Raw genomic sequence first — 57,671 nt, forward strand, 5'->3', positions numbered from 1 at the left:
GGCGACACAAAAAAGTATCGGATATCGATCGACACAAGCATGAGCATGGATCTTTCTCCCACTGCATTCTGAGTAGAGGCAGGCCGCGAAAGTCGGGCTTTCCAGCATATCAGAGCCAGCGGCCAGTATCAGTGACAAGTTTCTTATAGAAGCAAATAGGGGAATCTATGACCCTTGATCAACATTTCCAACTCTGGAACACCATCGGCACATGGGTAGCCGGGGCGGCCACGGTTGGCGCAGTCATCTTATCACTGCATCTTGCGCGTCGAGCCGAACGAATCCGCGTACTCACCGCAGTGGGCGTTCGGCTCGTATTCGCAGGCGATGGCACGCCTGCTGAAGAACACGTCGGTTTTACCATAGTCAATCTTGGTGATCGGTCGGTTACTATAAACTCGATCGGGTGGCGCGTTGGAAAGGGAAAGAATGCCCGCCATAGTATGCAGCGTCTCTACGGGCAGTATACGGCGCAGTATCCAAAGCAGCTCGTGCATGGCGAGCAAGCAACCTTCATGGTTTCATTTCTTGCTCAACCGTCTTGGCCCAAAGAGTTCGCTACTGGCTTCGTCCAAGATCTCTCGCAGAGGAACCTCCGAACATTGCGGGCGTTGATTCACACGTCAGTGGGTGAAACGATTGAGGTCAAACCAGAAGAAAACTTATTGCAGCGGCTTCGAGAAGTCGGGACCTAACCTTTGCATTAAGCCGAAGTGTCTTGGCAAGCACGGCCTGCCGCTCATATCAAACGTTCGTGACTCGGCACCTTTTCGAATCAGCGACAGACCATTTTGGGTCGCTATCTGCCCTTCGCGACAGGTAGAAGTCGGCCGATTCTGTTGAAAAAGTCGATTTTCAGGGAAGTCCGGAGCGGGTTGGGCTCCCGATACCAACCTGCTTACATTCAGTGCCGTGCTTCCGTGAGCACCAACTGAGCGAAATCGTTCGTGAGCTTTTCAAATTTTGTACTCTCGCAGTAACGGCATAACGTGGGCATCCTGCGGCCTATGAACATCGACATTTGACCATTACATTTCTTACAGCTCAGTCGGAGATCAACATAAGCCGTCAACGGCTCCGCCAGCTGGCTGTTTAGCCTGCTCGCAAGAAATGCTACCTGGGAGCGTTCAAATTGATTTGATAGCTTGAGGTATCGAAGACTGCTACAGAGAGCTAGCACAGTGATGTCGTCGTCCTCAATCTTGGCATTGGTCAACGAAAAACTGGTGAGGTTGGGCAAGTGAGAGATCGGTTTGATCGATACCAGCCGCAATGGCGAGGAAAGCGCACCTCTGCTTCCGGACAAATTCAATTCAGTCAGGTTCTGCAAACTCTCAATGCCATTGAGTTCTCGTAGCTTCGGAAAGTCAAAAATTGATAGCCGTTGCAGGTTTCCCAGTTGAAACAGCGGCTCCACTGTTTCAATTTTGGTTGCCCATTCCAGCTCTAATTCACGGGCATCGACGAGGGCTTCAATCCCCTCAAGGGACGGAAGGGTTAGGTGATATAGACGGAGTTTTCTAGACGAACTGTTGGCTAGCAGGACGGGCCAGACCTTCGAATCAATATTCCGAAGATCAAGTTCAGCAATCCCACTCAACTGCTGTTCTGAAAAGGGTCTATCTAGTAAAAATATCATTTCAAGCAATTCTTCCTGAAAAAAATCCCGTGCCAAAGCGCCGCGCATAAATTATCCATTGGGATTGGCCCCTTCCTAGCTTGAATAGCATGTATTGAGACACGCTCTGCCAAATTTTGATGGGTCAGCAAAAAAATGGCTCTCTCATTTAGCTTGCGGCAAAACAACCCAATCGAGGCTTAGACTCAGGATTCCATGCACGTTAAGCAGGCATGAGTCAGTCGAATATTCCCTCGCCTCACGGAAACCGTCAGCAACAAGCCTCTCTAGTTGCTCCGCTTCGCGTCGATGAAGCCAATCGGCTGTGTCATGACAGGCCGGCTCGAAAGGTCATCAAGCAAGCGCGATGGCTGTTGCTGCGCAATCCGCAGAACCTGAAAACGCCGGAGCAGCATGTCCACTTGCAGGATTTGTTGGCGGCCAACCAATCGCTTATGACGGTCTATTTGATGAAGGCTGAACTCAAAACACTCTGGACACCGAGTGCTGCCTGGGCTTGGCGATCGGCCTGGAAGCAATGGCTGCGCCATGCTCATGAAAGCGAAATACCGGCACTGATCCAGTTCGCCAAGCGGCTAAAGGCTTACTGGCGAGGCATCGTCAGTCGGGTTCGCTGGCCGATGCACACAGGGCAGTTGGAAGGTATAAACAATCGAATAAAGGTCATCAAACGGATGGCGTACGGTTACCGGGATAGCGAATTCTTTTTCATGAAGATCAAGAGCGTCTTTCCCGGTAATCCGTGAAGAACCAAAAAAAGGCCCTTTCGTATTCAAACCAAAATCACTTCGTCAGCCAAGACTCAACAGTCGTGGAGCCGTGTTCTGCTTTCCATTCCTTCAATGTTTTGTGATTGCCGCCTTTGGTTTCGACGACTTCGCCGGTGTAAGGATTCTTGTAAACCTTCACTTGGCGTGGCTTACGCGTGCCAGCTTTGGAATCGACGTCAGGAGCGCGATGGCTCGCTTGCGGATCTAACAGGTTGATCACGTTCAGTAGGCTGTAGCCGTACTCGGCAAGCAGAGCACGCAGTTTCGTCTCGAACTCGATTTCTTTCTTTAAGCCCACATCACCTTTCAGGGCTTCGAGAGCTTGGAGCTGTTCAGCCAAGTGCTTTTCGAGCTGACGGAATTCTGCGAGTTTTGACATGTTAATTCTCTATGTAGATAGTCACCTAACAATACACCAAAAACGACAAACTTGAATCTAGCGTCTTGGGGCCCAGTGCATGCAAGTCCAGATTCAGGACCCTGATTTATTCGTCTTCCGCCAAGCGGCGTACTCAGGTCATCATCCATCTGATTGGCTAACGAAATGATGCGAGCGACATGACGCGTATCCACAGGAAGCACTCGCTCCGGATACGCTCAAGTCAGTCGTCAAGAGTTCGAGAGCTAGCCGTTCAGGATTTCTTCTTGACAAGAAATCTGAACGTGATGACGTAAAAAGCAAAATTCCGGAATTTGATCGCAAGGTGTTGGAGGTTTTAAGGGAGCCGCTGGAGTCCGGGCACATCGTGATTTCCCGCGCCAAGGATCGCGTGAGGTTTCCGGCGCGCTTTCAACTGGTGGCCGCGATGAACCCGTGTCCCTGTGGATATCTTGGCGAACCCAGCGGCAAATGCAGTTGCACACCGGACATGGTCCAGCGTTATCGCAACAAATTGTCGGGGCCTCTGCTGGATCGGATCGACCTGCACCTGACTGTCGCCCGAGAAGCCACGGCTCTGAATCCTGCGCTCAAACCCGGTGATGACACCGCCACTGCTGCGGTACTGGTCGCCGACGCCCGGGAGCTTCAAAACAAACGCCAAGGCTGTGCCAACGCATTCCTTGATTTGCCAGGACTGCGTCGACACTGCAAGTTATCCACAACCGACGAGGCGTGGCTGGAAACTGCTTGCGAGCGTTTGACCTTGTCGCTCAGGTCAGCCCATCGACTGCTCAAAGTCGCACGCACTTTGGCAGACCTTGAACAGGTCGATGGCATCACCCGCGAACATCTGGCGGAGGCATTGCAGTATCGGCCAAGCACATACTGACGAAAGTCATTCCTTGGTCAGATCAACCAACGGCACCTGCCTTACCTCAGTCTCCCGCCCACCCTGAATCTCGCTCACCTGCTTCAGCGCCTTATCCACAGCCCCTTTATCTGCCAACAGGCTGTAATGAATCTGAAACTGCTTCTGCTCTTTAACCCCAATCATCGGCACCAGACCCAGTGGCCGCTGATACCGGCGGTTGTAGGAAAAGCTCGTCCCAGGCTCCAACCCGGTGACATACCCCTGCCCTTGCGTATCGGTGTTCTTCCACAACGAAAACACTGGCAACTGCTGAGTATTAAACCCAACCGACACCCCAAGGCTCCCGGCCTTGTTATGCAGCACGGTCAGCGTTTCGCCCTTGGCGTCGCCGTAAGGCACGACGTTGTAAACCGTCTCGTCGTAGTCCTTGGTCGGCGCACGGTAAGTCTGCCAATCCGGCAAATCCCCTTTGGCCTTGTCGTTGAAAGGCGACACCTGTTTTACCGGCGCCACAAATCGCGCGCCCTGTTCCAGGAACGGCGTGCTGAAGTTGCTGTGGTACAGCGCCTGGTATTCCTTCGGATAGTCGCCGTTGTTGGTCAGTGTGTCGTTGAGGGCGAACGCGACGCTGCCAGGTTCAGTGACCAGCTCGGTGGCGACGGAGAAGTCGACTTTCTTGAACGCCTGCTCTTTGAGCTCGCCGCGCAGGCTGATGGCGTAAGGCGGTTTCTCATCGATGTGCAGGGTGACTTTGCTGGCCGGGATGTTGGCGGCGCGGCCATGCAGGGTCAGCAGTTCGCCGTTGTCCATGCCGGGATGGCCGACCCATTCGTAACCACAGCGGGCGACCAGTTCGTTAAAGCCTTCGAGCCAGCCCAGTCCGCCTCGGCCGTTGAGTTCGATGAAGGACGGATTGACAACGTCCTTGACCGGCGAATCCCAGCCCATGCGCACATCGCCGACCGACGCCTGCAAGACGTTCATCCCGCGGGTCGGTACCACCGAAAGCTTCATCGTGCCGTTATCGATGTCGACGATGCTGACGCCCTCTTGCCGACCGCCGTGCAAGGTGCGAAGGGTCACGGAAAAAGGTCGGTCGGTTTTCAGTCCGAGTTGTTGGCTGGTGATCTGCCAATTCTGGGGAGCCTTGTCGCTGTCGAGCAGCACGTAATCCCAGGCCAGGGCATGAGAGGCAGCGGTGAGCGCGGCGAGGGCGACAGCGAATTTGAGCGGGGTCATGGGGAAAGCCTTTCTTGGAGTTGTGCATTTTTTATAGCGCTGATGAAACGTTTCAGCAAGCTTAAAAAAGCACACCACCCAACCTTCCCACGTCAATTCAAATTGACCTCATGCAACCTCTGCACACTTACGCTAGTCTCATACGGTTTTGGACCTCCGCTAATTGACGGCGACATCATTATGACATTAAGGTCGCCAGCTAATTGCAGGAGCAAGCGCAGACGCTTTTGTCTGTCATTTTTGCGCAACGGAACATAGGGAGTTTGAATGCGCGGGGCATTATTACGCAGCGGTAAGAGCGGGTCATTCATTGCCCTGGGTGAAACAGGTCAGCCGGTCTACCGGGCTGCCTTGCAATTGCGCGAAGCCATTCGCCGCAAAAATCCTGAGTTGGTCGATCATCTGGCCATCCCTCAAAGCGATGAGCTCGGTAACCAGATCGACTGGTACAGCGGCCTCGACGGTGATGTGATCCCGTGGAGCAGTGCGACCGAAGAAGAACGCGCCCCCGCCCGCCGCCAACTTGAAGCGCTGAAAATCGCGCTCGAGGAATTGAGCCAGCGTTTCCTGGTGACTGATTCCGGCGAACCGCAGCAAGGCGACAAAGCCGTGTTCGGCAAGCTGCTCAAGCGCGTCATTCATTTCCCGGACGAGAATTTCGTCTACCTGGTGCAAGGCAAGCCGGTGCTGACCTTTTGGGGTTTCGAGCATGCCGGTAACGGCACTCGCGATCCCCTGCACTGCCTCTATCAGGTTCCGCCCGCGTTCACGCTTCCACCTGAGGTCGAACCCGCGCCTGTTGTTGCGCCCGTCGTACCGGTGGTTGCTCGTCCATGGTGGCGTCGCTGGTGGTGGCTGTTGCTGCTGCCGCTCCTGCTGCTGCTTTTGTGGTTGCTGCTCGGCCTGCGCGGTTGCGTGCCGATTCCGTCGGTGGCCGTAGATCTGTTGCCTGAGGGCATCGTGCCGGTGGAAAAACAACTGGAAGAGCCGCAAGTGACTGGCAATGTCACGACGCTGAATGGCGTTCCGGTGAATGGCACTGTCGTGGGCTCCACCACAGGAACTGGCACCGCCATGACCGGTACTCATGGAGTAGAAGCGCCAGCGGTCGAAGGTAGCGAGGCCGACACAGCGCCCGCCGGCGTGACCCAAGACCCCGCCAAAGACCCGGCAGCAGACCCGGCCGCCGAATCGCCAACTACACCACCCGAAAACAAAACCGCGCCGCCGGATATCACATCCCCCGAGGGCGAAAAACCCGCCGCTGCCGCAAAACCCGGCCCTCCCCTGAGCATTCCGCCAGACGCCGCTGACGGTGCCGCCAAGTTCCTCGACGGTCAGTACCGTGCCGGGGCGGGTATTCAGGATCGCCGGACCGGCAAACCGCTGCGTCTGGAGTACCAGCTCAAGGACGGCAAGGGCGAAGTCACCGTACATCAGGCCGACGGCACCAAGTGCAGTGGGCCAGTGAGCGCTACCATGAAGGGAGGCAGCCTGGCCATCGACAGCCAGGGTCAGGCCGTGTGCGCCGATGGCAGCACTTACGACATGCCCAAGGTCAGCTGCCGCAAAGGGGCGACCACGGTCGCGGACTGCACCGGCGGTTACGGAAAAGAACAATTCCCCATGTCCATGCGGCACGCGGCCGAAAAAACGGAATAACCCGACATGTTGCCTGAAGTCACCCAATTCGAAGACACCGTCACGCTGGTCAGCGACACCGGCATCCAATTCATGGATTTCGCCCTGCGCCTGGATCCTCGCAAGGAACCGGCGGGCGAATTCGCGCCGATGATCAGCGGGCTGATCTGCCGACTGTCGTACAACGAAGAGAAAGACTTCTTTTTCTACGAGCCCGAACCGGAAAAGATCGAGAAGGCCAAGCCTGCGTTCAGCGTCGACATGAAAAGCAGCCTCGAATTGCTCGACGGTGTCTGGCTGCCGACCCCGTTTTTCCGCTTTATGCCGCCGCATCGTTTCGACGAAGGCCCGACCAACTGGTCGCGCATGCGCCTGGTGAAACTGGCGACACCCGACATTGACGGCAACACCCACCGTCTGACGATGGCGTTCGACAGCCGCGTCATGCCCAAGCGTGACGGCACCGCTTACCTGGCGCCAAACGAAGAAGACATCAGCTCCGGCGTGTCCTTCAAACTGGCGACCAAGGCCAGCGAAACCCGCTGGTTTCTCGCGCAGCCGTGGGTCAACGAGTGGCTGCTGGAAGTGTTCAACGAGGGCAATGCCCACCGTTCGCGCGCCGAGCTGGACACCGATATCCGTGCCAACTATCACCTGGCGCATTACCTCAATTTGCTCAGCCTGTTGGGCGCACCGTCCGCCGCCCAGCAATCGACGGCCCGTGCGAAAGTTGAAATCCCCGAGCTGAAAGTGGTCGCCAACGACAGCAATGGCCTGGTCAAGCCGATTCCGGTGGACCTGGTGCTGGACGTCGGCAACTCGCGCACCTGCGGCATCCTGATCGAAAACCACGGTCAGGCCGGCTCCGGGCTGAAGCAGAACTACGTTCTGGAACTGCGTGACCTGATCACCCCGGAACACACCTACAACCTGCCGTTCGAAAGCCGCGTGGAATTCGCCCAGGCGTATTTCGGCAAGGATCACTGCTCGGTCAAGAGCGGCCGGCACGATGCGTTCCAGTGGGCGACGATTGCCCGGGTCGGCAATGAGGCCAGCCGTCTGGCCAGCCGTCGTCGCGGCACCGAAGGCTCCACCGGCCTGTCCAGCCCGAAACGCTACCTGTGGGACGAAAACGCCTACGGCCATGGCTGGCGTTTCAACTGTTCGTACATCAAGACCGACAGCGAACCGTACGCCACGGCCGCGCCGTTCTCGCACCTGATCAACGAAACCGGCGAGGCGCTGTACAGCCTTGAAGAAGATGATCGTCTGCCCGTGTTCATGCCGCGTTATTCGCGCAGCTCGCTGATGACCTTCATGCTCGCCGAAGTGCTGGCCCAGGCGCTGTCGCAAATCAACAGCCCGGCCCAGCGCTCGCGCCAGGGTCACACCCGCGTGCCGCGCCAACTCAACAGCATCACCCTGACCGTGCCGCCGGGCATGCCGCAGGCCGAGCGCAGCATCCTCAACGAACGCATGCTGCAAGCCATCGGCCTGGTGTGGAAGAGCCTCGGCTGGCATGCCGGCGAGGAAGACCCGCATCTGGATCAGGCTGTCAGCCCGCGCACGCCGATCCCGAGCATTCGCGTGGAATGGGACGAGGCCTCCTGCGGACAGTTGGTGTACCTGTACACCGAGGTCAACGAGAATTTCGCCGGTCACCCGGAAGAGTTTTTCGACACCATCGCCCGGCCGGACAAGACCGACCGTGAACGCATCACCCTGGCGACCATCGACATCGGCGGCGGCACCACCGACCTGGTGATCACCGACTACCGCCTCGACCGCGCCGGCAACACCGGCAGCGGCAGCAACGTGCACATCGTGCCCGAACAGCGTTTTCGCGATGGCTTCAAAGTCGCCGGCGATGACATCCTGCTGGACGTGATTCAGGACTTCATCCTGCCAAGCTTCGAAAAAGCCTTGCAGAACGCCGGCGTGAAAGCCCCGGATTCACTGATGTCGCGTTTGTGTGGCGACGAGTCGGTCAGCGCCCAGGACATGATCCTGCGCCAGCAATTGAACCTGCAGGTGTTCGTCCCGCTGGGCCTGGCGTTGCTCAAGGCATACGAGCACTACGACCCGCAAATTCCGGAAGAAGTCACCCCGCAAAGCTATCGCCAATTGCTCGGTGACAACGCGATCAGCCAGACCGTGCTCGACTACGTCAACGCCGCCGTGCGCCGCGATGTCGGCAGTCAGAGCGGTTTCGACCTGTATGCCGCGCCGATCAGCTTCGACCTGCAAAAGCTCCACGCCGCGTTCCTCAACGACCAGATCAACATCACCAAGATTCTCGGTGCGCTGTGTGAAGTGGTCGCGTATTACCCGTGCGACGTCCTGCTGCTGACCGGCCGCCCTTCGCGCCTGCCCGGCATCCAGGCGTTCATTCGCAAGGTGCTGCCGCTGCCACCGGGGCGCATTCTGGCGCTGCAAAACTACCGCACCGGCGGCTGGTATCCGTTCCACAAGAACGGCCGGATCGACGACCCGAAAAGTACCGCCTCGGTCGGCGCGATGCTCTGCCTGTTGTGCGCCAACCATAGCGTGCCGAACTTCTACTTCCGTGCGTCGGCGCTCAAGCCGTATTCGACGGTCAAGAATATCGGCGTCATCGACCTCAACAACGTGATCAAGGATGCTGACGTGCTGTACCGCGACATCCAGTCCGAAGACTACAAAATCAAGCTGCCGGAAATTGGCGTGGGCGAAGCCGCCGACACGCCCCAACTGGAAATGCGCGGCGATCTACGCCTCGGTTTCCGCCAACTGGCCGCTGACCGCTGGGCCGCCTCGCCGCTGTACACCTTGCGGTTCACCAAGGCCGGTCGGGAGAAGTTTTCCCGGGCGATCGGTGAAAACGGCAGCGCGCCGCTGCTCAAGGTGCGGTTCGAGGTCAAGCCGGCGGACAAGTACACCCGCAAGCAGGATCTGGTCAGCGACCGCCTCTCGGTTCGCAACATCGAATCCAACTGTAACAACGTCAACTTCAACCCGCGCAGCGACCTCGAGCTGGAACTCAATACCATGCTCGACGCCGGCCTGAGCGAGACCAAGTACTGGCTCGACAGTGGAAGTGTGAAACGCAAATGAATGACCTGACCCCCGATCAAACTCAGCTCTCTGCCAGTTGGGCCGCTGTTTATGAAGGCGCCGGTCAGGCGCTGGACTGGATTGGCCAGACGCGCGGCAACGCGCCGCGCCTGGACAGCGAAGCCGACAACCTGAACATCCGCCTGCACCGCGCCCGCAATCTGGCTCACAGCCTCGGCCGCGTGGCCTGCACGCCGATGACCATCGGCTTTTTCGGCTTGTCCCAGGCCGGCAAGTCCTACCTGATTTCGGCCCTTGCCGCCGGTCAGAACGGCAAGCTGGAAACCGATTTCGGCGGCCAGCGCCTGGACTTCATCAAACACGTCAACCCGGTGGGTAACGGTAAGGAAGCCACGGGGCTGGTGACGCGTTTCAGTCGCCGCGCCACTCCAAGCCCGGACGCGAACTTCCCGGTCGAGCTCACCTTGTTCAAAGAAATCGAGCTGGCGAAAATCTTTACCAATTCCTGGTTCAAAGACTTCGATCTTGAGCGCATGGAATACCAGATAGACGAAGAGCGCATACAGCGCGTACTCAAGCCCTTTGAAGGACGCGAAAGTGGGCCGGTGCGCAAAGGGGTCAACGCCGACGACATCGTATCGTTGTGGGACTACGTGCGCGAGACAGCCCCTAACTCGGTGAAGAAACTTGAACACAGTTACTGGCCCAAGGTATTGCAACTGGCGCCACGCCTTGATGCTCAAGAACGCGCCGAGCTGTTTTCCATTTTATGGGGTGAGCAATACGAGCTGACTCGGGCCTATCAGCATTTGGCTGCCGCCTTGCACACATTAGGTCTGCCCGAGAAAGTATTTGCCCCGCTGCATGCCTTGGTGCGGTTTGAAGACGACACCGCCATCCAGCTCGATAACATCATGAACGTCGATATCCTCGAGCGCTTCGGCACCCCGGCAGATGGTCACATAGACGTTCGCCCAGTGATTGACGGGCACCTGCAAAATGGCCAGGCCATCACGGTCGCTCAGCTGGCAGCGCTGACAGCGGAAATGACCTTCGGGCTGATCGAAGACCCTGCTGATGCCATCGTCAATCAGGTCGACCTGCTGGATTTCCCTGGTTATCGCGGACGCAAGAGCCTGCTGAGTATCGCCGACTCCAACGACCCGGCATCCAGCACCAAAGACAACTCCGTTTCGCAGTTGATCCTGCGCGGCAAGGTCGCCTATCTGTTCGAGCGTTACACCGACTGCCAGGAAATGAACGCCCTTGTCGTCTGTACCGGCTCCAATAAACAGAGCGACGTCAACGATGTTGGCCCGGTCTTGTCGCGCTGGATCGAAAAGACTCAGGGAAATAATGCCGAAGAACGCCGCAAGCGTGCCCCCGGCTTGATCTGGGCTCTGACCATGCTCGACTTGCGCATCAACGGCGCTCTGGATCAGTCTCCCGACCAGTACGACGAAGGTTGGAGCGGCATGATCAAGCTGACGATGCTTGAACGCTTCGGAAGCTTGCCGTGGATGGCTGACTGGGACGGTGCGCCCTTCCAGAACACCTTCATGGTGCGTAAACCACGCTTGACTACCGCGTTCATCCAACAGGACAAAAACGCATCTGAAATCGGCATAAACCCCGACTATCAAGAGCGGATCGACAGCATGGGCAAGAGCTTTGCGAGCAACAGCCTGGTCTGTAAGCACATTAAAGAGCCGAGTGTCGCCTGGCAGGAAATGCTACGTATCGACGATGGTGGCATCGGGTACTTCAGCCGCAGCTTCACAGATGTCGCCAACACTGAGTTCAAACTGCAACGCATCCGTGAACAACTCAACGAATGCATTGAAAGCCTGACTGTTCACGGGCTGAACACTTGGTACCACGCCGACGGTGACGGCGCCGCCGCCGCAAAAAAAGCCAAGGCACAGATGATTTTGACCGGCCTGGGCCGTCGCCCGGCAGTGCTCGGCGAGCTGATCGATCAACTCGACATGCCGAGCGAAGAGGTGCGCGACCTGTACCTCAGCGGCGTGTACGAAACCGATGATGAGCCGGCAGCGAACGATGAACCGGTCGCCCCGACGCCGAGCCAGAGCCTGTACGGCAACGACGCCGGTTTCGATTTCGATTTCGGTGACGACACCCCCCCAGACGCGCCGGTGAGCAGCAGCAAAAACGGCACCTCCGCGCCCGAGCTGCAAAGCAACGAGCACCGATTCGCCAAGGCGGCGTTCAAGGCCTGGATCGCGCACCTGCGCGAACTGACCACCCGCCAAAGCCTGCTCAATCTGCTTGGTCTGGAAAAGGCCTTGCTCGAAGCAGTGGTCGACGAACTGATCACCGCCGGCTATCGCCAGGACTTGCCGGGGCAACTGAGCCGCGCCGTCCTCAAGCGTGCACAAAGTGGCGCGCGGCGCGATCAACTGGTCGAGCGTCAGGTATTCGAAGTGCAACGTGTGCTGCGCGATTTCGTATCCTGGTTCGGCTACCTGCACAAGCCTGTGAGCGAGCGTCCGAACAGCCGCGCCGGTGCCAAGGCGCCGCTGTTCTCGTTTTACACCGACGTTGGCCCGGGACAGGTGCCCGTGCTGCCAGCACAACCGGCGAACCAGGCGCAGCGCTACCTCGGCGACTGGCTCTCGGGCCTGGCCTATATCACGCAGGACAATGCCGGCCATGGTGCCGGACGTGAAATCACCCCTGAACAGAACGAACGGCTGGGCCAAGTGCTTAAAGCCTTCGCAGCGAGATAAGCAATGCCAATTCGTGTCGACCTGCTCGCGTTAGAGCCCAATGTGCCTGGCCAGGGCCGCCTTACTGTGAAGAAATGGCAGGGTGGCGAGGAACAGCTGGAGTTCTCCATTCAGCGTAACCAGGACGGTTTTTACCTCCAGGACCATAAGGCCTGGAGCAACAATCCATTCTGGTTCAAGGTCTCTCGTTTCAACGTCACGGCCAGCGGCGACGGCCTGGAAGCGCAGGTAGGCCCGGACGTGGTCGACCCGCTGCTGGAAGGTGGCGCCAACTCGCAGTTCCAGATCGAACTGCGTGAACAGAGCCACGGACACGCCGACAAAGGCGTGGTTCGCCCAGGCGTTGGCGTGTTGCCGTCCACGGCCGGCGGCCAGACGCGCTCGACGTATGGCGGCGCCGAACTGACGGCGCCGAGTGCACCGGCACCCGCACCGGAAATCCTGGAAATCCCGGAGCTGCCGGAACTGGTCCTGTCCACCGCCGAGCCCGAAGTGGAGCTGGAGTCAGTGCCCCACGAGCCCGACTACGCACCACCTCCCCCTCCGGTGAAGAAAAGCAACAAAGGCCTGATCGGCCTGTTGGTTGTCGTGCTGTTGCTACTGGCCGCAGGTGGCGGATTCTGGTTCTACAAACGCACCCCGGCGCCTGCCGCGGTGGCCGCCAACCCCGCCACCGCACCGGCCGGCGCTGATGCTCAAGCCTGTACCGTGGAGAGCATGAACAGCCTGCCCGAATTGACCTTCGTCCAGACCTGCATCAAGGCGGCGCCCGACAGTGCCAAGTTGCTGGAGATCATCAACCAGGCCAAGGCCGGCAAACACTGCGGTGTCGCCCAACGGCTGTACGCCAACCGTGCCCAGGCCGGTGACGCGTTGATCGCCAACGCTTATGCCCGTGAATACGACCCTAAATACCTGAAGGCCAGCGAGTGTTTCCCGACTGCGGACAACGCCACCGCCGCCTATTGGTACGAAACCATCCTCACCCAAGACCCGAACAACGCCGAAGCCAAGCAGCGTTTCGAGGAGTTGCAGAAGTGATGCGCTCTCCCCTGAGTCGATTCCTGTTGAGCGGCGCCGCCCTGTTGGCGCTGTGCATCAGCCCGCTGTCCCAGGCCGATGACAAACCGCTGATCCAGGCCGGTAAAAAGACCCTGTTCCAACGCGTGCTGACCACACCCGGGTGCAAGATCAGCCCGACGGCGGGCGGTGCCGCCGGTGACGAGCAGCCGGTGTTCAGCCGATTTTATGTGTACGAGCGCGCCCAAGCGAACAACGCCGAATGGTTGAAAGTCGGCCCCGACAGCTACGGCAAGACCATTGGCTGGCTGCCGGCTGGCTGTACCACCGACTGGAAAATGCAGCTGACACTGGCCTTCACCAACCCGGCCAACCGCGACCGGCTGCTGTTTTTCAAGGACCGCGCCACCGTCGAAGCCATCCTCGATGCGCCGGACCCGGTGAGCAAAGTTGCACCGCTGCGGGCCAAGCTGAAAAAAGGCCAGCAGGCGCCAGGCGTCCTGGCTGAAGAACCTGAATTCTTCGTCGACCTGCAAAAGCAGTTCTACCTGCTGCCGGTGCTCAGCGGTGAAGAAGTCATGACCGAAAGCGGTTTCCGCACGCGCCTGCTGAATGTCGCGTCGGTCAGCAAACCGGATGACAAGAACGCCAAGGCCGGTGCTGCCAACAGCGCTGCCGGCGGCAAGGAAGCCGAGGACAAAAATACCAACCAACTGAAGGAGTTCAGTGCGGCCGTGGTGTTTGTCATCGACTCGACGATCTCGATGGACCCGTACATCGACCGCACCCGCGAGGCGATTCGCAAGGTTTATCAGCGGATAGAAGCGCAGAACCTCGGCAAGCAGGTCAAGTTCGGCATGGTCGCTTTCCGCTCCAACACCCAGGCGGTGCCGGGGCTCGAATACACCACCAAGATGTACGCCGACCCTACCAAGGTGAAAGACAGCGCCGACTTTTTTGCGAAGATCGCCGACCTCAAACAGGCCACCGTGTCGAGCAGCAGCTTCGATGAAGACTCGTTTGCCGGCGTCATGGAGAGCATCGACAAGGTCGACTGGAGCCAGTTCGGCGCACGCTATGTGGTGCTGATCACCGATGCCGGTGCCATCGAAGGCGACGACAAGCTGTCGAAGACCGGTTTGAGTGCAGCACAGGTGCGTATCGAAGCCGCCAACCCCGGCGTGGCGATTTACACCCTGCACTTGAAAACCCCGGCCGGGGCCAAGGACCACGCCAAGGCTGAAGCGCAGTACAAAGACCTGTCGACGTACCCGGGCACCAACACCTCGCTGTACTACCCGGTGAACGCGGGCGACGTACAGGAGTTCGGGCGCAAGGTCGACGCACTGGCTGCCGCGATCACCACACAGGTGAAAGCCGCCTACATGGGCGAAGACGCCATCGGCAGCGCGGCGAACGCCAAGCAGGACCCGGCCGAGAAGAAAATGCTCGAAGACGCGGCGCTGATCGGCCACGCCATGCAACTCGCCTATCTCGGCGAGAAGACCAACAGCAAGGCACCGCCGGTGTTCAAGGCGTGGATCACCGACCGCGACCTGATCAAGCAGAACATCCCGACCACCGATGTGCGGGTGCTGCTGACCAAGTCGCAGCTCAGCGATTTGAGCGACGTCATGAAGCAGATCCTCGATGCCGCCAACGAAGGTCTGATTTCGCCAACGGAAATGTTCAATCGACTGCGTTCGGTGGCGGCGACCATGGGTGCCGATCCCAATCAGCTCAAGCAGAACAGCAACGCCAAACTGGCGGACATGGGCGTGCTCGGCGAGTACCTCGAAGACCTGCCCTATCAGAGCGAAGTGCTGAACCTGGATGAAGAAACCTGGAAGAGCTGGGACGGTCTGGCGCAAGAGAAATTCATCCGCACGCTGAACACCAAACTGCGGCATTACCAGCGTTACAACGCTGACGTCGACCGCTGGGTTGCTTTAGCCAAAGACAGCGATGCGCGGGACAACGTGTACCCCGTACCACTGGAAATGATGCCTTAACGAGACGCTGATGCTCGATATCAAGAACCTGCTGGTGCGCCGTGGTGAAGGCGCACTGGCCCATCACGTACGCCTGCCGCATTTACAGGTCGGTGCCGGAGAAATCCTCGCCATCACCGGCGAGAGCGGCAGCGGCAAAAGCACGTTGCTCGAAGCCATCGGCCTGTTGCTGGCGCCGGTGGAACTCGAGCGCTTTCGACTGGGCCCGACGCACGCTCAGGATATCGCCCACCTGCTGGCAACTGACGACCAGCCGGCGCTCGCCGCGGTGCGTTCACGGCACTTGGGCTTCATTTTGCAGAGCGGCGGCTTGCTGCCGTTCCTGAGCGTGCGCGACAACATCCGCCTGCCGCGCCGTTTGCTCGGGATGTCGGCGAACAGCGAACACATTGACCACGCCGTCGACGTGTTGCGCCTGCAAGGGTTGCTGGATAAACAACCGCAGGCCTTGTCGATCGGCGAGCGCCAGCGCGTGGCCTGCGTTCGGGCGATTGCCCATGAACCGCTGCTGCTGTTGGCCGATGAACCGACCGCCGCGCTCGATCCGCACAGCGCCCGGCGTTTGTTCGAGTTGCTGCTGAGCCTGGTGTCGAGCATGGGGTTAAGTGCGCTCGTGGTGTCCCATGACTGGGCCTTGTTGAAGGATTTCGGCTTGCCGCGACTCGGCGCTATCAGCCATCAGGGAGAAACACTGTTTGAACCGATGGATTGATCGCTTGCGCCTGCTGGGCTCACTGGCGCTGCAAGACCTCTGGCACGACCGCAAGGTCTCGCTGTGCATCGCCGCGTCCCTGGTGGCGGTGATTGCACCGCTGTTGCTGCTGTTCGGGCTCAAGCACGGGGTGGTCAGCCAGTTGCAGGACGAACTGCTTCGTGACCCGCGCAACCTTGAAGTGAAGATGCTCAGCAACGGCAACTACGACACGGCCTGGATCGAGCGTTTGCGCCTGCGCCCCGAAACCGGTTTTGCCCTCGGCCAGACCCGCTCGCTGAATACCCAGGCAGACCTGCTGATCGGCATGCAACGGTTTGTCGAAGGTGCGGAAATCATCGCCACGGAACCTGGCGATCCACAGCTGAACCTGGCGTCGCTTACCCCCGTCGGCAATCAAGTGATCCTCAGCGCCAGCGCCGCGCAACGTTTGCAGGCCAAGGTTGGCGACAGCGTGCAACTGCGGGCGTTGCGGCGCCTGGAAGGGGTCAATGAACGCGGCGAGATGACGCTGACCGTGCTGGCCGTGCTCGACGGCGCCCGGTTCGGCCGCGCGGCCGGGTTTGTCGCCCCGCCGCTGCTGCTGGATCTGGAGCACTTTCGCGACGGTTATCAGGTCAGTGCGTTCGGCATCGCCACCGGCAAGCCTCTGGGCAATCTGCAACCGCTGTATGCCCGCGCCCGCGTGTATGCGCGCGACATCGATCAGGTCGCGCCGCTGGAGCACTGGCTCAACGAACAACACATCGAAACGTCGAGCCGGCTGGCCGACATCGACAACGTCAAAGCGATCAACCATGTGCTGGGGCTGATCTTCGGCGTGATTGCCGTTGCGGCGCTGATCGGCTGCGTGGCGTCGATGGTCGGTGCGTTCCTGGCCAACATCGACCGCAAGCGTAAAAGCCTGGCGGTCCTGCGTCTGTTGGGGTTCAAGCGCAGGGCCGTCGGCAGTTTTGTGGTCTTGCAGGCACTGGTACTCAGTTTGGCCGGTTACATCGGCGGGCTGGGGTTTTATGCTGTCGGCAGCCATTTGTTCGACTACTTGTTAGGCAGCAGCCAGGCCACCGGCACCTTCGTTTGCCACATCACCGTCTGGCACGGCGTTGCCGCCCTGCTCCTGACCTTTCTGGTTGCCGCATTGGTGGCCGTGATCGGCGCCCTGCGAGCCATCAACATCCAACCTGCGGAGAGTCTGCGTGAGCTATAAACGTTTTGGCTTGCTGTTGCCCCTGAGCCTCGGCTATTTGCTCGACGCCTCGGCGGCGGGCTGGGAAGAGAAGTTTTACAACCCGATGCCGGACGCCGCCGACGTGGTGCTGCCGATGCCCTGCGAAGGCTCGATGGTGTTTCGCAAGGTGTTCATCCCGGTGACCGGGCCGCTCGACGACTACCCGATCAACATCGGTCAGGACGGCGCGGAATACGGTTACGTCGAGCAGACTCGACCGACGTTCATCGCCGGTAGCTTTACGGGCGGCAAGAACGACAAATCCCGTTATTACCTGATGGCCAAGTACGAGATGAGTCAGCTGCAATACGCCGCGCTGACCGAAGCCACCTGCCCCACCGCCGCCACCAAACTGCGCGTGCCGCAGACGGCCGTGAGCTGGGTGCAAGCCATCGAAGCCGCCGACAAGTACAACCTGTGGCTGCGCAAAAATGCGGCCGACAAGTTGCCCAAGGAAGACGGCGCACAGGGCTTCCTGCGCTTGCCAACTGAAGTCGAGTGGGAGTTCGCCGCACGCGGAGGGCTGGAAGTCAGCGCCGCTGAATTCCGCGATACGCATTACCCGATGCCGGACGGCATCAATGCCTACGAGTGGTTCGCCGGGGCGCAATCGTCCAACGGCAAAGTGCAGTTGTCCGGTCTGCAAAAGCCCAATCCGCTGGGCCTGCATGACATGCTCGGTAACGTCGACGAAATGATGTTCGAGCCGTTTCGCCTGAACAAACTCGACCGCCAGCACGGTCAGGCCGGCGGCTATGTGGTGCGTGGCGGCAACTACCTGACCGCTCAGGCCGACCTGCGCACGGCATTGCGCAAGGAAGAGCCGTACTACAACGCCGACGGCCAGGTGAAGAACAAGACTACGGGCCTGCGCCTGGTCATGGTCTCACCGACCCTGACCTCTCGCGAACGGGTCGCCAGCATCGAATCCAGCTGGAAGAAACTCGGCACCGGCAGCAAGGAAACCGAGTCCGCCGACAAAGGCACGGTGCAATCCCTGAACAATCTGGCTTCGGGCGTCGAAGACAAAGCACTCAAGGAAAAACTCAAGGCCCTGGAGAACCAGTTGCGCGCCAGCAACCAGCAGCAGGAAGAAACCCGCGACCAGGCGATTCGCGCCAGCCTCAATCTGGGCGCATTCTTGTGCACCAAGATGCTCGACGACGGCCAGTACGTGGACTTCCTGCAAAAGAACTACAAGCTCAATTGCGAAAGCGCGGACAAGGACGCGAGCTGCGACATGCGCAAAACCAAGCTCGACGAGCAGAAGGATCGCCTGCACAAACTCAGCCGCTACTACGCCAGCAGCCTGGTGGAATCGGCGACCTTGTACGGCCAGCCACTGCTTGAAACTCAGGTGCCGGTGATGGAAGAAATCATCACCCGCAACAAACAGCTGCAAGACCTGAAACCTTACTTGCGCACCCACTGGGCCAATCAGAAAGCGTTCCTGCAAAAACAGAAGATCGACACTGAAGCCTGGCTGAGCAGCTGCAAAGCCGTCACTCAATAACAAACGTCAACACCGTCACCTAGGAGTTCCACCATGTCGCGCAGCCTTTGGACTCGCTTCAAGCTACAGATCGCTTTCGTACTGGCCGGCAGCCTGCTGCTGACCGGTTGCGCCAACACCGGTAGCTCCATGCTCGGCGACAGCGACGGAGCCGACCCGCGCCTGACCCAGGGCCAGGACGCAGAGTTCTTCAGCAAGTCCGGCTATCAGGCCTGCGCCATGGGCGCCGGTGTCGGCATCCTCGCGTGCGCACTGTCCAACAGCAACAACAAAGCGGTGTGTGCCGTCGCCGCCGGCATTACCGCGTGTGGCGTGGCCATGGGCGCGAATTACTATCTGGATCAGCGTCGCAGCGAATACGCCGACACCACCACCCGCCTGGCTAAAATGAACAGCGACGTGGAACAAGACACGCAGAACGTGATCGCCCGTACCGCGACCGCTCAGCAAGTGATCAATGACGATCAGGCGCAGATCGCCCAGATCAAAAAGGACATCGCCAACAAGAAAGTCGACAAGGCCAAGGCCCAGGTGCAAATCGCCGAGATTGATTCGAACATCGCGCGCCTGCGCAAAGACCTCGGCAACATGCGCACCAAAGTCACCGAGTACACCAAAGTGGCAGACGCCGAGCGTGCCCAAGGCGCTTCCGGTGCCGAGATCAAGCAGGTGGACATGAACATCATGAAACTGAACCAGAAAGTCGCCGCCCTGCAGAAGGAAGTCGACGGTCTGTACAGCCAACGCTCCGCGATCACCCTGGGCTAAGCACATGACGTTACGACAACTGGCGGTCCTCACCGCCGTCCTGGCCTTGAGCGGTTGCGCGACCAAGCCGGGCGAATGCGATGCGACCAATCGCGACAGCAGCATGCTGACCAAGATGAACTGCGACTACTCCGGTGGTTACAGCGATCAGGTCAAGCAGAAGGAACTGGCCCTGAGCGAGTCCCGTCAACAAAACGCGATGTTCCGTCAGGTGTACGAGAACATTCAGGCCCAGCAGCTGAGCACCAAGACTGACCTGGCCAGCCAGCAGAAAGCCCAGGCGGCGCTGAATCAATCGCTGGGGCAACTGCTGAGCTCGCTCAAGGCCCGGCATGCCAATGAAAGCTCGGTGCAGAAGCAGATTGCCGGCCTCGAGCAGCAGCTCAAGGCTTCGCAAGCGGCGCCAGTGACCAAATCAACGCCCGCAACCCTGGCGGCCAAGCAGCAAGAGCTGAAGGCGTTGCAGAAGAAGGTCAATCAGCTGCAATTCAGCCTCGGCTACGAAGAGTAACTTTTCACCCCGCTGGCCTCCCGATGGAGGCCTGCACTTTTTCAGGAATCGTCGTCATGCAGCGGGTCATCAGGGATGCGCAAGCCACACCGGAGGGGATGAGTGCGCTGCAAGCCAAAGTCGCCCTCATCCAGAAACACTTTCCGCCGACCGTCGCCAGCCTGTTTGCCATCCCGCGGATGGGCAGCGGCGACGTGCTGGAATGGTGGACCGAACTGGGTGGCCAACCCACGCCCTACGCCGACCTCAATGAGGACGCGCAACGACGTTTGCTGCAAACCTATGAAGTGCGTCAGACGTCCCTCGGACAGCTGGCGGACGAACTGCAACGACGCGGTCAACCGAAGGAAGCGGAAGACCTGCGCAGCCTGCTCGGTACACCAGAGCTGGACAAACTCTACAGCCTCAACGGTGAGCCGTTGGTGGTGCGCTGGCACCAGCGTCCGCCCAAGCCCATCGTGCCGCCGGTGGTCCCGGTGGTGCCGGTCGTACCGCCGTCGCGTCGTGGCTGGTGGATCGCGGCGGCCTTGCTCGCATTGCTGTTGCTGCTGCTGGCGCTGTGGCTCTGGTGGTTCCTGCACCGTGAACCCGTTGTCGTGGTGCCACCGGTTGCGCCGGTCGCGCCCGTGGTGACGCCCGTCGAGAAACCGGTTGAGCCTGTTCCAGAGCCAGTTCCCGAGCCTGTCGTGGAACCGGAACCTGTTCCGGAACCAGAACCGGTGCCCGAACCAAAACCAGTGCCGCCACCCAAGCCGGTCCCACCACCAAAACCGGCCGCGCCGCCACCGCCACCGCCACCGCCACCACCGCCGCCACCTCCAGCCCCGACGCTGGATAACTACGCGTGCCGTAAAAAAGCCCCGGATGCCGTGCCTCCGCAATTTGTGGTGGTACTCGACACCTCGGGCTCGATGGACTTGAACATCAGGTCGGTGAAATCCGACGAGGATTGGTTCTTCGGCAATGAAATGAACAAGTACCTGGACGTGAACCGCACCCGGCAAATCTTCGCCAAGCCCAGCCGCATGGACGTCGCCAAGGACTCGCTGGCCGGCATGATCAACGGGCTCGATCCAAAGATCGACACACGCCTGATCACCTTCGCCGGTTGCGAAAGAACACCGGACCAGGGCGTGTTCCGGTTCGGCGACCGTCAGCGGTTGATCAACGGGATCCGCGGACTGGTGCCCAACGACGGTACGCCGCTGGCCGACAGCCTGGCCTACGCGGCGAGCACGGTCGACGGGCGCAATAACGATGCGGTGATCGTAATGTTTGTCGACGGTGAGGACGGTTGCCAGAAAGACGCTTGCGCGGTGTCCCGCCGAATCGCCAGGGAACAACCGCGCCTGCGGGTCAACGTGGTGAAAATCGGCGCCGGTGGCCCGTCACGCTGCATCGCTGAAAACACCGGTGGCCGGGTTTACAACAGCACCAATGCGGCCGAACTGGGTAGCCAGCTGAAACAGGCGACCAAGGAAGTGTCGAGCAATGCCAAGTGCGACTAGTCACCTGGCTTGAATACTGAGGTGAGCCCATCGCGGGCAAGCCTCGCTCCCACAGGTTTTGTGTCGTTCATAAGAGAGCGGAACGACACAAAACCTGTGGGAGCGTGGCTTGCTCGCAAAGGCTATTTCAAAGGCGTCTCAACGAAACCGGTCAACCTCCTGACGCAAGTCCGCCGCCAGGCTTTCCAGCTCCTTGGCCGTCACGGCCAGGTTCGACACCACCTCACGCTGCTCACTGTTCGCCAACGCAATACTCTGCAGGTTGCTGCTCAGCAACGTCGCCGTGCTGCTTTGCTCCTGAGTCGCGGTGGTAATCGCCGCAAACTGCTGACCGGCCGAACGGCTCTGCTCATCGATCCGCGCCAGGGCTGAAGCCACATTGGCGTTACGCGACAGACCTTCCTGCATCAACACATTGCCCTGCTCCATGGTGCTGATGGCGTTGCCGGTTTCTTGCTGGATGCTGCTGATCATCCCGGAGATCTCGTCAGTGGCCTGACGGGTACGCGACGCCAGGTTACGCACCTCATCGGCCACCACCGCAAAGCCACGGCCCTGTTCACCAGCGCGAGCCGCTTCGATGGCGGCGTTCAGTGCCAGCAGGTTGGTCTGCTCGGCAATCGCGGTAATCACGCCGACGATGCCGCCGATTTCCTGGGAACGCTGGCCCAGTGTATTGATCACCGTCGCGGTGCTGTTCAGCGCACCGGCGATTTGTTCCAGCGATGCTGAGGCTTCGTCCATCGAGGTCCGACCGATCTGGGTTTGCTGGGCGTTTTCCTGGGCCAGACGCTGAGTGCTGCCCATGTTGTCGGCAATGTTCAGGGACGTGGCGCTGAATTCTTCCACGGCGCCGGCCATGCTGGTGATCTCGCCAGACTGCTGCTCCATCCCTTCATAGGCGCCACCGGACAGGCCGGACAGGGCCTGCGCACGGCTGTTGACCTCGGCCGAGGCTTTGCGGATGTGCTCGACCATGGTCGACAGGGCCTGGCTCATCTGGTTGAACGCACGGGCCAGTTGCCCGATCTCGTCATTGCTCGACACGTTCAGGCGCACGCTCAAATCACCGGCGCCCAAGGCTTCGGCCTGACGCACCAGATCACCCAGCGGCGCGAGTTTGCTGCGCAGCAACCAGACGGCTGAACCGACCGCGATCAGCATCGCCAGCAAGCTGCCGATGGCCAATTGAATGCCGACACTCCAGGTCACCGCGCTGATTTCAGCTTTTGGCATGCTCGCCACGACCGACCATGGGCCGCCATCGAACGACACGGCCACGCTGTAGAAATCCTCGGATTTGTCGCTCCAGAACTGGCCTTTACCCGGCGTTTTCGCCAATCCGACGATGGCCGGGACGGCTTGATCCAGTGCTTGCACACCGGCAATCGGCACCAGCCATTTGCTTTGCTCATCAAGCAACGCTAAGGAGCCGGTCTGGCCGATGCGGAAACGCTTGAGATTCTCGAACTGCGCGTTCTGCGCGTCGGTGTAATCGAACCCTACGAAGAGCACGGCAATCACCTTGCCGCTGCTGTCGCGCACGGGGGTGTATTGCGTCATGTAGGAGCGATCAAACAGCAAGGCACGACCGACATAGCTCTGCCCCGCCATCAAGCGTGCATACGCCGGGTGAGCGTGATCGAGCAACGTGCCGATGGCGCGGTTGCCGTCCTGTTTGGTCAGGGAGGTGCTGACCCGGATAAAGTCTTCACCGCTGCGCACGAACAACGTCGCCACACCGGCGGTCATTTGCTTGAACTCGTCGACTTCCTTGAAGTTGTTGTTCAACACTTCGCTGCCCAGGTGCAGGCCCGGGGTCTGCGTGCCCGCCACGGCCACCGGCTCCTCCGGGTGCACGCTCAGACCGACGCTGAAGCGCTTCTCGAACAGACCGGCCAGACGCTGGGTGCTTTCACGCAAGGTGCCGTGAAAGGTGCTCAACTGATCGGCCAGCAACCGGGCTTCGCTGGCCAGGTGCTCTTCGCGGGTGGCGAGGTTGGCAGTGTCCAGCGAACGCAGGGCGAACACGGTACTGCCAGTGATGACAATCGCCAGTATCACGGCAAGCGCAAGACCAAGCTGTGAGGCGATCCGGGCACGGGGTAGAGACATGACAGCTCCTGGCCGAGCAACCTGATCCTGCTTGATCGGGCTGAGCACTCAGCAAAATTTTCCAGATAATGGGGAAAAGCGTCGAACCTGCACGAAGGTTCCATCTGCAGATTTTCGGCGGCAAAACTGAATACTTGAGTAATTAGCCAGGATATGGCGCAAGGCCTCTACTGCTTGGGCTCTATCGATTCAGCTCAGACGCTGCACAACGGGCAAATCCATGGCCCGGACTTCACCCAGCAGGAAATCGCTGAGCCGGCGCAAACGTTCACCTCCGGGGCGGGTTTTCGGCCAGACCAGGTAGTAATTCTCACCGCTGGCGACCGCCGTCGGCCACGGCAGACTCAAGCGCCCCTGCGCGACATCCTCCGCCACCATCAGCAAATCCCCCATGGACACACCGTAACCCCGCGCGGCGGCGATCATGCCCAGCTCCAGGGTGTCGAACACCTGACCGCCCTTGAGCGAGACCTGTTCGGTCAGGCCCATGCGGTCGAGCCAACTGCGCCAGTCACGCCGATCAGGGGTCGGGTGCAGCAGCTCGGTGCTGGCCAGGCGCGCGACGTCCCACGGCTGGTCGTTCAGCAGATTCGGCGCGCCGACGGGGATCAGCTCCTCGGGGAACAGCAGCGTGGCCTCCCAGTCCGGCGGGAAATGCCCGCTGCTGAGGATCACGGCGCAATCGAACGGTTCCTGATTGAAGTCCACCGAATCGATGTCCATCCAGGCACTGGTCAGTTGCACTTCATTGCCCGGTTGCAGGTGCCGGAAACGGCTGAGCCGCGCCAGTAACCAGCGCATGGTCAGGGTCGAGGGGGCTTTCATGCGCAGGATGTCGTCTTCGGCGCGCAAGGTATTGCAGGCGCGCTCCAGGGCGGTGAAACCGTCACGAATGCCCGGCAGGATCAACCGCGCCGACTCGGTCAGTTGCAGGTTGCGCCCGCTGCGGTGAAACAGCCGACAGGCGAAATGCTCTTCGAGCGTACGGATATGCCGGCTCACCGCGCTTTGGGTGATCGACAGTTCTTCAGCCGCGCGGGTGAACGAGCTATGCCGCGCCGCCGCTTCAAATGCGCGCAAGGCATATAAGGGAGGAAGACGACGAGACATGAGGAAAGCTCCTATGGCGCAATCCGGCTACCGTAGCAGAATCTGTTCAGCATGAGTCTGACTCATGCTACCCATCCTTTTTATCCCTTTGTGCAAACCCTGTGAAGCGCCGAGAATCGACGCTTTGCAGTCCTCTTTGATAATTGAGCGTGATGACCATGAAGCATCCAGCGCGTATTGAACTCTGGGCCATCCTGCGGCTGGCGGGCCCGCTGATTGCCTCGCAGTTGGCGCACATGCTGATGGTCCTCACCGACACCTTGATGATGGCGCGCCTGAGCCCCGAAGCGTTGGCCGGCGGTGGTCTGGGGGCGGCGACGTACTCGTTCGTGTCGATTTTCTGCATCGGCGTGATTGCGGCGGTCGGCACCTTGGTGGCGATTCGTCAGGGTGCAGGTGACATTATCGGCGCGGCACGACTGACCCAGGCCGGATTGTGGCTGGCGTGGTTGATGGCCTTGGTGGCCGGGCTGCTGCTGTGGAACCTCAAACCGGTGTTGCTGCTGTTCGGCCAGACCGAGACCAACGTGCACGCCGCCGGGCAGTTTCTGACAATCCTGCCGTTCGCCCTGCCCGGTTACCTGAGTTTCATGGCGTTGCGCGGTTTTACCAGCGCCATTGGCCGGGCGACGCCGGTGATGGTTATCAGCCTCGGCGGCACCGTGGCCAACTTCCTGCTCAACTATGCGTTGATCACCGGCATGTTCGGCCTGCCAAAACTGGGTCTGATGGGCATTGGTCTGGTGACAGCGATTGTCGCTAACTTGATGGCGGTGGCGCTGGCCCTGCACATCCGCCGGCATCCGGCGTATGACGCGTATCCGTTGCGCGAGGGCCTGTCGCGGCCAAACCGTCAGTACCTGAAGGAGCTGTGGCGCCTCGGCCTGCCGATTGGCGGCACCTACGCGGTGGAAGTCGGACTGTTTGCGTTCGCCGCGTTGTGCATGGGCACCATGGGCAGCACGCAACTGGCCGCGCACCAGATCGCCCTGCAGATCGTTTCGGTGGCGTTCATGATTCCGGCAGGGCTTTCCTACGCGATCACCATGCGCATCGGCCAGCACTATGGCGCCGGGCAGTTACTGGATGCACGGTTGGCCGGACGGGTCGGCATTGCCTTCGGCGCCGCGGCGATGCTGGGCTTTGCGATGGTCTTCTGGTTTCTGCCGAATCAGTTGATCGGCCTGTTCCTCGACCACAACGACCCGGCGTTCCGCCCCGTGATTGAACTGGCTGTGAGCCTGCTGGCGGTGGCGGCGTGGTTCGAACTGTTCGACGGTACGCAAACCATCGCCATGGGCTGCATACGCGGGCTCAAGGACGCCAAGACCACGTTCCTGGTCGGGTTGGGCTGTTACTGGCTGATTGGCGCACCAGCCGCGTGGTGGATGGCTTTCCATATTCATTGGGGGCCGACGGGCGTCTGGTGGGGATTGGCGCTGGGACTGGCGTGCGCGGCGGTGAGTTTGACACTGGCGTTTGAATGGAAGATGAAGCGGATGATTCGGCAGGAGCCTCAATCTCAAGGCTTCAAGATCGCTCAGGCTGAGTGAAATCCATGTGGGAGCGGGCTTGCTCGCTCCCACATTTAGATTGTGGTTAGTTCACGACTTCCATCATCGACTGCTGGCTGCTGCCGTAGGTCAGGTACTCAACCAATTCCGCCAACGGCAACGGCTTGCTGATCAGATATCCCTGCACCTGATCGCAACCAAACCCGCGTAACAGATCCAGCTGTTCCGCTGTTTCCACCCCTTCCGCGACGACCTCAAGGTTGAGGTTGTGCGCCAGGTTGATCATGGCGTGGACCAGTTTGCGGTTCTCTTCACGCTCTTCCATGCCACCGACAAAGCTCTTGTCGACCTTGAGCAAGGCGATCGGCAGGCTGTTGAGGTGCACGAAGGACGAGAACCCGGTGCCGAAGTCATCCAGCGAGAAGCGCACGCCCAGGCGTCCGAGGGCGTCCATGGTTTGCTTGACCAGATCGCTGCGACGCATCACCGCGGTTTCGGTCAGTTCGAACTCCAGCCACTGCGCTTCGACGCCGCGTTCGGCAATCAACCGACTCAGCGTCGAGAGCAACTGGCTGTCCTGGAACTGCCGGAATGACAGGTTGATCGCCATGTGCAGCGGCGGCAGGCCCTGTTCGCGCAAGGCCTGCATATCCCGCAGCGCCCGGGAAATCACCCAGTAACCGAGCGGCACGATCAAACCGCTTTGCTCGGCCAGCGGCACGAATTCGCTCGGTGGCAGCAGACCGCGCTCAGCATGACGCCAGCGCACCAAGGCTTCGAGGCCGACGATCTGGCCGTCAGCCATGTTCAGGCGCGGCTGGTAATGCAGTTCCAGCTCGTCACGGCGCAAGGCACGGCGCAGCTCGCTTTCAAGGTCGGCCATGCTACGGGCGTTGCGGTTGATGCGTTCGTTGAAAATGTGGAAGGTGCAGCCCTGGGTGCTCTTGGCTTGCTGCATGGCGATGTGCGCGTGCCACATCAGCGGGTCGGCGCCGGCCTGGGCCCGGGCGTGGGCGATGCCCAGGCTGGAACCGATCAACAGGCTTTCGCCGTCGACCCAGTAAGGTTCGGCCAGCGCTTCGGTGATGCGCTCGGCCATCCATTCAGCACGTTGAGGTGCGCGGCGGGTGTCGATCAGCAAGGCGAATTCATCGCTGCCCAGGCGCGCCAGTTGATCGCCGGCCTCAAGCTGGCTTTTCAGCCGCGCGACCACTTGCAGGATCAAGCGGTCGCCAGCCTGATGGCCGAGGGCATCGTTGGCGTGACGGAAGTTGTCGAGATCAAGGTGACCGAGGGCCAGGCCACGGCCTTCGTTTTCCGCCAGACGCGCAGCCAGCAGGGTCTGGAAGCCCTGGCGGTTGGCGATGCCGGTCAGCGGATCTTGCTCAGCCAGGCGTTGCAGGGTGTTTTCCAGCAGGCCACGCTCGCGCACATGCCGCAGGCAACGACGCAGCATCCCGGCATCGAGCAGGTCACGCACCAGCCAGTCACTCACACCATCGGGCGGCATCAGTGGCTCGTGTTCGAGCAACAACACCGTCGGCAAGCTGCAACGGCCTGGTAGCGGCTGAAGTGCAGGAACAGTCAACAACACCGCATGGCGATTGTCATCGAACAGACTGCTGACCGACTCCCAGTTCGGCGCGCTGATGAGCACGGCCGAGCTCCCCATCGGAGCCAGACACTCGCGCAACAACGCTGCCCACGCTGGCTCTTCGGCCAGTAGCAGCAAACGCAAGGGTTCGACAGGCGTAGACAAGCTAGCTCCCTAGACTCTGCAAAGATGTAGGCGGCAGGCATTATGCCGCGCCGCTAACCAATGACCAAATGTCATAAGTTGTCAAACGTGACTTTGTGTCAGGAATACGAACATTAGCCGCAAATTCACCGCGCATCCTGCTTGAAAGTAACAAAACCGGCAATTAGAGAAAGTGTGTTGCGTCACAAGTCGGACAGAGCAGCACAATTCGCTGAGCCTGTTAAAATGCCGGCCCATTTCATAAATGACTCCCTGAATTCCGTATGTCCCGACTCAATCCCCGGCAGCAAGAAGCCGTGAGCTACGTCGGCGGCCCTCTTTTGGTGCTCGCCGGCGCAGGCTCCGGCAAGACCAGTGTGATCACGCGCAAGATCGCCCACCTGATCCAGAATTGCGGCATCCGCGCCCAGTACATCGTCGCCATGACCTTTACCAACAAGGCCGCGCGAGAGATGAAGGAACGGGTCGGCACCCTGCTCAAGGGCGGCGAAGGCCGTGGCCTGACGGTGTGCACCTTCCACAACCTGGGGCTGAACATCATCCGCAAGGAACACGTGCGGCTGGGCTACAAACCGGGCTTCTCGATTTTTGACGAGACCGACGTCAAAGCCTTGATGACCGACATCATGCAGAAGGAATACGCGGGCGACGACGGCGTCGACGAGATCAAGAACATGATCGGCTCGTGGAAAAACGACCTGATCCTGCCCGCCGAAGCCCTGGAAAACGCGCGCAACCCCAAGGAGCAGACCGCCGCCATCGTCTACACCCACTACCAGCGCACGCTCAAGGCGTTCAACGCGGTGGACTTCGACGACCTGATCCTGCTGCCGGTCAAGCTGTTCCAGGAACACGCCGACATCCTCGAAAAGTGGCAGAACAAAGTCCGCTACCTGCTGGTGGACGAATACCAGGACACCAACGCCAGCCAGTATTTGCTGGTGAAACTGCTGATCGGCACGCGTAACCAGTTCACCGTGGTCGGCGACGATGACCAGTCGATCTACGCCTGGCGCGGTGCGCGCCCGGAAAACCTGATGTTGCTCAAGGATGACTACCCGTCCTTGAAAGTGGTGATGCTGGAGCAGAACTACCGCTCCACCAGCCGCATCCTGCGTTGCGCCAACGTGCTGATCTCGAACAACCCGCACGAATTCGAAAAGCAGCTGTGGAGCGAGATGGGCCACGGCGACGAGATCCGCGTGATCCGCTGCCGCAACGAAGACGCCGAAGCCGAGCGCGTGGCGGTGGAATTGCTGACCCTGCACTTGCGCACGGACCGCCCATACAGTGATTTCGCGATCCTGTATCGCGGTAACTATCAGGCCAAGCTGATCGAGCTGAAGCTGCAACACCACCAGATTCCGTATCGCCTGTCCGGCGGCAACAGCTTTTTCGGACGTCAGGAAGTGAAGGACCTGATGGCCTACTTCCGCCTGATCGTGAACCCGGACGACGACAATGCCTTCCTGCGGGTGATCAACGTTCCGCGCCGTGAAATCGGTTCGACCACTCTGGAAAAGCTCGGCAACTACGCCACCGAACGCAAAATCTCGATGTACGCCGCCACCGACGAAATCGGCCTGGGCGAGCATCTGGACACGCGCTTCACCGATCGCCTGTCGCGTTTCAAGCGCTTCATGGACAAGGTGCGCGAGCAGTGCTCTGGCGAAGACCCGATCTCGGCGCTGCGCAGCATGGTCATGGACATCGACTACGAGAACTGGCTGCGCACCAACAGCTCCAGTGACAAGGCCGCCGATTACCGCATGGGCAACGTCTGGTTCCTGATCGAGGCGTTGAAAAATACGCTGGAGAAGGACGAAGAAGGCGAGATGACCGTCGAGGACGCCATCGGCAAGCTTGTGCTGCGCGACATGCTGGAGCGTCAGCAGGAAGAGGAAGACGGTGCGGAAGGTGTGCAAATGATGACACTGCACGCCTCCAAAGGCCTGGAATTCCCGTACGTGTTCATCATGGGCATGGAAGAGGAAATTCTCCCGCACCGTTCCAGCATCGAAGCCGACACTATCGAAGAAGAACGCCGCCTGGCCTACGTCGGGATTACCCGTGCGCGTCAGACCCTGGCCTTCACTTTCGCCGCCAAGCGCAAGCAGTACGGCGAGATCATCGATTGCGCGCCGAGCCGCTTCCTCGATGAACTGCCGCCGGACGATCTGGCGTGGGAAGGCAACGACGACACGCCGGTTGAAGTCAAAGCCGTTCGCGGAAATACCGCATTGGCGGATATACGCGCGATGTTAAAGCGCTAGAATTGAGCACTTTTTAATCAAAGCATTTTTAACCGAACACTTTTTACAAACTAGGCGCATTTGGCGCCAGTAGAGGAACGCTTCATGGAAGCACTGCACCAGAAAATCCGCGAACAAGGCATCGTGCTTTCCGATCAGGTCCTGAAGGTAGACGCCTTTTTGAACCACCAGATCGACCCGGCCCTGATGAAGCTGATCGGCGACGAATTCGCCGCACTGTTCAAGGACTCGGGCATCACCAAGATTGTCACCATCGAAGCCTCGGGCATCGCTCCGGCGATCATGACCGGTCTGAACCTCGGCGTGCCGGTGATCTTCGCCCGCAAGCAACAGTCCCTGACCCTGACTGAAAACCTGCTGTCGGCGACCGTTTACTCGTTCACCAAGAAGACTGAAAGCACCGTGGCGATCTCCCCGCGTCACCTGACCAGCAGCGACCGCGTGCTGATCATCGATGACTTTCTGGCCAACGGTAAAGCATCGCAAGCGCTGATCTCGATCATCAAACAGGCCGGCGCGACCGTGGCGGGCCTGGGTATCGTGATCGAGAAGTCGTTCCAGGGCGGGCGTGCGGAACTGGATGCGCAGGGCTATCGCGTTGAGTCGCTGGCTCGTGTGCAGTCGCTGGCCGGCGGTGTCGTGACCTTCATCGAATAAACCAGTTACACCACCGAACCTGTGGGAGCCGGGCTTGCCCGCGATGGCGGCTGAACAGACAACATCAATGTTGCATGTTATGGCCTCATCGCGGGCAAGCCCGGCTCCTACAGTGGTTTTGGGGTGGCTGTTATTGTGTGGTGGCTTTCAGGCCGGCGAGTAGCAAGCGCTGGAACAAGTCTTCTTTCAACCCGTCAGGGTTGGTCAGCTGCATCCGCTCCAGGTGCTCGGGAAACATCGAGGCCTCTGGCGCATCCAGTGCCGCTTTGCCCAGTTCCAGAATCTCCGTCAGTTTGAACTTGCTCTTCAGCCAGTTCAGCGCCCGCAACACATCGCGCTCCACCTCAGTGAAATCGCAGCCCAGTGGATATTCTGGAAACAGGTTCGGGTGCCGCGCCTGAATCGCCTGTAAACGCTCCGGGCTGTTGTCGGCGAAGCGTGGGTCGAGGCGAAAGTCTTTCGGCAGCTTGCCCACGCTCTGGGCTTGCTGGATCAGCCCCGACTGGAACCGCGAATCGCTGATGTTCAGCAACGCCTCGATGACCGCCGCATCGGTCTTGCCGCGCAAGTCAGCGATGCCGTATTCGGTGACCACAATGTCGCGCAGGTGCCTTGGGATCGTGCAGTGGCCGTACTGCCAGACGATGTTCGAGCTGACGTCCCCACCCGCCTCGCGCCAGCTGCGCAGTAGCAACACCGAACGCGCGCCCTCCAGCGCATGGCCTTGGGCAACGAAGTTGTATTGCCCGCCCACGCCGCTCAGCACGCGTCCGTCTTCAAGCTGATCGGCCACGCCAGCACCCAGCAGGGTCATGGTGAACACGGTGTTAATGAACCGCGCATCCAGGCGCTGCAAACGCTTGAGCTCTTCCTGCCCGTACAGTTCGTTGATGTAGCTGATGCGGGTCATGTTGAATTCAAGACGTTTGCTTTGCGGCAGCTCGCGCAGGCGCTCGTAGAAACTGCGCGGCCCGAGGAAGAAACCGCCGTGCACTGAGATGCCGTCGGTTTGCACGGCTTCGTCGAGGGTGCCGGCATTCGCCTGTTGTTGAGTCGGCACATCGGGATACACCTTGCGCCGCACGATCCCGGCATCGGCCAGCACCAGCAAGCCGTTGACGAACATTTCGCTGCAACCGTACAGGCCTTTGGCGAACGGTTCGAGACCACCTTCACGGTCGATCAACTGCGCCCACTGGCTCAGATTCACGTCCGCCAGCAAGGCCTTGTAACCGCCATTGTCGGCTTGCCGTGCCAGCAACGCCGCTGTCAGTGCATCACCCATGGAACCGATGCCGATCTGCAACGTGCCGCCGTCGCGTACCAATGTGCTGGCGTGCAGGCCGATGAAGTGATCCTGGAATCCGACCGGCATGTTCGGCGTCGAGAACAACGTGCTGCTGTCCTTTTCATCGATGAGCAAATCGAAGGTGTCGATGCCGATTTCAGCGTCACCGGGCATGTAGGGCAAATCGTTATGCACCTGGCCCACCAGCAGGATCGTCTCCCCCGCCGCCCGCCGTTTGGCGATCATCGGGAACAGGTCGAGGGTGATGTCCGGGTTGCAGCTCAGGCTCAAACGATCCGGACGCTCGGAGTGGCTCGCAACCAACTGCGCGACCAGGTTCAAACCGGCAGCGTTGATGTCCCGCGCGGCATGGCTGTAGTTGCTGCTGACGTAATCCTGCTGGGCCGATGCGCTATGCAGCAGGCTGCCCGGCTGCATGAAGAACTGTTGGATATGGATGTTCGGCGGCAGGTTGTCGCGTTGCAGTCCGGCGAGAAAATCCAGTTCCGGATAATCGCCAAATACGCATTCGATAAAGGGTTCGAGAAAGCGCTTCTGCAAACCGTCACCCAGTGACGGACGGCCCAGGCACAGGGCGGTGTAGATCGTCAGTTGCCGCTGCGGCAGTTGCGCGATGCGCCGGTACAGCGCGTTGACGAAGTGGTTGGGTTTGCCAAGGCCGAGGGGCAGGCCCATGTGAATGTGCGCCGGCAACCGCGCCAGTACGTCATCGACCGCTTGCTCGATAGAACACAGCTGCACCATCTGATCCTCCCTTACATTCCGTGAATCGGGGTTGGACCGAGCTTGCCGGGTCTTTGCTGCAATGAATAGCCTCAGGCGTAAATCGCAGGCATAAAAAAACCGCTCGAAAGCGGTTTTTTACTGAAGATGTCGGCTTATTTCAGGCCCGACATTTTCTGAATGGCGCCTTTGAGCTCGGCATCCGAGCAATCGGCACAGGTACCTTTAGGCGGCATCGAGTTGATACCGGTAATGGCCTTGGCCAGGATACCGTCTAGGCCACCCTGGTGATCGGCTCGTTCTTTCCAGGCAGCCGCATCACCGATTTTCGGTGCGCCCAACAGGCCAGTACCGTGGCAAGCGTTGCAATGTTTGGCAATCACTTCGTCCGGGGTCTTGGCACCGCCGCCACCGCCCGCTGAGGCAGCAACTTCCATCCCCTTGCACTCTTTGCCCTGTACACAGACCTGACCGACCGGTTCAAGGCGTTTGGCAATATCGTCGTTCGTCGCAGCTTGAGCGCTGACAGCCCATAGGGCCAATACGGTTGCTGGTGCAGCCAGCATTTTCATAATTAGGTTCACGCGTTCACCCTCAATGGTGGCTAGTCACGCCTACGGCCACGGTTCGCAGGCGGGCGCAAGTATAGCGGTAAGCCCGCCACACTGAAACAACCCCAAAGTCGAAGGGGTCTTATGCTGCAGCGGAAAAACCGCCCGGGTGCCTCGGCCTGACTGGCAGGGCGCCTTCTTTACTCAGAAATTCGCCGGAGTCGCTGCGCTGATTAGTCGCGCCGGCGCATCGAACGGATTTCGGAAACGGTGCGGCTTGGTACTTTCAAAGTAGTAGCTATCGCCAGCCTCGAGCACAAAAGTTTCCAGCCCGACCACCAGTTCCAGTCGACCTTCCACCAAAATGCCGGTTTCCTCGCCCTCATGGGTGAGCATCTCGTCACCGGTGTCGGCGCCTGGCGGGTAGATTTCATTGAGAAACGCGATAGCCCGGCTCGGGTGTGCCCGACCGACCAGTTTCATGGTCACGGCGCCATCGGAAATATCGATCAGCTCGTTGGCTTTGTAGACGATCTGCGTCGGTTTTTCCTGCAGGATTTCTTCAGAAAAGAACTCGACCATGGACATGGGAATCCCGCCCAGTACTTTGCGCAGAGAACTGATCGAGGGACTGACGCTGTTCTTCTCGATCATCGAAATCGTACTGTTGGTGACACCCGCGCGCTTGGCGAGCTCACGCTGCGAAAGGCCTTTGAGCTTACGGATGGATTGCAGTCGTTCACCGACGTCCAATGCTTGCGCCTCCAGGGATTCAGGTTGTTGGAATATTGAGCGTTATCATGGCGACAGCGTTCAGTATTTACAACACTTGGACCTGAATCCTGTGGAGCGAGGCGACTTTCGGTGCGGCCCGCGAGCTGTCAGCCCTCGGAATAGAGCAGTGGCACCCGGCGCAGGTTGCAGAAGATCTGATAAGGAATTGTGTCCGCCGCTGCCGCCACATCGCTGGCGAGGATGTTCTTGCCCCACAACTCGACGGTCGAACCGAGGCCGGCTTGCGGTACATCGGTCAGGTCAATGCAGAGCATGTCCATCGACACCCGGCCGATCAACTGGCTGCGTTGCCCGGCCACCATGACCGGCGTACCGGTCGGTGCATGACGCGGGTAACCGTCGGCATAGCCCATGGCGACCACGCCTACGCGCATCGGCTTGGGTGTAATGAATTTGGCGCCGTAACCGATCGGCTCGCCGGCCGGCAGTTCACGCACGCAAATCACTTTGGATTCGAGGGTCATCACCGGTTGCAGGCGGGCCGCCACGGTGTTGGCTTCTTCGAACGGCGTCGCGCCGTACATCATGATACCGGGGCGAACCCAATCGCTTGGGATCTGCGGCCAGCCCAACACGGCCGGCGAGTTGCGCAAGCTGACTTCCGCCGACAAACCTTTGCGCGCAGCTTCAAATACCGCGACCTGCTCGGCACTGGCCTGTTCGTGCAGCTCATCAGCCCGGGCGAAGTGGCTCATCAGCACCACTTTCGCGACCTTGCCGCTGGCGAGCAGCCGTTGATAGGCGTCCTGATAATCCTTTGGATGCAGACCGACGCGATGCATGCCCGAGTCGAGCTTGAGCCAGACCGTGATCGGTTTGCTCAGTGTGGCTTTCTCTATGGCTTCGAGTTGCCACAGCGAATGCACCACGCACCAGAAATCATGCTCGACGATCAGCGCCAACTCATCGGCTTCGAAGAACCCTTCCAGCAGTAACACCGGCGCTCGAATACCCGCCGCGCGCAGTTCCAACGCCTCTTCGATGCAGGCCACGGCAAAACCGTCGGCCTCGGCTTCCAGCGCCCGGGCGCAACGCACCGCGCCATGGCCGTAGGCATCGGCCTTGATCACCGCGAGGGCTTTGGCCCCGGTGAGTTCACGGGCGATACGGAAGTTGTGACGCAGGGCTTGAAGGTCGATCAGGGCACGGGCTGGGCGCATGGCGGCAGACTTCTAGGCGGTCATGGGAATAAAAAAACCGGCGCTGGCTGGCGGCGGGAACCGCCAACAGCACCGGCAGAGGGATTTTTGAAACGGTCAGGGCAACGCGGCGACGATGGAGATCTCAACCAGGATGCTCGGCTTGGCCATCTTCGCTTCGACGGTGGCACGGGCCGGTGCGGCGCCTTTGGGCAGCCACTGGTCCCACACCGAGTTCATCCCGGCAAAGTGCGCTTCGATGTCGTTCAGGTAGATCGTCGCCGACAGCAGATGCTGCTTGTCAGTCCCAGCCAGATCCAGCAAGCGCTCGATATTGCCGAGGACATCGCGAGTCTGCTGTTCAATCCCGGCGTTGAAGTCATCGCCGACCTGCCCCGCCAAATACACGGTGCCATTGTGGCTGACGATCTGACTCATGCGCTCATTGGTGAGCTGGCGCTGGATTGCCATGCTTTGCGGACTCCTGGGGTTTGCTGCCATAACGGGAAATATCGAGGCCTTCGGCGCTGATCTGCGGCGTCTTCTTGGCCATCAGGTCAGCCAGCAAGCGGCCGGAGCCACACGCCATGGTCCAGCCGAGTGTGCCGTGACCGGTGTTCAGGAACAGGTTCTTGAATGGGGTCGCGCCCACGATCGGCGTGCCGTCCGGCGTAGTCGGACGCAGACCGGTCCAGAAACTGGCCTGGGCCAGATCGCCGCCCTGAGGATAAAGGTCGTTGACGATCATCTCCAGGGTTTCGCGCCGACGCGGGTTCAGCGACAGGTCAAAACCGGCGATCTCCGCCATGCCGCCGACGCGGATGCGGTTGTCGAAACGGGTGATCGCGACCTTGTAGGTCTCGTCGAGAATGGTCGAGGTCGGGGCCATGGCCGGGTTGGTGATCGGCACAGTCAGCGAGTAACCCTTGAGCGGGTATACCGGCGCCTTGATCCCCAGCGGCTTGAGCAATTGCGGCGAGTAGCTGCCGAGTGCCAGCACGTAGCGGTCAGCGGTTTCCAGCTTGCCGTCGATCCACACGCCGTTAATGCGATCACCGGCGTAGTCGAGTTTCTGAATGTCCTGGCCGAAACGGAATTCCACCCCCAGTTTCACGGCCATTTCGGCCAGGCGGGTGGTGAAAATCTGGCAGTCGCCCGTCTGGTCGTTCGGCAGGCGCAGGGCACCGGCGAGGATGTCGGTGACGCTGGCCAGCGCTGGCTCGACGCGGGCAATGCCGGCGCGGTCGAGCAGTTCGAACGGAACGCCGGACTCTTTCAGCACGGCGATGTCTTTCGCGGCGCCGTCGAGTTGAGCCTGGGTGCGGAACAGTTGGGTCGTACCGAGGCTGCGGCCTTCGTACGCGATGCCGGTTTCGGCGCGCAACTCGTCGAGGCAGTCACGGCTGTACTCGGACAGGCGGACCATGCGCTCCTTGTTCACCGCGTAACGGCTGGCGGTGCAGTTGCGCAGCATCTGCGCCATCCACAGGTATTGGTCGATGTCGGCCGTGGCCTTGATCGCCAGCGGTGCGTGGCGCTGCAACAGCCACTTGATGGCTTTGAGCGGCACGCCCGGCGCGGCCCACGGCGAGGCATAGCCCGGCGAGACCTGGCCTGCGTTGGCGAAACTGGTCTCCATGGCAGCGGCCGGCTGACGGTCCACCACCACCACTTCAAACCCGGCACGAGCCAGATAGTAAGCACTGGCGGTACCGATGACGCCGCTACCCAAGACCATAACGCGCATTTTCATATCCCTCATCGCGGCTGACCGCTGACGTGTGTTGTATTCAAGCAGTGATGTGCGCAGTGTAAAAAAGATTTGCCAGTGTTTTTCACTATATAAGCAGCTATATTTGGCGACAATTCTCGGCAAAAACCCTTTTCACGGAGGCGCATCCCCTATGCGTACCAACACTCAGACCAAACGAGAGCTGGACAAGATCGACCGCAACATTCTGCGGATCCTGCAAGCGGACGGACGCATCTCGTTCACGGAGCTGGGGGAAAAGGTCGGGCTCTCTACCACGCCTTGCACTGAGCGGGTGCGGCGCCTGGAGCGCGAAGGGATCATCATGGGCTACAACGCCCGGCTCAATCCGCAACATTTGAAGGGTAGTCTGCTGGTGTTCGTCGAGATCAGCCTGGACTACAAATCCGGGGATACCTTCGAAGAGTTCCGACGCGCGGTGCTGAAACTGCCCCATGTGCTGGAATGCCACTTGGTGTCAGGGGATTTCGACTACCTGGTGAAGGCACGGATTTCCGAGATGGCCTCGTACCGCAAGCTGCTGGGAGACATCCTGCTCAAGCTGCCGCATGTGCGCGAGTCCAAGAGCTATATCGTGATGGAAGAGGTGAAAGAGAGCTTGAGTTTGCCGATTCCGGATTGAGATATTCGGTGGCCAACCCGGCCCCATCGCAGGCCACTCGGTCTACCTGAATGGATTCAAACAAGTACTTGCCGGGTAGAAGCCATGTACTCATGAATCTGCTTCTCCACCCGCGGATGAATCAGCTCCACCGGCCCGCGCCCATTCGGGCATGGCAAGGTCTTGGTGGTGCCAAACAGCCGGCAAATCAGCGGACGCTCGTCATACACCGTGCAGCCGTTCGGCCCCAGGTGCACGCAATTGAGTTCATCCATCGCCGCGTCCTGCTCGGCGCGGGTCTTGCGCGGCAGGCGGGACATTTCTTCCGGCGAGGTGGTCACCGGTCCACAGCAGTCATGGCAGCCGGGCACGCACTCGAACGAGGGAATCTGTTGGCGAAGCGTACGGATTTTCTGACTGTTGCAGCTCATTGAAGCGGTGACCAAAAGCGGAATAGAGCGCGATTCTGCAGCAAAGGCGCCGATCCATACAGCAGCAGCCGACCAATGTTGCCCGTGCCAGAAGGTCCGGCTTATGCTCCGTCAACTTTTCCAGACGCCAGAATCGGGAACACGCCCATGAATGCCGGTGCTCAGCCATCCGCTCCAGGTCACCAGCACATTGCCTCTTATTACGCCGCCAGCAGGCTCCCGCGACCCGATTATCCGGCGCTCAGGGGGGATCTGGTGGCGGATGTGTGCGTGGTCGGTGGCGGGTTTTCCGGGCTGAACACTGCGCTGGAACTGGCGGAGCGAGGCTTGAGCGTCATCCTGCTCGAGGCCCGCAAAATCGGCTGGGGCGCCAGCGGGCGCAACGGCGGACAATTGATTCGCGGCGTCGGTCATGGCCTTGATCAATTCGCCAGCGTGATCGGTGCGCACGGCGTGCGCCAGATGAAACTCATGGGCCTGGAGGCAGTGGAAATCGTGCGCCAGCGCGTCGCGCGTTTTCAGATCCCCTGCGACCTGACGTGGGGTTACTGCGACCTGGCCAACAAACCCCGCGACCTCGAAGGCTTCGCCGAAGATGCCGAAGAGCTGCGCAGTCTCGGTTATCGCTACGAAACCCGCCTGCTGCAGACCAATGAAATGCACTCGGTGGTGGGCTCCGATCGTTACGTCGGCGGTTTGATCGACATGGGCTCGGGGCACCTGCATCCGCTGAACCTGGCACTGGGCGAAGCGACGGCGGCCGAGGAAATGGGGGCGGTACTGTTTGAACAATCGGCGGTCACCCGCATCGATTATGGTCCAGAGATCAAGGTCCACACGGCTCAGGGTTCGGTCCGCGCCAAGACGCTGGTGCTGGGCTGCAACGCCTACCTCAATCAGCTCAACCCCGAACTCAGCGGCAAGGTGCTGCCCGCCGGCAGCTACATCATCGCCACCGAACCGTTAAGTGAGGCACTGGCCCATTCACTGCTGCCGCAGAACATGGCGGTCTGCGATCAGCGCGTGGCACTGGATTACTACCGACTCTCGGCGGACCGGCGCTTGCTGTTCGGGGGTGCCTGCCATTATTCGGGCCGCGATCCGAAAGACATCGCCGCGTACATGCGACCGAAGATGCTGGAAGTCTTCCCGCAACTGGGCACGGTGAAGATCGACTATCAATGGGGCGGAATGATTGGCATCGGCGCCAACCGCCTGCCGCAGATTGGCCGGCTTAAAGACCAGCCGAATGTGTATTACGCCCAGGCCTATTCCGGTCATGGAGTAAATGCCACGCATTTGGCCGGCAAGTTGTTGGCTGAAGCGATCAGCGGGCAGCACAGTGGTGGGTTTGATCTGTTTGCCAAGGTGCCGCATATCACCTTTCCGGGCGGGAAACATTTGCGCTCGCCGTTGTTGGCGTTGGGGATGTTGTGGCATCGGCTTAAAGAATTGGTCTGAGGGGATCTTCGGTCCCAGCACAGACGCCATCGCGGGCAAGCCCGCGATAAGGCCCGAAAGAACGCCACAAAAATCAGATCCGCCAGAAAGGCTTGAGCCCCTCCTCCCGCGCCTGTTCCCGCGTCAGCCCCACATCCCTGAGTTGCTCCGGCGTCAGCGCCAGCAACGCCTTGCGCGTGTGCAGACGATGCCAGAACAGACCCCAGCGACCCAGGCCGGACGGTGCGTTGCGCATCAGCGCCTCACGTGTACCGTGTTCCTGCCCTCTCACCAGTTCCTGACTGTGTAACGTCAGCCGCACATCGCTCAAGCCGTTCATTTTGATTGCTCCTGTTTACTTGGGTAGCCAGAGCTTTCATGATGCGTGGACGACGAAAAGCATTACAGATTCAACAGACAAGTATTAATTCCATACAGATTTGGCGTCCCAGCGTCTGAATCCTCATTTCTTGCCTGATCTGTATTGGTTTACCGAATCACCCACACCGAGACTGCACCATGACCCTTTACGTCAACCTCGCCGAATTGCTCGGCACGCGTATCGAACAGGGCTTCTATCGCCCCGGTGACCGACTGCCTTCGGTGCGGGCGCTGAGCGTCGAACATGGCGTCAGCCTGAGCACGGTGCAGCAGGCCTATCGCGTACTGGAAGACAGTGGCCTGGCGACGCCAAAACCCAAGTCGGGCTACTTCGTACCTGTGGGTCGCGAACTGCCGGAGCTGCCGGCCATTGGCCGCCCGGCCCAGCGGCCGGTGGATATTTCGCAATGGGACCAGGTGCTGGAGCTGATTCGCGCGGTGCCGCGCAAGGATGTGGTGCAACTGGGTCGCGGCATGCCGGACATCACCACGCCGACCATGAAACCGCTGCTGCGCAATCTCGCGCGTATCAGCCGTCGACAGGACATGCCCGGTCTGTATTACGACAACATCCACGGCACCCTCGAACTGCGCGAACAGATCGCACGCCTGATGCTCGATTCCGGGTGCCAGTTGAGCGCTAGCGAGCTGGTGGTCACGACCGGATGCCACGAAGCGCTGTCCACCAGCATCCGGGCGATCTGCGAGCCGGGAGACATTGTGGCCGTGGACTCACCGAGCTTTCACGGCGCCATGCAAACCCTCAAGGGGTTGGGCATGAAAGCACTGGAAATTCCCACCGACCCGATCACCGGCATCAGCCTCGATGCGCTGGAACTGGCCCTGGAACAGTGGCCGATCAAAGTCATACAGTTGACCCCCAACTGCAACAACCCGCTGGGCTACATCATGCCCGAGTCCCGAAAACGCGCGTTGTTGACGCTCGCACAGCGTTTTGACGTGGCGATCATCGAGGACGATGTGTATGGAGAACTGGCTTACACCTACCCGCGCCCACGCACGATCAAATCCTTCGATGAGGACGGACGCGTCCTGCTCTGCAGTTCGTTTTCCAAGACCCTGGCCCCCGGATTGCGCATCGGCTGGGTCGCGCCCGGCAGGTATCTGGAACGGGTGCTGCACATGAAATACATCAGCACCGGCTCCACCGCGCCACAACCGCAGATTGCGATCGCCGAGTTTCTCAAGGCCGGGCACTTCGAGCCACATTTGCGGAGGATGCGCACGCAATACCAGCGCAATCGCGACGTGATGATCGACTGGGTCACACGCTACTTCCCGGTCGGCACCCGCGCCAGTCGCCCGCAAGGCAGCTTCATGCTGTGGGTCGAGCTGCCGGAAAGCTTCGACACCCTGAAACTGAATCGTGCGTTGCACGATCAAGGCGTACAGATTGCCGTGGGCAGCATCTTTTCTGCGTCAGGCAAGTACCGCAACTGCCTGCGCATGAACTACGCTGCCAAGCCAACACCGCAGATTGAAGAGGCGGTGCGCAAGGTCGGCGCCCTGGCTATCAAACTGCTAGCCGAAACTGACAGCATCACTGACTGACTTTTCTCGGGAAACCAGCGTCCATATGCCGACACCTGCCGCCAATCGGAACGATCCTACGTGAGAGTCAGACAAAACCTGCTCGCTGCTCTGCTCCTCGCCTCGCTCCTCAGCGGCTGCGCCAGCGTTGATGTTCAGCGCCAGGCCAGTCAGGCGCTGCCCGCCAGTGACTCGGCGTTCGGCCGTTCGGTCCAGGCGCAGGCCGCGCCGCATCAGGGCCAGTCGGGCTTTCGCCTGCTGTCCGACAGTACCGAAGCCTTCACCGCCCGCGCCGAACTGATCCGCAACGCGCAAAGCAGCCTCGATTTGCAGTACTACATCGTGCATGACGGCATCAGCACGCGGATGCTCGTCGAGGAGTTGCTCAAAGCGGCCGATCGCGGCGTACGCGTCAGGGTGCTGCTAGACGACACCACCAGCGACGGCCTGGACCAGATCATTGCCACCCTCGCCGCGCACCCGAACATTCAGATCCGCGTCTTCAACCCGTTGCACCTGGGTCGCAGCACCGGCGTGACGCGAACCATGGGGCGCTTGTTCAACCTGTCGCAGCAACACCGGCGCATGCACAACAAGTTGTGGCTGGCGGACAACAGCATGGCCATCGTGGGTGGGCGCAATCTGGGCGACGAGTATTTCGATGCCGAGCCCAACCTGAATTTCACTGACATCGACATGCTCGGCGTCGGCCCGGTGGCCGAACAACTGGGGCACAGTTTTGATCAGTACTGGAACAGCGCGCTGAGCAAGCCGATCGAACAATTCCTGTCCAGCAAACCCACGGCCAAGGACCTGAAAAATACCCGGACCCGCCTGGAGGAATCGCTGGATGACACGCGCAAAGAGAACCATGCGCTGTACCAACAACTGATGACCTTCAAGACGCATCCGCGCCTGGATATCTGGCGTCGTGAGCTGATCTGGGCCTGGAACCAGGCGCTGTGGGATGCCCCGAGCAAGGTGCTGGCCGACGGAGAGCCGGACCCGCATTTGTTGCTGACAACACAATTGGCGCCCGAACTGAACGGCGTCAGCAAAGAGCTGATCATGATCTCGGCTTACTTCGTGCCCGGCCAGCCGGGCCTGGTGTACCTGACGGGGCGCGCCGATGCCGGGGTCTCCGTGAGTTTGCTGACCAACTCGCTGGAAGCCACGGACGTGCCGGCCGTGCATGGCGGCTATGCGCCCTATCGCAAGGCGTTGCTGGAACACGGCGTGAAGTTATTCGAACTACGGCGTCAACCGGGTGAAGGAGGAAGCGGTGGCAGTGGGCCTCACTTCTTTGGACGCCCCGCTTACCAAGGCTCCGACTCCAGCCTGCACAGCAAGGCGATGATCTTCGATCAGCAGAAATCCTTCGTCGGCTCGTTCAATTTCGATCCGCGCTCGGTGCTGTGGAACACCGAAGTCGGGGTGCTGGTGGACAGCCCGGAACTGGCGACGCATGTGCGTGACCTGGCCATGCAGGGTATGGCGCCACCGCTGAGCTATGAGGCGAAACTGCAGGATGGCAAGGTGGTTTGGGTCACTGAAGACGACGGCAAACTGCACACCCTGACCAAGGAACCGGGGAGCTGGTGGCGACGGTTCAATGCGTGGATGAGTACCACGGTCGGCCTGGAGCGGATGTTGTAGCATCAGACAAAACGCGATCCCTGTGGGAGCGAGCCTGCTCGCGAAGGCTCGCTCCCACAGGGGATGTGGTCGCCGGCAAGTCGGTGTCAGGCGGGTTCGCCCACCGTGCCAAACGCACCCTGGCGCATCAGCAGAATCACCAGACCGAACGCGCCAGCCGCCATCAACAACGGCAACGCATGCCCGCTGATCCACTGGCTGCCCGCCCCAGCGGCCAACGGCCCGACCAGGCAACCAATCCCCCACAGCTGCGCGATATGCGCATTGGCGCGCACCAGTGCATCGTCGCGATAACGCTCGCCGATCAGGATCAGTGACAAGGTAAACAAACCGCCTGCACTGGCACCGAACAGCACCCACAATAGCCAGATCAGCAGCGTATCGATCAGCAGCGGGATCGCCAGGCTCGACACCAGCAACACCACCGCGCAGCCCGTGAACAGCGTGCGCCGCGACAGGCGATCCGCCAGCGCACCAATCGGCAATTGCAGCAACGCATCACCGACCACCACGGTACTGACCATCGCCAGGGCGATTTCCGTGGTGAAACCCTGGCGCAGGCAATACACCGGCAACAAGGTCAGGATCATCGCTTCGAAGGCGGCGAACAGCGACACCGCCCAGGCAATCGCCGGCAGGCCACGACAGAAAGCCAGCAAATCGCTGAAGGTCACGCTGCTCGCTTCACTGCCGGGCGCGCCGCTGCGGCCCAACAACAGCAACGGTGCCGTCGTCAGCAAGCCGACACCGACCCAGAATCCGTAATCGTGCTCAGTGCCCAGAACACCCAGCAGCACCGGGCCGGCGAGCTGGCTCAGGGCATAGCTGCAGCCATACAGCGCCACCAGCCGCCCGCGCCACTGTTCGACCACGAGCTGGTTGATCCAGCTTTCGCCGAGGATAAACACCAGCGTCAGGATCACCCCGATCATCAGGCGCAACAGCAGCCAGATCGGGTAGCTCGGCATCAGGGCCAGCAAGCCGATGGACAACGCCCCGGCCCACAGGCACAGACGCATCAGATTCGCCGTGCCCAGACGCGCGGCCAGGTGGCTGGAGATTTTCGCCCCCAGCAACACGCCAATGGCCGGCATCGCCGCCATCACACCGATGGCGAACGAGCCGTAGCCCCAGCTTTCCAGACGAAACGACACCAGCGGCATGCTGACGCCCAAGGCCAGGCCGACACTCAAGACAGACGCCAACACGGCGAAATAAGTCGCCCAACGCATGTTCCACGCTCCTGTGGATATTTTTATGTACAACACAAAACACTGTGGGAGCGAGCTTGCTCGCGATAGCGGTTGCACATTCAACAATGACGTCGACTGTCAGACCGCTATCGCGAGCAAGCTCGCTCCCACAGGGGATCTTCGTTGTGCCGGGCCCCGGTATCGGGACCCGTTACTGATTACAACTTGATCCAGGTCGCCTTCAGTTCGGTGTACTTGTCGAACGCGTGCAGCGACTTGTCGCGGCCATTACCCGACTGCTTGAAGCCACCGAATGGTGCAGTCATGTCGCCGCCGTCGTACTGGTTGACCCAGACGCTACCGGCACGCAGCGCACGGGCGGTCAGGTGAGCCTTGGAGATGTCCTTGGTCCACACCGCTGCGGCAAGGCCGTATGGCGTGTCGTTGGCGATCGCAACGGCTTCTTCGGCGGTGTCGAAAGCGATGACCGACAACACCGGGCCAAAGATTTCTTCCTGAGCGATTTTCATCGCGTTGCTTACGCCGTCGAAAATCGTTGGCTCAACGTAAGTGCCCCCGGTTTCCTGAAGCGTGCGCTTGCCACCGGCCACCAGTTTGGCGCCGTCGGCATGACCGGACTCAATATAGGACAGCACGGTGTTCATCTGCTGAGTATCGACCAGCGCGCCAACGTTGGTCGCCGGGTCCAGCGGGTTACCCGGCTTCCAGGTTTTCAGGGCCTCGATCACCAGCGGCAGGAATGTATCCTTGATCGAACGCTCCACCAGCAGGCGCGAACCGGCGGTGCAGACTTCGCCCTGGTTGAAGGCGATGGCACCGGCAGCGGCTTCGGCAGCCTCTTGCAGGTTCGGCGCATCGGCGAACACGATGTTCGGGCTCTTGCCGCCGGCTTCGAGCCAGACACGTTTCATGTTCGACTCGCCCGAGTAGATCAGCAGTTGCTTGGCGATTTTGGTCGAACCGGTGAACACCAGCGTGTCGACATCGTTGTGCAGGGCCAGGGCCTTGCCGACGGTGTGACCGTAACCTGGCAGGACGTTCAACACGCCTTTAGGGATACCGGCTTCAACGGCCAGTGCCGCGATGCGAATGGCGGTCAACGGCGATTTTTCCGACGGCTTGAGGATCACCGAGTTACCGGTGGACAGCGCCGGACCGAGTTTCCAGCAGGCCATCATCAGCGGGAAGTTCCACGGCACGATGGCGCCCACGACACCGACCGGCTCGCGCGTCACCAGACCCAGCTGATCGTGCGGGGTGGCTGCAACTTCGTCGTAGATCTTGTCGATGGCTTCGCCGCTCCAGCTCAGGGCTTGCGCCGCGCCGGGAACGTCGATGTACAGGGAATCGCTGATCGGCTTGCCCATGTCCAGGGTTTCAAGCAGCGCCAGCTCTTCAGCATTCTGCTTCAACAGCCCGGCGAAACGGATCATGGTGGCTTTGCGTTTGGCTGGCGCCAGGCGCGACCAGACGCCGGAATTGAAGGTGGCGCGAGCGTTTTCAACAGCGCGCTGGGCGTCGGCGGCGTCACAGCTGGCGACTTTGCCCAGCAGACGGCCATCGACCGGGCTGATGCACTCGAACGTCTCGGCGGAGACAGCGTCGGTGTATTCGCCATTGATGTAGGCACGGCCTTCGATCTTCAGATCGCGAGCCCGTTGTTCCCAGTCGGCACGAGTCAGGGTGGTCATTCGAGTGTCCTCCTCTTATTGAATACGAACGCTGCGCGGTCTTCGCGGGCGCTGTCAGGAATTCTGCCCGGCCAGCCTGCTTTTTCGGCCCAAGGCAACTGCCACCCTAAACCAGCCACCCCTCATGTTTCAATATATTTGACATAAGGCCGGCAAACGGCCTTGCGATGTTCATTTTAATAAACATAGACTTTGGACTTTTCAGGCAATCACGGGAAATTACAACAATGAAGATCCAGGATGTCGTCGACTTCAGCCAGGCCACGACCGCGCCCGAGCGCTATCGGCCGGACCCGGCGAAAGTCCTCAAGGGCGATCCCGAGCAAGCGGTGTACAACCATTACAACAGCCCGTGCGGGCAGTTGAATGCTGGTGTTTGGGAAGGCGAAGTCGGGCAATGGACGGTGAACTTCACCGAACACGAGTACTGCGAAATCGTTCAAGGGGTTTCAGTGCTGCGCGACAACGATGGCAACAGCAAAACCCTGCGCGCGGGTGACCGCTTCGTGATTCCTGCCGGCTTCCGGGGCACTTGGGAAGTACTGGAGCCGTGCCGCAAGATTTATGTGGCGTTTGAGCAGAAGGCTTGAGGCTTTCCCGAGGCAACAAAAAAGGCCCGTATCTCGCGATACGGGCCTTTTTCGTAAGAGAGAAAAATCAATTACTTGATTTTGCCTTCTTTGTAGATCACGTGCTTGCGAACAACCGGATCAAATTTCTTGATCTCGATTTTGTCCGGGGTAGTACGCTTGTTCTTGTCGGTAGTGTAGAAGTGACCAGTACCGGCGCTCGAAATCAAACGAATCAATTCACGCATGATTAGCTCCCTTAGATCTTGCCGGCTTTGCGGATTTCGGCCAGCACGACAGTGATGCCACGCTTGTCGATAATACGCATGCCTTTGGCAGATACGCGCAGACGCACGAAACGTTTCTCTTCTTCAACCCAGAAGCGGTGATGCTGCAGGTTCGGCAGGAAACGACGACGGGTTTTGTTGTTTGCGTGGGAAATGTTATTCCCAGTCACCGGACCCTTACCGGTAACTTGACATACTCTCGACATGCCTCAGCCCTCTAAAACCACATGCCCAACCCGGCATGGGTTGGCCGCTTAATCTCTCAGTCATTTGGCGCCAGGCGCCGCGTTTCTTTAGAGGTCTTACCGGCTACACCTACAGTGAAGGAACCGGGCCCCTAGAAAAGAGCGCTGCTTTATACCAGAAAGACTGAAGAGCAACAACATTCCGTGTGCACAGACTAAATAAAAACCCGGTTTTTTGGGCCACAAGCGCCTTGGATAAAGGCTATCGTCGCAAAAGACCGCTCGTCGCAGAGAATCGGCCAACCGGCCAACCCAGGGTTCTTCTCAGCCGGTGCGCACTGAAAACAATCGCACATACTCCCCTTAAAATGAAAAAGGGGATAGTCATTTGCAAAAGAGCCCACTAGGGTAAGCCTTTTCCAGACTGCACTTGCAGATGGGCCTTCGATCTGTAAAGGAATCCGACCATGCGCCTCGCTGCCCTACCGCTTCTGCTTGCCCCGCTCCTGCTGAGCCCATTGGCCCACGCCGCCGCCCTGAGCGTCTGCACCGAGGCCAGCCCTGAAGGGTTTGATGTGGTGCAATACAACTCGCTGACCACCACCAATGCCTCGGCCGATGTGCTGATGAATCGCCTGGTGGACTTCGACACGGCTAGCGGCAAAGTGGTCGCCAGCCTGGCGGACAGCTGGGAAGTCACGCCCGACGGCCTGACATACGTGTTCAAACTGCATCCGCAGGTGAAATTTCACCGCACCGACTACTTCAGCCCGACGCGCGACCTGACCGCCGAAGACGTGATTTTCAGCTTCGAGCGCATGCTCGATCCGGCCAATCCGTGGCACAAGGTCGCCCAGAGCGGTTTCCCGCACGCGCAATCGATGCAATTGCCCACGCTGATCAAGAAGATCGACGCGCTGGACCCCTTGACCGTGCGGTTCACCCTCGATCACCCGGACTCGACGTTCCTGGCCACCCTGAGCATGGGCTTCGCCTCGATCTATTCCGCCGAGTACGCCGACAAGCTGATGAAAGCCGGCGCTGCAGAGAAGCTCAACAGCCAGCCCATCGGCACCGGCCCGTTCGTGTTCACGCGCTTCCAGAAAGACGCCTCGATTCGCTACAAGGCCAACCCGGACTACTTCGGCGGCAAGCCTTCGGTGGACCCGCTGATTTTCGCGATCACGCCGGATGCCAACGTGCGCCTGCAGAAATTGCGTCGTAACGAATGCCAGATCGCCCTGTCGCCCAAGCCTCTGGACGTACAGGCCGCGCTGAAGGAACCGACATTAAAAGTGGAAAAGACTGACGCCTTCATGACCGCGTTTGTGGGCATCAACAGCCAGCATCCACCACTGGACAAACCGGAAGTGCGACAGGCGATCAACCTTGCGTTCGACAAGGCCAATTACATCAAAGCCGTGTTCGAGGACACCGCCGAGCCAGCCAATGGCCCGTACCCGCCGAATACCTGGAGTTATGCCAAAGGCTTGCCGGGCTACCCGCACGACGTCGCGAAAGCCAAGGCCTTGATGGTCAAGGCCGGGCTGAAAGACGGTTTCCAGACCACCATCTGGACCCGTCCTTCCGGCAGTTTGCTGAACCCCAACCCAAGCCTTGGCGCGCAGTTGCTTCAATCCGACCTCGCGGAAATCGGCATTCAAGCCGAAATCCGGGTGATCGAATGGGGCGAACTGATCCGTCGCGCCAAGGCCGGCGAGCATGACCTTCTGTTTATGGGCTGGGCCGGCGATAACGGTGATCCGGACAACTTCCTTACGCCGCAGTTTTCCTGCGCAGCGGTCAAGTCCGGCACCAACTTCGCCCGTTATTGCAATCAGGACCTGGACAAGCTCATCAGCGCCGGCAAGACCACCGGCGAGCAAGGTGTGCGCTCCAAGCTGTATGAGCAGGCACAGGCGCAGATTCAGCAGCAGGCACTGTGGCTGCCGCTGGCGCATCCGACGGCGTTTGCATTGACGCGCAAGGAGGTCGAAGGGTACGCGGTCAGCCCGTTTGGCCGTCAGGATTACTCCAAGGTCAATCTCAAGTAATCAGCGTCACCACAAAACCCTGTGGGAGCCGAGCTTGCTCGCGATGGCGTTCGCTCACTCACTGAACGGGGTGATTGATACGACGCCATCGCGAGCAAGCTAGGCTCCTACAGGGTTCAGGCTTGTCGTGATTTCTCTTACATCCACCCGTACTCAGCCATGGACAGCGGATCGCCATCCCCGATGATGAAATGGTCGAGCACCCGCACATCAACCAGTTCGAGCGACTCTTGTAGGCGCTTGGTCAGCACTCGGTCGGCTTGACTGGGGTTGGTATTGCCCGACGGATGGTTGTGGCAGAGGATCAACGCGGCGGCGTTGTGAGCCAACGCGCGTTTGACCACTTGTCTCGGATAGACACTGGTGTTGTCGATGGAGCCACGAAACAGGACTTCAAAGGTCAGCACTTGATGCCTGGAATCCAGAAACAGACAGCCGAACACCTCGTGAGGCTCGTGGCGCAGCATTGATTTCAGGTAATCACGAACGGCCTGCGGGTTCTCCAGCGCCGATTTTTGCCGCGCACGTTCGGCCAAATGCCGCCGCCCCATTTCCTGAGCCGCTTGCAACTGCGCGAACTTCGCTGGTCCGAGCCCCAACTGACGGCTGAACGCGGCTTGATCTGCCTCAAGCAACGAGCGCAGGCTGCCAAACTGGTTCAACAGGTGTCGCGCCAGATCCACCGCGCTTTTACCCGATACGCCGGTCCGTAAAAAAATCGCCAGCAGTTCGGCGTCCGAAAGGCTCGCCGAGCCTAACTCCAGCAACCTCTCCCGCGGCCGCTCAGCCGCCGGCCAATCACGAATACTCATAGCACCTCCCTGGAATGTGGGCGCCGCTGTTCCGTAGCGGACGCTGTGATATCGTAGCCCATCTTTTTTGCGGGCGATTTCATCCCTGGGGAGGGGGTATCGCCCTGCAGTCATCAACGAAATGAAAGGCAGACCTATGCAGCGGCTGTATCGGAAACGCATCGTTCTGGGCGTCGGCGGCGGCATTGCTGCCTACAAGAGCGCCGACCTGGTTCGCCGCCTGATCGACCAGGGCGCTGAAGTGCGCGTGGTCATGACCCGTGGCGGCAGCGAGTTCATCACCCCGCTGACCATGCAGGCCTTGTCCGGCCACCCCGTCCACCTCGACCTGCTGGACCCCGCGGCTGAAGCTGCCATGGGCCACATCGAGCTGGCCAAATGGGCCGACATGGTGCTGATCGCCCCTGCCACCGCGGACCTGATCGCCCGCCTGGCCCAAGGCATTGCCGACGACCTGCTGACCACGTTGGTGCTGGCCACCGACGCCGTGGTGGCCGTTGCTCCGGCGATGAACCAGGCCATGTGGCGCGACCCGGCCACCCAGGCCAACCTGCAAACCCTCGAAAGCCGCGACATCAAAGCCTTCGGCCCGGCCTCCGGTAGCCAGGCCTGTGGCGACGTCGGCCTGGGCCGCATGCTCGAAGCCGTCGAACTCGCCCAATGCGCGGCGGACTGCTTCCAGCGCAAAGCGTTGACCGGCAAACACGTGCTGATCACTGCCGGCCCGACCCAGGAAAACATCGATCCGGTGCGCTACATCACCAACCACAGCTCCGGAAAAATGGGCTTTGCCCTGGCCGAAGCCGCGGTAGAGGCCGGCGCCCGCGTGACCCTGATCACCGGCCCGGTGCACCTGCCAACACCGGATCGCGTGACGCGCATCGACGTGGTCAGTGCCCGCGACATGCTCGCCGCCTGCGAAGCTGCGATCCCTTGCGACCTGTTCATCGCCTCGGCAGCGGTCGCGGATTACCGCCCGGAAGTCGTCGCCCCACAGAAACTCAAGAAAGACCCTACGAACGGCGACGGCTTGTTACTACAGATGGTGCGTAACCCGGACATCCTGGCCACCATCGCCACGCGCCCTGACCGTCCGTTCAGTGTCGGTTTTGCCGCTGAAACCGAACACCTGCTCGACTACGCTGCGCGCAAGTTGAAAGACAAGAACCTCGATTTGATCGTCGCCAACGACGTCGCCAACCCGAGCATTGGCTTCAACAGCGAAGAAAACGCCTGCAGCGTGATCGACCGCGAGCTACACGCCACACTTTTCGCCCAGACCAGCAAGAGCAAGATTGCTCGCCAGCTGATCACTTTTATCGCCGAACGTCTGAACCAGGTTTAATTTACATGCACGCTTTGCAAGCCAAGATCCTCGACCCTCGCATCGGTACCGAATTCCCGCTGCCGCAATACGCCACCCCAGGCTCCGCCGGCCTCGACCTGCGCGCCATGCTGGAAAAAGACATCGTGATCAAGCCGGGTGAAACCGTGCTGATTCCGACCGGCCTGTCGGTCTACATCGGCGATCCGGGCCTGGCGGCACTGATTCTGCCGCGTTCTGGCCTGGGCCATAAGCACGGCATCGTGCTGGGCAACCTGGTCGGCTTGATCGACTCCGATTACCAGGGCCCGTTGATGGTGTCCTGCTGGAACCGTGGCCAGACCGAATTCACCATGGTCGTTGGCGAGCGCCTGGCTCAATTGGTGCTGGTGCCCGTGGTTCAAGCGCATTTCGAGATGGTTGAAGAGTTCGTCGAAACCCAGCGCGGCACGGGCGGTTTCGGACATTCCGGCAGCCATTGATCCGATAGAGAACCAGTGGGAGCGAGCAAGCTTGCTCCCACTGGTTTGGCACTGAATTACAAAGTTCATCTGGAAGGTTTACCGCCGAAAATCAAGGCATTGGCCGCCCCAGGTTCCGCTAATCCCGGTGGCATGGCCTTTTCGCACCACGAACTCTCCGTGGAAAACGCCGTCATACCCTTCAGTTTGAGCAGGCCGATGCATTTGTCGCAGGCCGGTACAGCCACTTTCGAGATGGAGCATTCCTACAGATGAACACCCCCGCCCAAGTCGCCCCCAAGTTTCCCGACAGCATCTTCCGTGCGTACGACATTCGCGGCACCGTCCCGGAGTTCTTGAACGCTGAAACCGCTTACTGGCTGGGCCGCGCCATCGGCGCCCAAAGCCTGGCTCAGGACGAACCGAACGTTTCCGTGGGTCGCGACGGCCGCCTGTCCGGCCCGGAGCTGGTCGAACAACTGATCAAAGGCCTGGCCGATGCCGGTTGCCACGTCAGCGACGTCGGCCTGGTGCCGACGCCGGCGCTGTACTACGCCGCCAACGTATTGGCCGGCAAATCGGGCGTGATGCTCACCGGCAGCCACAACCCGTCGAATTACAACGGCTTCAAGATCGTCATCGCCGGCGATACCCTGGCCAACGAACAGATCCAGGCCCTGCACGACCGCCTCAAGACCCACAACCTGAGCAGCGGCAAGGGCAGCGTGACCAAAGTCGAGATCCTCGACCGCTACAACACCGAAATCGTTCAGGACATCAAACTGGCCCGCCGCCTGAAAGTCGTGGTCGACTGCGGCAATGGCGCGGCTGGTGTGATCGCCCCGCAGTTGATCGAAGCGCTGAACTGCGAAGTTATTCCGCTGTTCTGCGACGTCGACGGCAACTTCCCGAACCACCACCCGGACCCGGGCAAGCCTGAAAACCTCGTGGACCTGATCGCCAAGGTCAAGGAAACCAACGCCGACCTCGGCCTGGCCTTCGACGGCGACGGCGACCGCGTTGGCGTCGTGACCAACACCGGCAGCATCGTCTACCCGGACCGCCTGCTGATGCTGTTCGCCCGCGACGTGCTGGCGCGCAACCCGGACGCGGAGATCATCTTCGACGTCAAATGCACCCGCCGCCTGGTTCCGCTGATCAAGGAATATGGCGGTCGGCCGCTAATGTGGAAGACCGGTCACTCCTTGATCAAAAAGAAAATGAAACAATCCGGCGCGTTGCTGGCCGGCGAAATGAGCGGGCACATTTTCTTCAAGGAACGCTGGTTCGGCTTCGACGACGGCATTTACAGCGCCGCGCGTCTGCTGGAGATCCTCAGCAAGGAAAAATCCACCGCGCAAGAGCTGTTTGAGACCTTCCCGAACGATATTTCTACGCCGGAAATCAATATCCATGTGACCGAAGAGAGCAAATTCAGCATCATTGATGCACTGCACGATGCGAAGTGGGGCGAAGGCGCTGACCTGACCACCATCGACGGCGTGCGAGTCGACTACGCCAAAGGCTGGGGCCTGGTGCGCGCCTCCAACACCACCCCGGTGCTGGTGCTGCGCTTCGAGGCCGATGACGAGGCTGAATTGCAGCGCATCAAGGACGTGTTCCACACCCAGCTGAAACGTGTTGCACCTGATCTCCAATTACCGTTTTGATTTAACGAAGCACCCGGAGCCCTGAATGACCCTCGAACGCGAAGCCGCCGCCAACACCGCCAAGGTCCTGTCCGAAGCACTGCCTTACATTCGCCGCTATGTCGGCAAGACGCTGGTGATCAAATACGGCGGCAACGCGATGGAAAGCGAGGAGCTGAAAACCGGCTTCGCCCGCGACATCGTGCTGATGAAAGCTGTGGGCATCAACCCGGTGGTCGTTCACGGCGGCGGCCCGCAAATCGGCGACCTGCTCAAGCGTCTGTCGATCGAGAGCCATTTTGTCGATGGCATGCGCGTCACTGACGCCGCGACCATGGACGTGGTGGAAATGGTTCTCGGCGGTCAGGTCAACAAAAGCATCGTCAACCTGATCAACCGTCACGGCGGCAGCGCCATCGGCCTGACCGGTAAAGACGCCGGGCTGATTCGCGCGAAGAAACTGACCGTCACCCGCCAGACCCCGGAGATGACCCAGCCGGAAATCATCGACATCGGTCAGGTGGGCGAAGTGGTCGGGATCAACACCGAGCTGCTGAACCTGCTGGTGAAAGGCAACTTCATTCCAGTGATCGCGCCAATCGGCGTCGGCGAGAACGGCGAGTCGTACAACATCAACGCCGACCTGGTGGCCGGTAAAGTCGCCGAGGCGCTGAAAGCCGAGAAGCTGATGCTGCTGACCAACATCGCTGGCCTGATGGACAAGTCGGGCACCGTGTTGACCGGCCTGACCACCCAGCAGGTCGACGAGCTGATCGCTGACGGCACGATCTACGGCGGCATGCTGCCGAAGATCCGTTGCGCGCTGGAAGCGGTTCAGGGCGGGGTCGGCAGCTCGTTGATCATTGATGGCCGGGTACCGAATGCGATTCTGCTGGAAATCTTCACCGATACCGGTGTGGGTACGCTGATCAGTAATCGCAAGCGTCCTTAAGCGGCACATACAAAAAGACCCCGCTCAGCCTGGCTGAGCGGGGTCTTTTTTTGCCCTGAAGAAGCGATCAGACGCCGAACTGGGCGCGATAGGCTTCAACGGCTGGCAGGTGCTGTTTGAGCTGCGGATCGTCAGCCAGGAATTCCAGCACCTGGTTCAGCGACACGATGCTGATCACCGGAATGCCGAAGTCACGCTCCACTTCCTGGATGGCCGACAACTCACCGTTGCCACGCTCCTGGCGATTCAGGGCGATCAGCACGCCCTTGGCCTTGGCGCCGTCCTGGGAAGCGATGATCTGCATCACTTCACGAATCGCGGTGCCGGCGGTGATCACGTCGTCGATGATCAGCACGTCGCCGGTCAGCGGTGCGCCGACCAGGCTGCCGCCTTCGCCATGGGCCTTGACTTCTTTGCGGTTGAAGCACCACGGCAGATCGCGCTCGTGATGTTCGGCCAGGGCCACTGCCGTGGTCGCCGCCAACGGGATGCCTTTGTAGGCCGGGCCAAACAGCACGTCGAACGAAATGCCGCTCTCGACGATGGCTGCCGCGTAGAAACGACCCAGCTGCGCAAGGGCCGAGCCCGTGTTGAACAGGCCGGCATTGAAGAAGTAAGGACTGGTGCGCCCGGACTTCAGGGTGAACTCACCGAAGCGCAAAACGCCGCGATCGATGGCAAAACGAATGAAATCGCGCTGATACGCTTGCATGAAAAAAACCCCAAATACCACGGATTTAGCTAATTAGGTTGACGCCGTGTATCATACACGCACGCGATTTTTGGGGCCATTTATGCGGATCATCAGTGTGAACGTCAATGGTATTCAGGCTGCAGTGGAGCGAGGGTTGCTCAGTTGGCTGCAAGCACAGAATGCCGACGTCATCTGCCTGCAGGACACCCGCGCCTCCGCCTTTGAACTGGACGATCCAGCCTTCCAACTGGATGGCTACTTCCTTTATGCCTGCGAAGCCGAAGTTCCCGCCCAGGGTGGCGTGGCTTTGTATTCGCGGTTGCAGCCGAAGGCAGTCATCAGCGGTCTCGGCTTCGAGACGGCCGACCGCTACGGGCGCTACCTGCAAGCCGATTTCGACAAGGTCAGCATCGCGACCTTACTGCTCCCTTCGGGGCAGAACGGCGATGAAGACTTGAACCAGAAGTTCAAGCTAATGGACGACTTCGCCCGTTATCTGGATAAACAGCGACGCAAACGTCGCGAGTACATTTATTGTGGCTCGCTGTACGTGGCGCAACAGAAGCTGGATATCAAGAACTGGCGCGACAGCCAGCAATCCCCGGGCTTCCTGGCACCTGAACGTGCCTGGATGGACGAGATTGTCGGCAACATGGGCTATGTTGATGCCCTGCGTGAAGTCAGCCGTGAAGGCGACCAGTACAGCTGGTGGCCGGACAACGAACAGGCTGAGATGCTCAACCTGGGCTGGCGTTTCGACTACCAGTTGCTGACCCCTGGCCTGCGTCGCTTCGTGCGTAGCGCGCGCCTGCCACGTCAGCCACGGTTCTCGCAGCACGCACCACTGATCGTGGACTACGACTGGACGCTGACTATCTAAGCGTCGTTTCGCAGATAAAAAAATGCCCGTATCGCAAGATACGGGCATTTTTTATGGATCGTGGGCCGGGGTCGAACCTTCAACCAGCGGCGAGAAACGGTAGCGCAAGGTACAACTTGATCACGATGACATTAATGATATCAATGAAGAACGCCCCCACCATGGGCACCACGAGAAATGCGATTTGCGAAGGCCCGTAACGCTGCGTCACCGCCTGCATGTTAGCAATGGCCGTGGGTGTGGCACCCAGTCCAAAACCGCAGTGCCCTGCCGCCAACACCGCCGCATCGTAGTTACCGCCCATGACTCTGAACGTCACGAAAATTGAATACAGCGCCATGACCAACGTTTGCGCCGCCAGAATGATGAAGATCGGCAAGGCCAGTGCCGCCAGATCCCAGAGCTTGAGCGACATCAAGGCAATCGCCAGAAACAGCGACAGGCTGACATTCCCCAACACAGAAACTTCACGCTCGAATACCTGATACAAGCCCAACGCTGAAAGTCCGTTGCGTAAAACCACACCAACGAACAAGACGCACACGAACGTTGGCAACTCAAGTGCAGTTCCTTGCAGCCAGCCATTCAGAAGATTGCCGGCTAATAAGCTGACTGCGATTAGAGCGAGCGTCTCGATAAACGAGAATGGCGTGATCGAGCGCTCTTTGTTCGGTTGTTCAAATCCCTTTGGCAACGGCGGCGCTTCCTGAGGGTGACAGCCGGGCACTTGAACACGCTTGATCAGCAGGCGAGCGACCGGACCACCAATCAAGCCACCCAACACCAGGCCAAACGTCGCGGAGGCAATCGCGAGTTCGGAAGCAGAAGCCAGACCGTACTTCTCACTGAACACAGTGCCCCACGCAGCGCCTGTACCATGCCCCCCTGACAACGTAATCGAGCCTGTCAGCAGCCCCATTAAAGGGTCGAGTCCCAGCATTTTTGCGAGGCCAATGCCCATGGCATTCTGGACTACCAAAAGTCCGGCGACTGCCAGCAGAAAAACGCCCACTACGCGACCGCCCTTCTTCAGGCTGGCGAAGTCCGCACTCAAGCCGATGGTGGCAAAAAAAGCCAACATCAATGGCGTCTGCAATGAAGTATCGAAGCGGACCTCAAAATCAAAAGTTCGCATGACCAAGAGAGCCAGGGCAACCAACAGGCCACCGGCGACAGGTTCAGGGATGTTGTAATTACGTAGAAAACCAACACGTGTAACAAGTCCGCGCCCCAGCAAAAGAACTAAGGAGGCGGCCACAAGCGTTCCATAAAAGTCGAGCTGAATCATTGGTATTATTCTTGGCTATATATTCAGAGGCGCACTTTTTACCCGCGCACACCTCTTGAACCGGCTGAGTGTCTCAACACTGATTGTTTGAAATTCAAAGACCTTCGATGGCTTGAATATGTCGAAATATTTCAGATTGAATATAACGTGGGGCAACTCTATCAACCGTAAAGTCTCATTGCCAAGGGCATAGAGGGTACTGATGCAATGCAGTTGT

General features: G+C 59.9%; 47 protein-coding genes and 3 pseudogenes (1 of these 50 cut by a window edge). 29 read left to right on the forward strand and 21 right to left on the reverse strand.

What is annotated here, in order from left to right:
- Both J2X66_RS06600 and J2X66_RS06605 read left to right on the forward strand, forming a co-directional pair.
- Nucleotides 1-72: the 3' end of a hypothetical protein gene (locus J2X66_RS06600; protein WP_310262387.1), read on the forward strand. The gene continues 357 nt to the left of window position 1, outside the view; the window shows 72 of its 429 coding nt (coding positions 358-429); its start codon lies beyond the left edge, outside the window; its stop codon occupies nt 70-72.
- A gap of 95 nt (nt 73-167) precedes the next feature.
- Nucleotides 168-695 (forward strand): hypothetical protein, encoded by a 528-nt coding sequence (locus tag J2X66_RS06605; protein WP_310262389.1) that lies wholly within the window; start codon nt 168-170, stop codon nt 693-695.
- 209 nt (nt 696-904) lie between these two features.
- Here the strand turns inward: J2X66_RS06605 and J2X66_RS06610 are convergent, their stop codons facing one another.
- The gene (locus J2X66_RS06610) at nt 905-1,687 is read right to left on the reverse strand and encodes a leucine-rich repeat domain-containing protein (protein ID WP_310262392.1); all 783 of its coding nucleotides are present in this window, start codon (nt 1,685-1,687) and stop codon (nt 905-907) included.
- A 230-nt stretch (nt 1,688-1,917) separates the two neighbouring features.
- Here J2X66_RS06610 and J2X66_RS06615 point away from each other — a divergent pair.
- Nucleotides 1,918-2,385 (forward strand): annotated as a pseudogene (locus tag J2X66_RS06615) (transposase); the annotation flags it as partial.
- A gap of 37 nt (nt 2,386-2,422) precedes the next feature.
- On the opposite strand, the gene J2X66_RS06620 reads toward J2X66_RS06615, so the two are convergent.
- A complete protein-coding gene (locus J2X66_RS06620; protein WP_310262394.1) occupies nt 2,423-2,788 on the reverse strand; it encodes a histone-like nucleoid-structuring protein, MvaT/MvaU family in 366 nt (121 codons plus the stop codon).
- A gap of 301 nt (nt 2,789-3,089) precedes the next feature.
- On the opposite strand from J2X66_RS06620, the pseudogene J2X66_RS06625 reads away from it, so the two are divergent.
- Nucleotides 3,090-3,680, forward strand: a pseudogene (locus J2X66_RS06625) (ATP-binding protein); the annotation flags it as partial.
- Nucleotides 3,681-3,686: 6 nt separating this feature from the next.
- On the opposite strand, the gene J2X66_RS06630 reads toward J2X66_RS06625, so the two are convergent.
- Complete coding sequence (locus tag J2X66_RS06630) at nt 3,687-4,901, reverse strand: aldose 1-epimerase family protein (RefSeq protein WP_310262398.1); 1,215 nt, start codon at nt 4,899-4,901, stop codon at nt 3,687-3,689.
- A 267-nt stretch (nt 4,902-5,168) separates the two neighbouring features.
- Here J2X66_RS06630 and J2X66_RS06635 point away from each other — a divergent pair, with 267 nt between their 5' ends.
- From J2X66_RS06635 to J2X66_RS06685, 11 genes are read left to right on the forward strand one after another with little or no spacing between them, the layout of a single operon-like run.
- Entirely contained in the window at nt 5,169-6,563 is a 1,395-nt protein-coding gene (locus tag J2X66_RS06635) for an SrfA family protein (protein WP_310262400.1), read from the forward strand.
- 6 nt (nt 6,564-6,569) lie between these two features.
- Nucleotides 6,570-9,635: a virulence factor SrfB gene (locus J2X66_RS06640; protein WP_310262403.1), complete on the forward strand. Its 3,066-nt coding sequence runs from the start codon at nt 6,570-6,572 to the stop codon at nt 9,633-9,635.
- Nucleotides 9,632-12,346, forward strand: a complete 2,715-nt coding sequence (locus tag J2X66_RS06645; protein ID WP_310262406.1) for a virulence factor SrfC family protein — start codon at nt 9,632-9,634, stop codon at nt 12,344-12,346. Before J2X66_RS06640 ends, J2X66_RS06645 begins: the two co-directional genes overlap by 4 nt.
- A gap of 3 nt (nt 12,347-12,349) precedes the next feature.
- Nucleotides 12,350-13,387 (forward strand): hypothetical protein, encoded by a 1,038-nt coding sequence (locus J2X66_RS06650; protein ID WP_310262408.1) that lies wholly within the window; start codon nt 12,350-12,352, stop codon nt 13,385-13,387.
- Entirely contained in the window at nt 13,387-15,378 is a 1,992-nt protein-coding gene (locus J2X66_RS06655) for a vWA domain-containing protein (protein WP_310262411.1), read from the forward strand. The genes J2X66_RS06650 and J2X66_RS06655 overlap by 1 nt, the downstream gene beginning before the upstream one ends.
- A gap of 10 nt (nt 15,379-15,388) precedes the next feature.
- Nucleotides 15,389-16,090, forward strand: coding sequence for an ABC transporter ATP-binding protein (locus J2X66_RS06660; protein ID WP_310262416.1), 702 nt, complete (start codon nt 15,389-15,391; stop codon nt 16,088-16,090).
- Entirely contained in the window at nt 16,074-17,297 is a 1,224-nt protein-coding gene (locus J2X66_RS06665) for an FtsX-like permease family protein (RefSeq protein WP_310262419.1), read from the forward strand. The genes J2X66_RS06660 and J2X66_RS06665 overlap by 17 nt, the downstream gene beginning before the upstream one ends.
- Nucleotides 17,287-18,831, forward strand: a complete 1,545-nt coding sequence (locus J2X66_RS06670) for an SUMF1/EgtB/PvdO family nonheme iron enzyme (RefSeq protein WP_310262422.1) — start codon at nt 17,287-17,289, stop codon at nt 18,829-18,831. The genes J2X66_RS06665 and J2X66_RS06670 overlap by 11 nt, the downstream gene beginning before the upstream one ends.
- Nucleotides 18,832-18,864: 33 nt before the next feature.
- Complete coding sequence (locus J2X66_RS06675; RefSeq protein ID WP_310262424.1) at nt 18,865-19,599, forward strand: hypothetical protein; 735 nt, start codon at nt 18,865-18,867, stop codon at nt 19,597-19,599.
- A gap of 4 nt (nt 19,600-19,603) precedes the next feature.
- Nucleotides 19,604-20,110, forward strand: coding sequence for a hypothetical protein (locus J2X66_RS06680; RefSeq protein ID WP_310262427.1), 507 nt, complete (start codon nt 19,604-19,606; stop codon nt 20,108-20,110).
- Nucleotides 20,111-20,166: 56 nt separating this feature from the next.
- On the forward strand, nt 20,167-21,618 hold the full coding sequence (locus tag J2X66_RS06685) for a VWA domain-containing protein (RefSeq protein WP_310262429.1): 1,452 nt from the start codon (nt 20,167-20,169) through the stop codon (nt 21,616-21,618).
- A 138-nt stretch (nt 21,619-21,756) separates the two neighbouring features.
- Here the strand turns inward: J2X66_RS06685 and J2X66_RS06690 are convergent, their stop codons facing one another.
- Both J2X66_RS06690 and J2X66_RS06695 read right to left on the reverse strand, forming a co-directional pair.
- The gene (locus J2X66_RS06690) at nt 21,757-23,733 is read right to left on the reverse strand and encodes a methyl-accepting chemotaxis protein (protein ID WP_310262432.1); all 1,977 of its coding nucleotides are present in this window, start codon (nt 23,731-23,733) and stop codon (nt 21,757-21,759) included.
- Between the two features lie 189 nt (nt 23,734-23,922).
- Nucleotides 23,923-24,843, reverse strand: coding sequence for a LysR substrate-binding domain-containing protein (locus tag J2X66_RS06695; RefSeq protein ID WP_310262434.1), 921 nt, complete (start codon nt 24,841-24,843; stop codon nt 23,923-23,925).
- A 158-nt stretch (nt 24,844-25,001) separates the two neighbouring features.
- Between J2X66_RS06695 and J2X66_RS06700 the strand changes: the two genes are divergently transcribed.
- Entirely contained in the window at nt 25,002-26,396 is a 1,395-nt protein-coding gene (locus J2X66_RS06700; RefSeq protein WP_310262437.1) for a NorM family multidrug efflux MATE transporter, read from the forward strand.
- A gap of 46 nt (nt 26,397-26,442) precedes the next feature.
- Here the strand turns inward: J2X66_RS06700 and J2X66_RS06705 are convergent, their stop codons facing one another.
- A complete protein-coding gene (locus tag J2X66_RS06705; RefSeq protein ID WP_310262440.1) occupies nt 26,443-28,116 on the reverse strand; it encodes a bifunctional diguanylate cyclase/phosphodiesterase in 1,674 nt (557 codons plus the stop codon).
- Between the two features lie 263 nt (nt 28,117-28,379).
- Here J2X66_RS06705 and rep point away from each other — a divergent pair, with 263 nt between their 5' ends.
- Both rep and J2X66_RS06715 read left to right on the forward strand, forming a co-directional pair.
- Nucleotides 28,380-30,389: a DNA helicase Rep gene (rep, locus tag J2X66_RS06710; protein WP_027926371.1), complete on the forward strand. Its 2,010-nt coding sequence runs from the start codon at nt 28,380-28,382 to the stop codon at nt 30,387-30,389.
- An 84-nt stretch (nt 30,390-30,473) separates the two neighbouring features.
- Nucleotides 30,474-31,046: a xanthine phosphoribosyltransferase gene (locus J2X66_RS06715; RefSeq protein ID WP_027926370.1), complete on the forward strand. Its 573-nt coding sequence runs from the start codon at nt 30,474-30,476 to the stop codon at nt 31,044-31,046.
- Between the two features lie 130 nt (nt 31,047-31,176).
- Here J2X66_RS06715 and J2X66_RS06720 read toward each other — a convergent pair whose 3' ends face one another.
- The 6 genes from J2X66_RS06720 to dadA all read right to left on the reverse strand — a co-directional run bounded on the left by J2X66_RS06720 (nt 31,177) and on the right by dadA (nt 37,310).
- Nucleotides 31,177-33,099, reverse strand: coding sequence for an acetyl-CoA hydrolase/transferase C-terminal domain-containing protein (locus J2X66_RS06720; protein WP_310262446.1), 1,923 nt, complete (start codon nt 33,097-33,099; stop codon nt 31,177-31,179).
- Nucleotides 33,100-33,233: 134 nt separating this feature from the next.
- Complete coding sequence (locus J2X66_RS06725; protein WP_027926368.1) at nt 33,234-33,650, reverse strand: cytochrome c5 family protein; 417 nt, start codon at nt 33,648-33,650, stop codon at nt 33,234-33,236.
- 183 nt (nt 33,651-33,833) lie between these two features.
- A complete protein-coding gene (locus J2X66_RS06730; protein ID WP_007947433.1) occupies nt 33,834-34,382 on the reverse strand; it encodes a cupin domain-containing protein in 549 nt (182 codons plus the stop codon).
- Between the two features lie 128 nt (nt 34,383-34,510).
- Nucleotides 34,511-35,584 carry an alanine racemase gene (gene alr, locus J2X66_RS06735; protein WP_310262449.1) on the reverse strand — a complete coding sequence of 358 codons (1,074 nt, stop codon included), beginning with the start codon at nt 35,582-35,584 and terminating at the stop codon, nt 34,511-34,513.
- Nucleotides 35,585-35,680: 96 nt separating this feature from the next.
- On the reverse strand, nt 35,681-36,034 hold the full coding sequence (locus J2X66_RS06740; RefSeq protein WP_027926366.1) for a RidA family protein: 354 nt from the start codon (nt 36,032-36,034) through the stop codon (nt 35,681-35,683).
- Nucleotides 36,006-37,310: a D-amino acid dehydrogenase gene (dadA, locus tag J2X66_RS06745; protein WP_046031107.1), complete on the reverse strand. Its 1,305-nt coding sequence runs from the start codon at nt 37,308-37,310 to the stop codon at nt 36,006-36,008. Before dadA ends, J2X66_RS06740 begins: the two co-directional genes overlap by 29 nt.
- Before the next feature lie 157 nt (nt 37,311-37,467).
- Between dadA and J2X66_RS06750 the strand changes: the two genes are divergently transcribed.
- Complete coding sequence (locus J2X66_RS06750) at nt 37,468-37,956, forward strand: Lrp/AsnC ligand binding domain-containing protein (RefSeq protein ID WP_003177284.1); 489 nt, start codon at nt 37,468-37,470, stop codon at nt 37,954-37,956.
- A 56-nt stretch (nt 37,957-38,012) separates the two neighbouring features.
- Here the strand turns inward: J2X66_RS06750 and J2X66_RS06755 are convergent, their stop codons facing one another.
- Nucleotides 38,013-38,366, reverse strand: coding sequence for a YkgJ family cysteine cluster protein (locus J2X66_RS06755; RefSeq protein WP_007947437.1), 354 nt, complete (start codon nt 38,364-38,366; stop codon nt 38,013-38,015).
- 147 nt (nt 38,367-38,513) lie between these two features.
- Between J2X66_RS06755 and J2X66_RS06760 the strand changes: the two genes are divergently transcribed.
- Nucleotides 38,514-39,827: an FAD-binding oxidoreductase gene (locus J2X66_RS06760; RefSeq protein ID WP_310262460.1), complete on the forward strand. Its 1,314-nt coding sequence runs from the start codon at nt 38,514-38,516 to the stop codon at nt 39,825-39,827.
- A gap of 73 nt (nt 39,828-39,900) precedes the next feature.
- On the opposite strand, the gene J2X66_RS06765 is transcribed toward J2X66_RS06760, so the two are convergent.
- Nucleotides 39,901-40,146, reverse strand: coding sequence for a DUF1127 domain-containing protein (locus J2X66_RS06765; RefSeq protein ID WP_027926363.1), 246 nt, complete (start codon nt 40,144-40,146; stop codon nt 39,901-39,903).
- Between the two features lie 179 nt (nt 40,147-40,325).
- On the opposite strand from J2X66_RS06765, the gene J2X66_RS06770 reads away from it, so the two are divergent.
- The gene (locus J2X66_RS06770) at nt 40,326-41,759 is read left to right on the forward strand and encodes a PLP-dependent aminotransferase family protein (protein WP_310262464.1); all 1,434 of its coding nucleotides are present in this window, start codon (nt 40,326-40,328) and stop codon (nt 41,757-41,759) included.
- A 60-nt stretch (nt 41,760-41,819) separates the two neighbouring features.
- The gene (locus J2X66_RS06775) at nt 41,820-43,394 is read left to right on the forward strand and encodes a phospholipase D family protein (RefSeq protein ID WP_310262467.1); all 1,575 of its coding nucleotides are present in this window, start codon (nt 41,820-41,822) and stop codon (nt 43,392-43,394) included.
- 86 nt (nt 43,395-43,480) lie between these two features.
- Here J2X66_RS06775 and J2X66_RS06780 read toward each other — a convergent pair whose 3' ends face one another.
- Both J2X66_RS06780 and J2X66_RS06785 read right to left on the reverse strand, forming a co-directional pair.
- Nucleotides 43,481-44,626, reverse strand: coding sequence for an MFS transporter (locus J2X66_RS06780; RefSeq protein WP_310262471.1), 1,146 nt, complete (start codon nt 44,624-44,626; stop codon nt 43,481-43,483).
- Between the two features lie 179 nt (nt 44,627-44,805).
- Complete coding sequence (locus tag J2X66_RS06785) at nt 44,806-46,299, reverse strand: aldehyde dehydrogenase (RefSeq protein ID WP_310262472.1); 1,494 nt, start codon at nt 46,297-46,299, stop codon at nt 44,806-44,808.
- A 227-nt stretch (nt 46,300-46,526) separates the two neighbouring features.
- On the opposite strand from J2X66_RS06785, the gene J2X66_RS06790 reads away from it, so the two are divergent.
- Nucleotides 46,527-46,889: a cupin domain-containing protein gene (locus J2X66_RS06790; protein WP_310262475.1), complete on the forward strand. Its 363-nt coding sequence runs from the start codon at nt 46,527-46,529 to the stop codon at nt 46,887-46,889.
- Nucleotides 46,890-46,960: 71 nt separating this feature from the next.
- Here J2X66_RS06790 and rpmG read toward each other — a convergent pair whose 3' ends face one another.
- Together rpmG and rpmB are read right to left on the reverse strand one after the other, a co-directional pair.
- Nucleotides 46,961-47,116 (reverse strand): 50S ribosomal protein L33, encoded by a 156-nt coding sequence (rpmG, locus tag J2X66_RS06795; RefSeq protein WP_007894709.1) that lies wholly within the window; start codon nt 47,114-47,116, stop codon nt 46,961-46,963.
- A gap of 11 nt (nt 47,117-47,127) precedes the next feature.
- Entirely contained in the window at nt 47,128-47,361 is a 234-nt protein-coding gene (gene rpmB / locus J2X66_RS06800) for a 50S ribosomal protein L28 (RefSeq protein WP_007894701.1), read from the reverse strand.
- A 446-nt stretch (nt 47,362-47,807) separates the two neighbouring features.
- Here rpmB and J2X66_RS06805 point away from each other — a divergent pair, with 446 nt between their 5' ends.
- Nucleotides 47,808-49,394 (forward strand): ABC transporter substrate-binding protein, encoded by a 1,587-nt coding sequence (locus J2X66_RS06805; protein WP_310262478.1) that lies wholly within the window; start codon nt 47,808-47,810, stop codon nt 49,392-49,394.
- 137 nt (nt 49,395-49,531) lie between these two features.
- On the opposite strand, the gene radC is transcribed toward J2X66_RS06805, so the two are convergent.
- On the reverse strand, nt 49,532-50,206 hold the full coding sequence (gene radC, locus J2X66_RS06810; RefSeq protein ID WP_310262480.1) for a DNA repair protein RadC: 675 nt from the start codon (nt 50,204-50,206) through the stop codon (nt 49,532-49,534).
- 136 nt (nt 50,207-50,342) lie between these two features.
- Here radC and coaBC point away from each other — a divergent pair, with 136 nt between their 5' ends.
- The 4 genes and pseudogenes from coaBC to argB all read left to right on the forward strand — a co-directional run bounded on the left by coaBC (nt 50,343) and on the right by argB (nt 54,592).
- Nucleotides 50,343-51,551, forward strand: a complete 1,209-nt coding sequence (gene coaBC, locus J2X66_RS06815) for a bifunctional phosphopantothenoylcysteine decarboxylase/phosphopantothenate--cysteine ligase CoaBC (RefSeq protein WP_027926355.1) — start codon at nt 50,343-50,345, stop codon at nt 51,549-51,551.
- Between the two features lie 5 nt (nt 51,552-51,556).
- Nucleotides 51,557-52,012, forward strand: a complete 456-nt coding sequence (dut, locus tag J2X66_RS06820; protein ID WP_027926354.1) for a dUTP diphosphatase — start codon at nt 51,557-51,559, stop codon at nt 52,010-52,012.
- Nucleotides 52,013-52,284: 272 nt separating this feature from the next.
- Nucleotides 52,285-53,661 (forward strand): annotated as a pseudogene (locus J2X66_RS06825) (phosphomannomutase/phosphoglucomutase); the annotation flags it as partial.
- 25 nt (nt 53,662-53,686) lie between these two features.
- The gene (gene argB, locus J2X66_RS06830; protein ID WP_027926352.1) at nt 53,687-54,592 is read left to right on the forward strand and encodes an acetylglutamate kinase; all 906 of its coding nucleotides are present in this window, start codon (nt 53,687-53,689) and stop codon (nt 54,590-54,592) included.
- Nucleotides 54,593-54,659: 67 nt separating this feature from the next.
- Here argB and pyrE read toward each other — a convergent pair whose 3' ends face one another.
- Nucleotides 54,660-55,304, reverse strand: coding sequence for an orotate phosphoribosyltransferase (pyrE, locus tag J2X66_RS06835; RefSeq protein WP_310262483.1), 645 nt, complete (start codon nt 55,302-55,304; stop codon nt 54,660-54,662).
- An 82-nt stretch (nt 55,305-55,386) separates the two neighbouring features.
- Here pyrE and J2X66_RS06840 point away from each other — a divergent pair, with 82 nt between their 5' ends.
- Entirely contained in the window at nt 55,387-56,166 is a 780-nt protein-coding gene (locus tag J2X66_RS06840) for an exodeoxyribonuclease III (protein ID WP_007934608.1), read from the forward strand.
- A gap of 79 nt (nt 56,167-56,245) precedes the next feature.
- Here J2X66_RS06840 and gltS read toward each other — a convergent pair whose 3' ends face one another.
- Nucleotides 56,246-57,454 (reverse strand): sodium/glutamate symporter, encoded by a 1,209-nt coding sequence (gene gltS / locus J2X66_RS06845; protein ID WP_310262488.1) that lies wholly within the window; start codon nt 57,452-57,454, stop codon nt 56,246-56,248.
- Between the last annotated feature and the right edge of the window lie 217 nt (nt 57,455-57,671).

This window comes from Pseudomonas sp. 3296, from assembly GCF_031456615.1.
GTDB classification, from domain to species: Bacteria; Pseudomonadota; Gammaproteobacteria; order Pseudomonadales; family Pseudomonadaceae; genus Aquipseudomonas; species Aquipseudomonas mucoides.

Bases quoted from the DNA above. Each gene is read 5' to 3' on its own strand.
- J2X66_RS06605 (WP_310262389.1), top strand. From the start codon at position 168: ATGACCCTTGATCAACATTTCCAACTCTGGAACACCATCGGCACATGG.
- J2X66_RS06610 (WP_310262392.1), bottom strand. From the start codon at position 1,687: ATGCGCGGCGCTTTGGCACGGGATTTTTTTCAGGAAGAATTGCTTGAA.
- J2X66_RS06620 (WP_310262394.1), bottom strand. From the start codon at position 2,788: ATGTCAAAACTCGCAGAATTCCGTCAGCTCGAAAAGCACTTGGCTGAA.
- J2X66_RS06630 (WP_310262398.1), bottom strand. From the start codon at position 4,901: ATGACCCCGCTCAAATTCGCTGTCGCCCTCGCCGCGCTCACCGCTGCC.
- J2X66_RS06635 (WP_310262400.1), top strand. From the start codon at position 5,169: ATGCGCGGGGCATTATTACGCAGCGGTAAGAGCGGGTCATTCATTGCC.
- J2X66_RS06640 (WP_310262403.1), top strand. From the start codon at position 6,570: ATGTTGCCTGAAGTCACCCAATTCGAAGACACCGTCACGCTGGTCAGC.
- J2X66_RS06645 (WP_310262406.1), top strand. From the start codon at position 9,632: ATGAATGACCTGACCCCCGATCAAACTCAGCTCTCTGCCAGTTGGGCC.
- J2X66_RS06650 (WP_310262408.1), top strand. From the start codon at position 12,350: ATGCCAATTCGTGTCGACCTGCTCGCGTTAGAGCCCAATGTGCCTGGC.
- J2X66_RS06655 (WP_310262411.1), top strand. From the start codon at position 13,387: ATGCGCTCTCCCCTGAGTCGATTCCTGTTGAGCGGCGCCGCCCTGTTG.
- J2X66_RS06660 (WP_310262416.1), top strand. From the start codon at position 15,389: ATGCTCGATATCAAGAACCTGCTGGTGCGCCGTGGTGAAGGCGCACTG.
- J2X66_RS06675 (WP_310262424.1), top strand. From the start codon at position 18,865: ATGTCGCGCAGCCTTTGGACTCGCTTCAAGCTACAGATCGCTTTCGTA.
- J2X66_RS06680 (WP_310262427.1), top strand. From the start codon at position 19,604: ATGACGTTACGACAACTGGCGGTCCTCACCGCCGTCCTGGCCTTGAGC.
- J2X66_RS06685 (WP_310262429.1), top strand. From the start codon at position 20,167: ATGCAGCGGGTCATCAGGGATGCGCAAGCCACACCGGAGGGGATGAGT.
- J2X66_RS06690 (WP_310262432.1), bottom strand. From the start codon at position 23,733: ATGTCTCTACCCCGTGCCCGGATCGCCTCACAGCTTGGTCTTGCGCTT.
- J2X66_RS06695 (WP_310262434.1), bottom strand. From the start codon at position 24,843: ATGTCTCGTCGTCTTCCTCCCTTATATGCCTTGCGCGCATTTGAAGCG.
- J2X66_RS06700 (WP_310262437.1), top strand. From the start codon at position 25,002: ATGAAGCATCCAGCGCGTATTGAACTCTGGGCCATCCTGCGGCTGGCG.
- rep (WP_027926371.1), top strand. From the start codon at position 28,380: ATGTCCCGACTCAATCCCCGGCAGCAAGAAGCCGTGAGCTACGTCGGC.
- J2X66_RS06715 (WP_027926370.1), top strand. From the start codon at position 30,474: ATGGAAGCACTGCACCAGAAAATCCGCGAACAAGGCATCGTGCTTTCC.
- J2X66_RS06720 (WP_310262446.1), bottom strand. From the start codon at position 33,099: ATGGTGCAGCTGTGTTCTATCGAGCAAGCGGTCGATGACGTACTGGCG.
- J2X66_RS06725 (WP_027926368.1), bottom strand. From the start codon at position 33,650: ATGAAAATGCTGGCTGCACCAGCAACCGTATTGGCCCTATGGGCTGTC.
- alr (WP_310262449.1), bottom strand. From the start codon at position 35,584: ATGCGCCCAGCCCGTGCCCTGATCGACCTTCAAGCCCTGCGTCACAAC.
- J2X66_RS06740 (WP_027926366.1), bottom strand. From the start codon at position 36,034: ATGGCAATCCAGCGCCAGCTCACCAATGAGCGCATGAGTCAGATCGTC.
- dadA (WP_046031107.1), bottom strand. From the start codon at position 37,310: ATGCGCGTTATGGTCTTGGGTAGCGGCGTCATCGGTACCGCCAGTGCT.
- J2X66_RS06750 (WP_003177284.1), top strand. From the start codon at position 37,468: ATGCGTACCAACACTCAGACCAAACGAGAGCTGGACAAGATCGACCGC.
- J2X66_RS06755 (WP_007947437.1), bottom strand. From the start codon at position 38,366: ATGAGCTGCAACAGTCAGAAAATCCGTACGCTTCGCCAACAGATTCCC.
- J2X66_RS06760 (WP_310262460.1), top strand. From the start codon at position 38,514: ATGAATGCCGGTGCTCAGCCATCCGCTCCAGGTCACCAGCACATTGCC.
- J2X66_RS06765 (WP_027926363.1), bottom strand. From the start codon at position 40,146: ATGAACGGCTTGAGCGATGTGCGGCTGACGTTACACAGTCAGGAACTG.
- J2X66_RS06770 (WP_310262464.1), top strand. From the start codon at position 40,326: ATGACCCTTTACGTCAACCTCGCCGAATTGCTCGGCACGCGTATCGAA.
- J2X66_RS06780 (WP_310262471.1), bottom strand. From the start codon at position 44,626: ATGCGTTGGGCGACTTATTTCGCCGTGTTGGCGTCTGTCTTGAGTGTC.
- J2X66_RS06785 (WP_310262472.1), bottom strand. From the start codon at position 46,299: ATGACCACCCTGACTCGTGCCGACTGGGAACAACGGGCTCGCGATCTG.
- J2X66_RS06790 (WP_310262475.1), top strand. From the start codon at position 46,527: ATGAAGATCCAGGATGTCGTCGACTTCAGCCAGGCCACGACCGCGCCC.
- rpmG (WP_007894709.1), bottom strand. From the start codon at position 47,116: ATGCGTGAATTGATTCGTTTGATTTCGAGCGCCGGTACTGGTCACTTC.
- rpmB (WP_007894701.1), bottom strand. From the start codon at position 47,361: ATGTCGAGAGTATGTCAAGTTACCGGTAAGGGTCCGGTGACTGGGAAT.
- J2X66_RS06805 (WP_310262478.1), top strand. From the start codon at position 47,808: ATGCGCCTCGCTGCCCTACCGCTTCTGCTTGCCCCGCTCCTGCTGAGC.
- radC (WP_310262480.1), bottom strand. From the start codon at position 50,206: ATGAGTATTCGTGATTGGCCGGCGGCTGAGCGGCCGCGGGAGAGGTTG.
- coaBC (WP_027926355.1), top strand. From the start codon at position 50,343: ATGCAGCGGCTGTATCGGAAACGCATCGTTCTGGGCGTCGGCGGCGGC.
- dut (WP_027926354.1), top strand. From the start codon at position 51,557: ATGCACGCTTTGCAAGCCAAGATCCTCGACCCTCGCATCGGTACCGAA.
- argB (WP_027926352.1), top strand. From the start codon at position 53,687: ATGACCCTCGAACGCGAAGCCGCCGCCAACACCGCCAAGGTCCTGTCC.
- pyrE (WP_310262483.1), bottom strand. From the start codon at position 55,304: ATGCAAGCGTATCAGCGCGATTTCATTCGTTTTGCCATCGATCGCGGC.
- J2X66_RS06840 (WP_007934608.1), top strand. From the start codon at position 55,387: ATGCGGATCATCAGTGTGAACGTCAATGGTATTCAGGCTGCAGTGGAG.
- gltS (WP_310262488.1), bottom strand. From the start codon at position 57,454: ATGATTCAGCTCGACTTTTATGGAACGCTTGTGGCCGCCTCCTTAGTT.